The sequence below is a fragment of the Streptomyces sp. NPDC001502 genome (assembly GCF_042894785.1).
Lineage (GTDB): Bacteria > Actinomycetota > Actinomycetes > Streptomycetales > Streptomycetaceae > Streptomyces > Streptomyces kutzneri.
The window spans coordinates 1-56,932 of sequence record NZ_JBIAVW010000003.1 but is presented as its reverse complement, the minus strand read 5'-3'; the positions used below and the strand labels follow the sequence as shown (position 1 = coordinate 56,932).

Here is a 56,932-nt window from a genome sequence, read left to right as displayed (position 1 = left end):
ACCTGCGGCGGCGCCCGTCGTAGGTGGCGGCTGCGGGAGATCACCCGGGTGCCCCGGCACGGGCTGCGGGTACTGCGGCCCGCTCCGTCGCACACTCGGTGGCAGGCCGGAGCCGAAGGCCGTGACCGTAGGGAGTGACCGACCGTGGTGGATGTGGAACGACGCTCCGCCCTGGCGGGCCTGCTGTGCGCGGGGTTCGCGGGGCTCGCCGGGTCCGGGCCCTCCTCCCCGGCCGCGGCCGCGCCCGGGCCGGGGCGCACCGCCCGGGCCGCCGCCGGTCCCCGCCCGCCGGCGGCGCTGCTGGGCGACGAGATCCGCCGGCTGCCCACCTCCCGGAAGGTCCTGGCCCTCACCTTCAACGCCGCCTGGGACGTCGACGGGATCGACACGGTGCTGGCCGAACTGCGCCGGCGAAAGCTGCCCGCGACCTTCTTCCCGACCGGCACGTTCGCCGAGGCACACCCCGCGGCGGTGCGCTCCATCGCGGACGCGGGGCACGGCCTCGGCAACCACTCGTACAGCCACCCCTACTTCGACGACCTCAGCACCACCGAGCGGGCGGACGAGGTACGCGGGGCCGACGCGGCCATCCGGGCGGCGTCCGGGACCGAGCCCCTGCCGTTCTTCCGGTTCCCCTACAGTTCCACCACCCCGGAGTCCATCACCGACGTCAACGACCTGGGCTACGCGGCGATCGAGTTCAGCGCCGACACGAACGGCTACCTCGGCCCGCAGGGCGGCATGAGTGTGGACAAGGCCGTCAAACGGGCCGTGGACGCCTTCGCTCCCGGGGCGATCATCCAGATGCACGTCGGCAGCAACGGTTCCGGCGTCGTCCTCGACGCCGAGGCCCTTCCTCTGATCGTCGACGCCGCCCTGGCCGAGGGCTACGAGGTCATCGACCTGCGCCAGTTCCTCGAAGCCGCGGCGGGGGTCCGCTGACGGCCGGTCGGCGGGCGGAGAATACCGGTGCGCGCCGGGGCCGCCGACCACGTACTGTCTCCCTGTCGATCACGGGGAGAGGGCATACATGCAGGTCGGATCCCGACGTGGCTTCCTGGTCGCGGCGGCGGCCCTCACCGCCTCGGCGTCCGTCGGCGCCTGCCGCAGCAGGAACGACGGAAGCGGCGACCCGCTCGACGTCTCGGCGAGCGCGCATCTGCCCGCCGCCCCGGAATCCCTGGCCGCCGACGGCACCACCATCGTGCTCGGCGACCCCGGCGCACCCCTCGCCGTCCGGCTGTACGAGGACATGAGCTGCCCGGCCTGCGCCGAGTTCGAGACGGAGGGGACCGCCCCGTACCTGAAGCGCGCGGCCCGCAACGGCGCACTGCAGCTGCAGTTCACGCTGGGGTCCTTCCTCGGCCCGGGATCGAAGTTCGCGGCGAACGCCCTGCGCGCCGCGCTCGATCAGAACAGGTTCGCCGACTACCACGACCTGCTGTACCGCCAACAGAGCAGGGTGCGGAAGTCCGGGGGCTTCACCCGGGACCTGTTGCTGGGCATGGCCATCATGATTCCGGGCCTGCGCGGCCCGGAGTTCGACGCGGCGGTGCTGGAGACGAAACACCGGGAGTTCGTCGAGGCCGCCGACGAGGTGCTCCGTACGTCACCCGTCCTGGGAACCCCTGCCATGGCGATCGGCGGAGCCTTCGTCCCGTCGGACCGCCACGAGCTCTACACCGACCGCAGCCGCCTCTACCGGCACCTCAAGAAGGCGGCCCGGGCCGACTGGTAGGCGAGACCGCTGCCGCGGATGAGGCCGCCGGCTCCCCAACCCCTGGGCAGGCGACGCCCGTTGCGCGGTCCGGGTTATGGTCCGACTCGGCACTGACGGATCGGAACACGGGGATGTGACGGGTGAGCGAGAAGGAAGTTCTGGCGCAGCGCTTCGAAGAGCACCGCTCCCACCTGCGGGCGGTGGCCTACCGGATGCTGGGCTCGCTCAGTGAGGCGGAGGACGCCGTACAGGAGGCCTGGTTCAAGCTCAACCGCTCCGACACGGCCGCGGTGGAGAACCTGGGCGGCTGGCTGACCACCGTGGTCGGCCGGGTGTGTCTGGACATGCTGCGCTCGCGCGGCACGCGGCGCGAGGATCCGCTGCACGACCAGGACGGGCAGGTCCGCCTTCCCGACCCGATCGTCAGCCGCGCGGACGGGCTCGACCCCGAGCAGGAGATCCTGCTGGCCGACTCGGTTGGCATCGCCCTGATGATCGTCCTGGACACGCTCGCCCCCGCCGAGCGGCTGGCCTTCGTCCTGCACGACCTGTTCGCCGTGCCCTTCGACGAGATCGCCCCCGTGCTCGGGCGTTCCGCCGCCACGACCCGGCAGCTCGCGAGCCGGGCCCGGCGCCGCGTCCAGGGCGCGGCGCCGGCTCCGGACCCCGACCGGGCCCGCCTGCGCGGCATCGTCGACGCCTTCCTCGCCGCCTCGCGCGGCGGGGACTTCGACGCGCTCGTCGCGGTCCTCGACCCCGATGTGGTGGCCCGCTCCGACGGCGGCACGCTGCGTCCCACGCTGCTGCGGCGCGGCGCGGCCGAGGTCGCCTCGCAGGCGATCACCTTCGCGCGGTTCGCCGAGGCGGCTCACGCGGCGCTGGTCAACGGGGTCCCCGGGGTGGTCGCGATGGCGGAGGGCCGGGCGCTGTCGGTCATGGCGTTCACCATCCGGGACGGCAGGATCACCGCGCTCGACATCCTCACCGACCCCGAGCGCCTGGCACGCATCGACCTGAGCGTCCTCGACGGCTGAGCCGCCATCGGGCCGCCCTGTGGAGTGATCCGCCTCACACCCCGTCACAACCCGGGACCGTGCGGTGTCTTGATGTCGAACCCGTCAAGAAGAAGGAGAAACACCATGACGCAGCACACCGAAGTGGTCGTGATCGGCGGCGGATACGCAGGTGTCATGGCGGCCAACCGCCTGACGCAGCGCGGCGGCGTGAGGGTGACCCTGATCAACCCGCGTGCGACGTTCGTCGAGCGGATCCGCCTGCACCAGCTGGCGGCCGGGACCGACGACGCGGTCGTCGAGTACCGCGAGGTCCTGGCCGAGGGCGTCCGGCTGGTCGTGGACACGGTGACGCGGATCAACGCCCCGGAGCGCAGCGTGGCGCTGGGGACCGGCGCCGCGCTCGGCTACGACTACCTCGTCTACGCGGTGGGCAGTGGCAGCGCCGACCCGCGCGTGCCCGGGGCCGCCGAGTTCGCCTACCCGATCACCACCCTGGAGGAGGCGCAGCGGCTGCGGCCGGTCCTCGACGCAGCGGCCCCCACGGCGGCGGTGACGGTGGTCGGGGCGGGGCCGACGGGGATCGAGGCCGCCGCCGAGCTGGCGGAGCAGGGCCGCCGCGTGACCCTGGTCTGCGGTGGGGTGCTCGGCCCCTACCTGCACGGCCGGGGCCGCCGCTCGGTCGCCGGGCGGCTGGCCGGGCTCGGGGTGACCGTGCTGGACGGCCCCGGGACGAGGGTGACTGCGGTGACCCGGGATGCGGTGGAGCTCGGTGACGGCCGCGAGGTGCCGAGCGAGGTGACCATCTGGACCGCCGGCTTCGGCGTGCCGGACCTGGCCGTGCGCAGCGGTCTGAGCACGGACGCCCTGGGCCGCCTACTCACGGACGAGACGCTGACGAGCGTGGACGACGTACGCGTCGTCGCGGCGGGCGACTCGGCGGCGCCGTCGGACCTGCCGCTGCGGATGAGCTGCCAGGCCGCGATGCCGCTGGGCGCGCGGGCCGCCGACACGGTGCTCAGCCGGATCGACGGCGAGCAGCCCTCGACCCTGAACCAGGTGTTCGCCGGACAGTGCATCAGCCTGGGCCGACGCGCCGGCATCTTCCAGTTCGCCCACAAGAACGACGTGGCGCTGTGGTTCCACATCGCCGGCCGGACCGGGGCGAAGGTCAAGGAGCTTGTCTGCAAGGGCACCGTCAAGCACCTGGCCGACGAGGCGCGCAAGCCTGGCGCGTACGGCTTGCACCGCGTCTCGGGAGGGGACCAGCGCGGGCGGCGGCTGCGGGCCGAGCTCGGCGAGACGGCGGCCACCGCCGCACGGTCGGTCTGACCACGCCCTGCCCACTCTTGACCGATGCTCGGCTCCGGGGCCGTCTCCGTGGGCGACGGCGACGGCGGCCAGGCAGGCCGCGGCCCGCGCGATCGCGATCCGCCGGCACCGGGTCGCGGTGCCCGACGAGCCCTCCCGGACGAACTCCCCGGCCCCGAACCGCCTTCCGCGGCGCTCCGGCACGCGCCGCGGCCGCCGCACCTCACGGGTCGTGACCGAGGGAATTCAGCAGGTAGCAATTAGATGAATTCCTGACTGAATTCCCGTCAACAAGCCTCCGGTTCATATCTCGATTTGATAACAACCCATCCGGAAAGGACTGGACCATTGGGGCGCGACGCGCGTAACTCTCCTTATTTCATTGCGAGTTGACTGTTCGTCAAATCAGACCGACAGGTAACGGAATGATTTCTCGGGGCGCGCCCCCGTTTGTCCGAATTCTCCTCCGCATTCGTCTGGCAGGCTTCCGCGCACCCAGTCTTCCGACAATGATTTGAGGTGCCCATGACAGGACGTCGCAGACGGCCTGCCGCCGCCGACCACCGCCGCAAACCCCGGCGGTTGATACTCGTCACCGCCGCCACGGCAGCGGCGGGGCTGATAGCCGCAGGCATCGCGTACTCCGGGATCGGCGACGGCGCCCAGGCGACGGCTCCCGTGGTGGAGGCCGCCGCCGAAGCACCGGCCGCCGCACCGGCCCGTGACCAGGAGCCGGATCCGATCGCCGCCGCGCCCGCCAACGAGACCGCGAGCGGCATGATCTACGACGGCCTCCAGGCCGCGCCGAAGGGCGACCGGTGCGTGGGTGTCTACCGCACCGACACCGGGCTGTGCACCCACGGCCCCGACGCCCCGCCCAAGGGCGTCGACATCACGAAGGACATCGAGCCCGCCGTCAAGGAGACGGCTCCGGCGGCCGATCCGGCCCGCCCCGCGGCCGATGACCCGGCGAGCAAGGAAGGCGGCGGGCGTCCTCAGGACGCGCCCGCGGCCGACGCGTCGACGGCCACCAAGGCCTCCGCACCCGAACCCGCGGCCGGCGCCGCGGCCGGCGGCCAGAACGTCGCCGCCGGCCCCGCCGGTCAGACCGTCCAGTGCGACGGCGACGGCAGCACCGGCAACCGCGTGCAGGTCGTCTACGTCCACGCACCGGGCAAGGACCGCTACTCCGAGTACGTCGCCTCGTTCCGCAAGTGGGCCGCCGACGCCGACCTCATCTACTCGGCGAGCGCCCAGGAGACCGGCGGAGTACGTCACATCCGCTATGTGACGGCCTCCGACTGCACCCCCACCGTGCTCAACATCGAGCTCCCGGCCTCGGCTCTCGCCGAGTTCAGCGCGACCAACAACGCGCTCGCCGGCAAGGGCCTCGACCGTCGCGACCGCAAGTACATGATCTTCGCCGACACCCAGGTCTACTGCGGCATCGGCACCTTCGCGGGCGACGAGCGGCCCGGCCAGGCCAACCAGAGCAACTTCGGTCCCTCCTACGGGCGTACCGACTCCGGCTGCTGGGGCGGGCACACCGCCGCGCACGAACTCGGACACAACCTGGGCGCGGTCAACAACAGCGCCCCGAACACCAGCCGTGGCGCGCACTGCACCGACGAGTACGACGTCATGTGCTACTCGGACACCCCGTACTACCCGCAGATGCGCAATGTCTGCACCAACCAGGCTGCCGAGAACATCCTGGACTGCAACCACGACGACTACTTCCACACCAGTCCCAAGGCCGGAAGCTACCTGGCCACGCACTGGAACATCGCGGACAACCAGTTCCTGATGAAGAGCAAGGGCGGCGGTGGCGGCACGGACCCGGGTCCGAACCCCTCCCCGACGCCCACCAAGAAGCCCTCGCCGACGCCGACCAAGAAGCCCTCCGGCGGACCGGCCGTGACGGCGGGCCAGATCCAGTCCGACTCGGTCGTCGTGAGCTGGCCCAAGGTCGACGGCGCCTCCTGGTACGCGGTGCAGCTCAACGGCAAGCACCTGACATGGGTCCAGTCCCAGGTGCTCCGCATCTACAACCTGCAGCCCAACACCGCCTACAAGGTCACCGTCTCGGTCCGCGACAGCTCCGGCCGTGACAGCGGACCCGGCAAGGCCGCGTCCTTCCGTACGACGGGAGCGGGTGGCGGCACCACCACCCCGGGCGCCAAGTACGTGCTCGGCAACGGCAGCAGTGGCATGGCCGCGGAGCTGTGGGGCGGCCGCACCGCCGACGGCACCGTCCTCGTGGGCGGCCGCACCAACGGGTACGCCCAGCAGCAGTGGTACTTCGACGACGCGGGCAACGGTCAGGTGCGGATCAAGTCCGCGGCCTCCGGCAAGTGCCTCCAGCCGGGCGGCACCCCCGCCGCGGGCATGTGGGTCGCACAGCAGCCCTGTGGCAACGGCAACGGCGCGCAGGCCTGGAAGCTGACGTCCCGAGGTGGCGCGGTGACCGTGACGGACGCGAGCGGCGGCTTCGCCCTCACCGTCAGCAACCGCCCCTACTACGGGTACTGGCTGCTCGACCTCCAGCGTGCCGACGGCCGCGCGACGCAGGCCTGGACCCTGCAGAAGTCCGGCTGATCACCGTCATGGCGCAGCACAGCCTGACGCCCTGACGGCGTGAACCCACCCCGGCGGAGGGCCGCACCGAGCGGCCGTCCGCCGGTACCCCTCATCTTGACCGGAGCACCCCGACGATGCGCATACGAATCGTTTTCTCGGCCGCCCTGGCCGCACTCGGCCTCATGTTCCTGCTCCCCACCGCGGCCCACGCCCACGGTGACACCGTGAAGGTGGTGGTGACCGGGCAACGGGAGGGTCACGTCACCGCCGACGTCACCTGGGAGAACGACGGGGACGCGGTGGACGAGACCGTCGCCGCGACCGTGAACGCGGTCAGCGTCGACGGCTCCCGCACCATGGGGCCCTGGCGCCTGGTGCGCGATCCCGCCGCGGCGCCGGCGGGCTGGACCACGGCCGAGGCGCTGCCGCCGGGTTCGTGGAAGGTCAGCGTCGACGTGGGCTTCCCGGCCCTGGGGCACGGCGAACTCGAAGTGGGCGTACCCGTGGTGGACCCGGCTCCGGTCGCTCCGGCCCCGGTCGCCTCCGCGGCGGCTCCCGCCCCGTCGTCCGCCGCGCCCGTGTCCTCGGCGGCCTCCCCCGCCGCGGCTCCGGCCGCCTCCACGGCGCAGGCCGCGGAACCGGCCGCCGACACCGAGGGGTACGCCGTCTGGTGGACGACGGCGGGTGTGGCCGTGACCGCCGTGGCGGGCGCGGCCGTGGGTCTCCTGCTCCGCCGCCGCCGGCGCATGCGGCTCGACCGTCTCAACTAGCCCAGGTCCGGGCGAGTTCCCGAAGCCCCGGTCACGGGGGGCCGGAGCGCCAGGGGGTGTCTTGTCGATCGGGCCCGGCCCGAACGGCACGGCACCCCCTGCGCCGTGTCTACCGGCCCGTGGCCACCGCGGCGGCGACCGCCTCGGCGAAGCGCTCCAGCCCCTGCGGGTTGATGCTCAGGAACAGGTTCGGCTCGATGAGTTCCAGCTCCATGACCACGGGTTCCCTGGCCCCGTTCAACGCCAGGTCCACCCGGGCGAACAGGAGGTCGCCCGGGGCGGGAACCGCGGCCAGCGCCGCCCGTGCCGTACGAAGCTCCGCCTCCGACGGCCGGTAGGGGGCGGCACCGGGGTGCGGCACCCTGAAGTTGTCGATCAGCCCCGCCTCCGTCAGCAGGGCCTCCTTGCGGATCGCGTGGCTGAAGGTACCGCCGAAGAAGATCAGCGCCCGCTCCCCCTCCTCCACCAGCGGCAGGTACGGCTGGACGATCGTGGTGCGGCCCTGCTCCAGCAGCATCCGCGCGTGGCGCTCGGCGTCGGCCCGGCGGCCGGGCTCGTAGCGCGCGGTGTCCCGTGCGCCCGAGGAGACGGCCGGCTTGACCACCACCCCGTGCGGCCCGTCGAAGTCCGCCGCGTCGCAGGGCCCGCCCGGTTCGAGGACTCTGGTCGGTACGACCGGGACTCCGCGCTCGGCAAGCTCCAGCAGATAGCGCTTGTCGCTGTTCCAGCGCACCAGCGGCGCCGGATTCCACAGCCGGGTGACCTTGGCCGTCGCGTCCGCCCAGGCCAGGAACTGCGCCAGCCGGTCCGCGTAGTCCCAGGTCGAACGGATGACCGCGAGGTCGTAGCCGTCCCATCCCGGCGCGTCCGCGTCCCAGGCCACCGCCTGCGCGGACAGGCCCGCGGCGCGCAACGCCGCCAGGATCAGCGGGAGATCCGCGTCCTGGTCGGCACCGCCCTGGCTCGTCACGACCGCGATCCTCGCCGTACCCATACGCGTCTCCCGTCCTCACGCCTCGGACCGCCCGGTGCGGCCGCGACCCCGGACGATCACTCTTCCACACCCGCCGTGACGGGAACCCGGCCGCCCGGTCGTGCGTCGTATCCGAGGTGGAAGACGGTCCGAGGCAGACAGGTGGGGCTCCGGTGGCGGTGGACGTGGCGGGGAGCAGCGCGCGGCGCACCGCCCGGTGGCGCCGGGGCACCGATGCCCGGGGCCGTACGCCCTGGACGCGCGGGCGTGTTCCCGCGGCGCTCGCCGTACTGAGCGCCGCGCTCCTGGTGTTCCACTCCGCCGTCCCCAATGCGGCGGGCCGGCTCGGCAGTGCGCTGGAGGCCTTCCTGCCCTGGCTGGGCCTCGCGGTCCCGGTCCTCCTCGTCTCGGCCCTGGTGCGCCGCTCGTTCACCGCGCTGGTGGCCGCGCTGCTGCCCGCGGCCGCGTGGGCGGGCCTCTTCGGCGGGCTGCTGCTGCCCGCGGACCGTGGCCCGCACGACATCACGGCCCTCCAGCACAATGTGAGTGACGAGAATCCGGACCCCACGGGCACCGCGCGCGCCCTGATCGGGTCCGCGCCGGATCTCATCGCCCTGGAGGAGCTCACGCCCTCCGCGCTGCCGGCCTACGAGGCGGCGCTGGCGCCCGCGTACCCGTACCACGCGGTCGAGGGCACGGTCGGCCTCTGGTCGAGACACCCGCTCACCGACGTACGCCGTGTGGACATCCGGCCCACGGGCATCGGGGAGGGCTGGAACCGTGGCCTGCGGTGCGGTGTGCGCACGCCCCGGGGCGAGATCGCGGTGTACGTGGCGCACCTGCCCTCGGTCCGCTTCCGGGTGAGCGGTTTCGGCTCCGGCCCGCGGGACGAGAGCGCGCGGCTGCTGGGCGCGGCCGTCGCCGCCGAGCAGCTGGAGCGGGTGATCCTGCTGGGTGACCTCAACAGCACGGTGGACGACCGTGGGCTCGCCCCGCTGACCTCCCGGTTGAGCGCGCCTCGGCGGGGGCTCGCCCTCAGCTGGCCCGCGGCCCTCCCGGTCGCCCGGATCGACCAGATCCTGACCCGCGGGGCGGCCGCCGCCGAGGTCCGGACGCTGCCCGCCACCGGCAGCGATCACCTGCCGGTCGCCGCCCGCATCAGGCTGGACGCCTCATAGCCGGATGGCGATCTTGCCGCGCACCTGGCCGTCCCGCAGGTAGCGGATGGCGTCGGGTACCTCGGCCAGCGGGTAGGTCCGGTCGACGGCGGGGGTCACCTTGCCGGCCTCGATGAGCTCGGTGAGGGCTTCGAGGTCGCGGTGGCGCACCAGGGTTCCGTGCGCGCGCAGCCGGTGGCCGACGAAGGGCGACAGCATCATCGCGCCCAGCTGCCGCTCGTTGCCGCCGATCCAGTTGCCGCCGCCTTCCCCGCCGACGATGACGAGGGTCCCGCGGGGGGTGAGGGCGTTGCGCAGCCGGGCGATGGGGCGGTTGCCCGCGATGTCCAGGATGGCGTCGTAGCGGCGGCTGCCGTCGACGGGGTCCTGCCGCGTGTAGTCGAGGACCTCGTCGGCGCCGAGGGAGCGGACCAGGTCGGTCTTGGTGGTGCTGCACACTCCGGTGACGTGGGCGCCGTAGGCCTTGGCCACCTGTACGGCGAAGCTGCCCACGCCGCCCGAGGCGCCGAGGACGAGGACGCTCTGGCCGGCCTCGACCTTTCCGCTGTCCCGTACGGCGCCGAGGGCGGTGCACGCGGAGACGGGCACGGTCGCGGCCTGTTCGAAGCTGAGGGAGGCCGGCTTGGGTGCGAGGCTGTTCTCCTTGGCGCGGGCGTACTCGGCGAACGACCCGGAGCAGTTGCCGTACACCTCGTCGCCCGGCCGGAAGCGGGTGACCTCGGGGCCGACGGCTTCGACCACCCCCGCGACGTCCATGCCGCGGACGCGCGTCCTGGGTGTCCGCAGGCCCGACACGGCGCGGACCGCGTAGGGCAGGCCCGCCATGAGGTGCCAGACGCCCTGGTCGACGCCGGCCGCGTGAACCCGTACGAGGACCTCGCCCCGGCCCGGCTCCGGCCGGTCCATCTCTTCGATGCGCAGGACCTCGGGCGGTCCGTAGACGTCCTGGACTATGGCCTTCATGCGTCGTCTCCCTCGGTGGAGGTGTACTGGAACACGGTGTCGAGCGGTACGGCGAACACGCGTGCGATCTCGAACGCCTTCTCCAGGGAAGGCGAGTAGCGGCCCTGCTCGATGGCGATGACGGTCTGTCGGGTCACGCCGATCCGGCGGGCGAGCTCGGCCTGGGTCATCTCGCCGTTGGCGAAGCGCAGGGCCCGGATGCTGTTGGTGACCCGGGTGGGCCTCACCACGGGTGGAAGCCCAGCCGGTACGAGGCGATCTTCGCGGTCGACGCGAGCAGCGCCGACAGGACGAATCCGAGGTAGATCGCGTTGGCGATCCAGAACGGGTCCGCCTCGGCCATCGCCAGGATCATCCCGGCCACGGCGCCGATCGCGACGAACGACTGGCCGATGTGCTCACCGAACTGGTGGATCTCCCGGTCGCGCTGGTCCTTGACCTTGCCCTCCTCGGGCGAGAGCAGCGCCACGGTGATGTGGAGCGCGATCGAGGCGACGATCGCCGCGCCGACCGTCCACAGCAGCGCGGCCGCGTAGGGCTGCTGGGTCAGGGGCCCGCTCCCGGACCGCCCGAGAATGACGGCCAGATACGCCCCGTACGACACCACCGTCACCACGATCATGATCCACGCGCGTTTCTCCTCGACTGCCACTGCCACTCCCATGTAAAGAAAACCCGACATCGATAGTGTCAAGGAATCAGGACACGGTGTCAATATTTCTTTACCTCGCCGGGCAGCGGCCCGCCGCCGCGGGCCTGCGGCCGACGGCTGGAGCCGGTTCCAGGAGTTGCTTCTCCCGCCCCGGGGCGGGAGATGTCCTCAGCGACCCGGGGCGGGGGGTGCTTCGAGGAGTTCGGGCCCGTTGTTGCGCACGCTGTTGACCGCGGTCGACACGGCGCGGACGTCGAGCCGGCCGCCCGCGGGAGCGGCGAGCAGGGCGCGCAGTGCGTCCGGGTCCTGGTGGGACGGGTCGAGCCAGGCCTCGTAGTCCGCCGGGGCGAGCGCGAGCGGCATCCGGGGGTGGACCCGGCCGGCGGCGTCGGTGGCCTCGGTGGTGATGATGGTGCAGGTCGCCCACCACGCCGCCGGATCGTCGTCGGCGGTGACGGCGGGGTCGCGCCAGAACTCGTACAGCCCGGCCATCGCCATCACGTCACCGTCCTCGGGACGGATGAAGTACGGCTGCTTGTAGGCCTTCACGGAACCGGAGGCAGGCACGGGCTCCCACTCGTAGAACCCGTCGGCGGGCAGCAGGCACCTGCGCTTGGCGAAGGCGCGCCGGTAGGCCGGCTTCTCGTGCACCGTCTCCACCCGCGCATTGATCATCTTCGCCTCGCCGGACAGGCTCTTGGACCACGAGGGCACCAGCCCCCACCGCAAGGGGCGCAGTTGCCGCTCCAGTACCCCGCTCTCCCGGTCGGCGCGCTCCAGAACCGCCCACACGGCATCGGTGGGGGCGACGTTCCAGCTCGGCTCCAGCACGTGCCCCGGATCCGGGGGCGTGGCCTGGAAGAGACCGGACAGGTCCTCGGGACTGCGGGTGGAAGCGTAACGGCCGCACATACCGTCCACCCTGCCAGCTGAACCGGGTCCGCGCAGGCTACGCCGCGAAGTCGCCCGGGCCGGGGCCGTCGTGGCGGTTCACCTGATGGATGCGCAGCGCGAGTTGGAGCTCCAGCGCCCGCTCCGGGCGCTGCCAGTCACGGCCGAGCAGGCTGCCGATGCGGTCCAGGCGCTGCACGACGGTGTTGACGTGCACGTGGAGGGCCTCGGCGGCCCGGGACTGGCTCGCGCCCGTGTCGAAGTAGGACCGCAGCGTGTGGATGAGGTCGGTGCCGCGCTTCGCGTCGTACGCGAGCACGGGGCCCAGGGTCTGCCGTACGTAACCGCCCAGATCCGTCTGGTCGCCGAGCAGCACGCCGAGGAAGCCCAGGTCGTGGAGGGCGGCGCCGGTGCCTTCGCGGCCCAGGGCGCGCAGCGCGGTCCGGCAGCGGCGGGCCTCGGCGCAGGCGTCGGCGAACTCCGCGGGACCGGTGACCGGACCGGCGGCTCCGACGGTGACGGGACCGGCGAGGACCTGGCGCAGCTCGTTCGCGAGACTCGCGGCGGCGGGGCCGGAGGCGGGTGCATCCGCGGGGCAGACCAGGACGACATCCTCGTGGTGCAGTCCGGCGAGTCCCTTGCGGGCCTGGGCGATGCGGGCGGCGGCCGCCAGCAGCCGGGGCCGGGGCACGGCCCCGGTGTGCAGGACGAACACCGCGTGCGGCTGGCCCAGGTTCATACCGAGCCGGCGGGCCCGCGCCGACAGTCCGGCCGGGTCGCCGGCCCGGGTGAGCAGGTCGCCCAGCAGTTCGCCCCGTATCCGGTCCTCGGTCTCGGCGACCGAACGGCGCAGGAGCAGCAGCAGGGCGGTGACCAGGCTGGCGCGCTCGAAGAGGCGGCGGTCGGCGTCGTCGAGGTCGGAGCGGCCGGTCAGGGCGATGCTGCCGAGCAGTTCCTGCCCGGCGAGGACCGCGCACACCCAGGTTCCGTGGACGAAGACGGCGCGTCCGCCGGCTCGCGAGGCGGCGACGGCCTCGGCGGACGGGGGCCGCGGGTCGGTGCCCGCCCGGGCGAGCTCGGCCCCCTCGGCGTCGTGGACGAGGGTGCCGCCCTGCAGGACGGTGCCGATGGCGGTGGCCACGTCGGTGACGTCACCGCCGCGCAGCACCAGGTCGGTGAGCCGGTCGTGGGCGTCCTCGGCCCGGCGCATGGCCTCGCTGTGCGCCTCGATGGTCCGCGAGGCCGCGTTGAGGTCGACCAGTGCGGTGCGCGTCTCGTCCAGCAGGCGGGCGCCGTCGATCGCGATGGCGGCGTGGTCGGCCAGGGAGGACAGCAGGGCGACCTCGTCGGGCGTGAAGGTGCGGGCGGTGCGGTCGGCCGCGTAGAGGACGCCGATCACCCCGGTGCCCAGGCGCAGCGGTACGCCGAGGATGGCCCGTAGGCCCTCCTCGGCGACGGCGCTGTCGATCGTCGTGGTGTGTCTGAAGCGCTGGTCGTCGCGGTAGTCGCCGGTGGAGTACGGGCGGGACGTCTTCGCGACAAGTCCGCCCAGCCCCTCCCCCATCCCGAGGCGCACGCGCTGGAAGGCGGCGGAGACCGAGCCGTCGGTCACCCGCATGTAGGTGTCGCCCGCCTCCTCGTCGTTGAGGGACAGGTACGTCACGTCCGTACCGAGGAGCAGCTTGGCCCGGTGGACGATCGCCTTCAGCACGGCGTCCGGTTCCCTGAGCCGGGCGAGGTCGCCGGCGGTGTCGAAGAGGGCGGCGAGCTCCGCCTCGCGGCGGCGGTGCTGGCTGAGGGTGCGGCGGATGCGGAGCGCGACACGGGTCGCGTCCACGATCGCCGCCGCGTCCGCGGCCGCCTCCGCACCGGCTTCCGCGTCGGGGAGTTCACCGTCCTGGAACGCCTCGGCGGGTGCGCCCTGGTCCAGCAGGTCCAGGAGGGTGCGCAGCCGCAGCAGCGCGCCGGCGCCGGTGCCGGCGCCGGCGCCGGTGCTCCCGCTGTCTTGGGTGGTGGGCATCGGGTGCTCTCCGTGATGCTCGACGCGGACGGGGGCGGCACCGTTCGATCCGGTGCCGCCCGCGCTCAGCAGGCCCGCAAGGCCCGGAAGGTCAGTTGTCGGCAGGCACCGGGTCGTGCCCGGCCCGACGGGCGGCCGGGACCGGTGCGCCTGCCGGGGTGTGTTCCCGGGCCAGGCTACGCCCGCGGGTCTCCTTGGCCACCAGGACGGTCAGCGTGGTGACCGCCGCCGCCGTGGCGAGATAGACGGAGACGGGCAGGGACGAGTCGTAGTCGCGCAGCAGGGCCACGGCGATGATCGGTGCGAGCGCGCCGCCGATGATGGAGGCCAGCTGGGACCCCATCGAGGCGCCGGAGTAACGGACCTCGGTGTCGAACATCTCGGAGATGAAGGCCGCCTGCGGTCCGTACATCGCGCCGTGCAGGAGCAGTCCGACGGTCACGGCCGCGGCGATCACCGGGAAGGACTTGGAGTCCAGCAGCGCGAAGAACGCGAACGCCCAGCCGATCATGCCCACCGAGCCGAAGAGGGTGACGGCGCGGCGCCCGATGCGGTCGGAGAGGGCGCCCCAGGCCGGGATGGCCACGAAGTGGACGGCGGAGCCGACGAGTACGGCGTTCAGGCCGTCGCTCTTGGGCAGCCCGAGGTGGCTGGTGACGTAGACGAGGAGGAAGGCGGTGATGACGTAGTACGAGATGTTCTCGCCGAGGCGGGTGCCGATCGCGGTCAGGACCCCGCGCCAGTTCGTACGGAACACCTCGGCCACGGGCGGCTTGGCCTTGGCCCCGGCGGCGGCCCGCTCCGCGGCCCTGGCCTGCGCCTCCAGGAAGACCGGGGACTCCGAGACGGACATCCGGATCCACAGGCCGATCATGACCAGCACCCCGGAGAGCAGGAACGGGATCCTCCAGCCCCAGGCGAGGAAGGCCGCGTCGGACTGTACGGCGGCCAGGACGGCGAGCACCCCGGTGGCCAGCAGATTGCCTCCGGGCGCGCCGGCCTGCGGCCAGGAAGCCCAGAAGCCGCGGCTCTTGTCGTCCCCGTGCTCGGAGACGAGCAGCACCGCCCCGCCCCACTCGCCGCCGAGCGCGAACCCCTGGATCAGGCGCAGGAGGGTGAGGAGGATCGGGGCGCCGACGCCGATGCTCGCGTGGGTGGGCAGCAGGCCCATGGCGAAGGTGGCTCCGCCCATGAGGAGCAGGCTGAGGACGAGGAGCTGCTTGCGGCCGATCTTGTCCCCGTAGTGGCCGAAGACCAGCCCACCCAGCGGGCGGGCCGCAAAGCCGATCGCATAGGTCAGGAAGGCGAGGAGGGTACCGACCAGGGGCTCGCTGCCGGGAAAGAACAGCTCGTTGAAGACCAGTGCGGCGGCCGAGCCGTAGAGGAAGAAGTCGTACCACTCGATGGTGGTCCCGATGAGGCTGGCGGCGACGATTCTCCGGATGCCGGACGGGGCCGGTGCGGCCGTTGCGGGGGAGGTCATGGACACCACTTCCGGGGGTGGGCGGGGACATCGTTGTGTCGCCACACCATAGGAACGCGCAGGTCGAAGACGTATGTGGCGGGCCACCACAGTTAGGGGCGTCAATACCCTCGCGACCAACACACGCGAGCCGGCCCGGGCTCTGCTGGGTATCTGACGGCACGGATGGAAGGGCGTCGGATGTGACCGTTGCAGCACGGTTTGACCGCGCCGTAGCCGCCGGTCCCGCACGCGACGGCGAACCGGTCGCCCGGCCGGTGCAGCAGCCGTGCCAGGGCACCGAGTTCCGCGACGCTGCCGTGGACGGCGGTGCGCAGCCGGGGCGCAGCGAGGGATCCGGTAGCTGCTGCGGCGACGACCCGGTCCACCGGCACCAGCCGGACCGTCCCGCCCAGCGTCCCGCCGGCATCGAGGCGCCGGGACCACAGCTGCAGGCCGACCGGGACCACCACCGTGAGCGCGTGTGACGGCGTCCGCCCGGGCCGCCTGTGTGCACGCCTCGGCGGCGGCCTGGGGAGACGGCGCCTCCCCCATGCGGGGGGAGGCGGGTTGGTCCCGGCGGCCGGGTCGTCCGCCGGGCCGTTCCGGCAGAGTTTTCCCAGGCAGTACGCACTGCGCCACACGAGACCTCGCCGGCGCCCCGGCGGGGATGGTGCCGGAGCCGGAGGCGGGCTCCCGCGATCGTCAAAGGCGTAACCAGATCGGGTTGGTGAGGGCGGCCGGCGGCCCGGGGAGGGGCGGCGCCTGGGGTGGATGCCGGACTTCTGCGCGGACGTAGGCGGTGCGGGCGGGTGTCGTGCGCCATTCGAGGGCCGTCGCCGCGGGCACTGTGAGGGCCAGGCCCTGGTCCGTCACCAGCCGCAGCTCGCAGCCCTCCGCGCCGGTCACCGACAGCCGTACGAGGACCTCCGCGCCTGGACCGGCCACGGCCAGCTCCTCCCCGATGCCCGCGTGGGCCCCCCGCGGGGTGACCGCGGTGAAGTCCACGGAGACTGCCGAGGATTCGGCGGCGTAGGCCCGTCCGGCGCGCAGCCCCGCCAGTATCGACTCGCGGGACAGGTCGTCGGCCAGGACGACGGTCTGGGGTCCCCCGATGCGGTCCGGGTCGCGGTGGTAGTCGCTGTGCGCCAGAGCGGGCAGCCGGCGGGCACCGTTCGCCCCGCACAAGGTGGCGTCCCAGGAGGCCAGGGACACCTCGTCGTCAGCCGTCCAGGGGCCGTTCCACACTTCGACGGCGTCGGCCTCCCCGAGGCCGAACTTCCAGGCGCAGCCGATGCAGGTGGCGTGCGGATGGGCGGGCACGACCAGGCCGCCCGCCTGCCGGACGGCGCGGGCGAATCGCGCGAAGCGGCCGTCACGGGCCCGGTAGCGCCAGTCGATGAAGGTGCCCGGGTCCGTGCCCACGGCCAGGACGTGGCCGGTCCGTGTGGTGACCTCCTCACCGGTCAGGACGAGGAGCCCGCTGTCGGCGGCGCCCGCCCAGGCGGTGTGGGAACTGTGGGTGTTGTGCTCGGACGTGTTGACGAAGTCCAGGCCCGCGGCGCGCGCGAGGGCGATGATCTCGGTCGGGGTGCGGCGGCCGTCGGAGTGCACGGAGTGGACGTGGCAGTCCCCGCGATACCACGCCCGGCCCCGGCCCGGGATGCGCTGGGGCGGGTAGGCCACGGGTACGACAGGTGCCGGTGCGCCGTGGACGAACGTGACGGTGATCTCGTAGGGCAGGCCCTGCGGTGCCACGGTGTAGGGGCCGAGGGCTATCTGCCAGCGGCCGCGTTCCAGCGGTCCCGGCAGATAGCCGGGGGTGGCTTCGTCCGCACGGAGGAAGAACTCGCTTCGGGCACCCCCGGACCAGCCTCGGAAGCCGCGGCCGCCGAGCGCGGTGCCCCGCTGGTCGAACAGGCCGATGTCGAGGGCGTTTCCCGGCGTGCCCGGCGGGGTGGGCGGCTTGTCGTAGCGGTAGGAGACGCGCAACTCGCGCACGCCGGAAGGGACGTCCAGCGGCACGTACACGAAGTCCGGTGCGCCGGGCGGGATCGTGCCGCGCAGGGTCGTGGTCGTGGCCGGCGCGGCTCCCCCGCCCGCGCCGACAGCGGGCGAGGGGGCGGCGACGGCGGTGGCCGAAGCGGCTGCCTGTGCCAGTAGTGCTCGTCTACTGAGGGCCATGGAGCCCAGGATCCCGGGGGCAGGTGAATCCGACGTGAACACGTCGACGTCCCGGGCGGAGCAGCCGCGGCGGGGCGGGCCCACAGGCTGGTCGGCATGGGTTCAACTGCTGTACCACCAGGAGACGAAGAACCTTTGTTGCAGCCATTCCCCGAATGCGGCGGCATCCGCTGAACTGCGGCCATACCTCTGGTCACGCGCTATCGGTTGGCCCGCGGCCCGGCGGGTGCCGGTTCGGCGAGAGCGAGGTTGCTCCGGTCGAGCGGGCGTACTCGGTGGGAGTCTGACCGTAGTGCTTCTTGAAGGCTCGGGTGAAGTGGCTGCCGTCCGCGAACTGCCAGTGTGCGGCGAGTTCCGAAATGCTCAGGCGCCCTGACGGCGAGACAAGGGCGAGCCGGGCCTCATGCAGTCGCCGGTGGCGGATGTAGGTGGTCACCTGCTCACCCACCGCGGCGAATGCCCGGTGCAGCGTACGGACGGAGACGTTGAGTTCACGCGCAAGCATCGCCGGGGAAAGTTCGGGATCAGCGAGCCGACGGTCCGCGAGGTCCTTGGCTGCCTGGGTGAGCGCGGGAGCCAACCGGGGTTCCACGTCGTCGAACCGGCCCTTCGCCACCGCCTTGGTCAGCTCGATCAGGGTACCTTCGGCAGCTACCACACCGGCCGGGCCGAGGTCGGCCACGGTGGTGTGAATCATGTCTGCAAGGGCCGTCACCAAGCGCATTTCGGCCGAGTCCGCCGGCCCGGTGATGACCCGGGTCCCGAGCAGGGGTTTCAGCTCGCCGGGGGGCAGGACGAGGAACTTCGCCGTGAGGTGCGCCGTCGTCTCGAAGGCCGTCAGGCGCCCGAGGTGCCGGACGAGGAACTGCCCGGCCGACACGGTCTGGTCGCCATAGCCGGGCGGGCCGCCCAGAGTCCATGCGCCGCGCCGCACGACGTACATGGCCACCAGATCCTGATCGCCGCCCGGGACGTCCGCGGTCCGGGTTGCCGACGCGGCGTGAAGATCGGCGATCGCCGCGCCGTGCACCTTGGCCACGTTGCCCTTGACCCGGAAGTCACCGATCGTGTCCGGGCTGAAGGCCGGCAGTTGGAAGACATCGTCGCCGACCTGCGTCTCCCACCCACGCCGGAAAGCGTCGAGTCCCCGCGGCGCGGAGCCCGGGGCGGTCGAGTCCACTGCGAACACCCCGCGCGCGCCGTCGGTCTCCGCTCCAGTACCGTGCATCCCTCTCCGACCCTCTCGCGTTCATTGCTTCAACGCCGTCCTGTGGTGGTCGTGTCCGCAGGACGCCGCCATGACTCATGTGGACACCGTGCCAATCTTCCTATGGACGGCTCGCATTGCGGCGGTCGAGAGGCAGAGCTGATGCGCCTGATGCGGGGAGATGAGCTGATCGCCTGAGTACGCGCCGCGGTGGCCGGTTCGCTCGGTGCTCGCAACGGCGAGTGACTGGAGCGCAGTTCGCCGTGTGGGCCGATGGCGTCGGCCACGCCCGGGCAGGTGCTGCCTCGGAAGACACCGAGTTCGTAGTGCACAGACCCGGTGTCGACGGAACGGACCGTGAGCGCGACCTCGTAGGTGCCCGGGTAGGTCACCTCACCGAGATACTGGATCGGGTACGACCAGGGCGGCAGATCCGGCACCGAGCCCCCGACAGTCGTCCCGATCGAGTCCAGGTGGCCAGTGCGATGAAGTTGACATGCTGGTTGGAGTCGACGTCACCGAATGCCAGTGTGCACCTGCACGCGGGTACCGACCGGTCCAGCCGGAGCGAGCCGGCTGACCCGTTGACCGACGAGCAGTATCTGGAACGGGTCGAACCCCCCTTCACCGAGGAGGCGTTCGAAGCGGTGCAGCCGCAGCCGGATCCGGGCGTCTTCCAGCCAGCGGGCCATGCCGATCGTGCTTGCCAAGCCGTCTCGGCCGAGATCAGCCTGTCGCACCGGGACGTCGGCCTGGACGCCGGCACTCTGCTTTTCAGGAGAGTTCATGCATGACGACCTCATGCCGACGTCAACTCCGCGACCAGGTCGGACAATGCCTGCCGCGATCGTGTCCCACCGGGAACCCGTCCGTGCCGGTGCCGGCTCCGGTCACCTGCAGCCTGCGCGGCTCGACAGTCAGCGGGCGATCGAGATCGCGAAGGGGGTGAATCCGGTGGACCGGATGACGTGCGGGACGAACAGTATCGCGGCCTCCGTGGCGCGGGCGGTCTGGATCCCGCCGAGATCGGTGATCCAGTCCTTTTGCCAGCCGAGGTCGACAAGCAGTTCACGGACGGTGTGCTTGGCCTGCGGGTCCTCGCCGGAGAGGAAGGCGGTGGGCGGCTGGGTGAGCGTGGCCGGCGCGGTCATCACCGGGAAGAGCATGGTGTTGAGTGTCTTGACGACGTGCGTTTCGGGGAGTGCTTCCTGGAGCTGTTCGGCGAGGCTTGAGCCGGGGTAGACGAGGTCGGCGGGCAGTCCGTCCGGTCCGTCGGTGGTGGCGTTCGAGACGTCGATGAGGATCTTGTCGTGCAGCTCTTCGCGCAGGGCGGCGAGACGTTCCAGGGAGCCGGCGCCCGGGGTGGCGTTGATGACGATCCGGGCCGTCCGGGCAGCGTCGGCGGTGGCGCCCGGCGCGCGGTCCGCGACGGTCACCTCGTGCCCGGCCCGGGTGAGGGCTGTGGCCAGGTTGCCGCCGACGCGGCCGTTTCCGAGAACTGCGATCGTGGTCATGGTGATGTGGTCCTTGCGTGGGTGCGGTTGTGGGGTGCGGGGTCAGCGGGAGAGCGTGGCAACAGCCTCGGCATGGACGCCGGGCGCGGCGGCCAGGAAGCTGTCGCTCTGCGGGGTCCAGGGGCGGCCCTCGGCGTCGGAGATCCGTCCGCCGGCCTCGGTGACGAGCAGCGCGCCCGGCAGCAGGTCCGCTCGGGCGCCGGCGAACTGCCAGAAGGCGTCGATCCGGCCGGCGGCCACGTTCGTCAGGTGCAGGGTCGCGGGTACGGCGGTGCGGACGACGAGCGCGTCGAAGAGCATCGCGGTGATCGAGGAGCCGACGCGCCGTACGACCTTCTCGTCCTCGTCCGGCCGGGCCTGGCTGGTGGCCACGATGCTCAGGCCGAGGTCCGCGGTGCCGGAGACGTGCAGCGGCCGGCCGTCGAGGTGGGCGCCGGCGCCGGTGAGCGCGGTGTAGGTCTCGCCGGTCAACGGCAGGTGGACCACGGTGAGCACCGGCTGGTTCTCCCGTACGAGGGTGGCGGTCACCGCCCACTCCGGCAGCGCGTGCAGGTGGTTGACGTTGCCTTCGGCCGGGTCCACGACCCACCACTCGCCGGGCGGCAGCGCCCCGCCGTCCAGCTCGTCCTCCACCCAACTGGCCTCCGGGCGCAGGCTCGTGAGACGGGGGCGCAGGATGTCGAGGGCCGTGCTGTCGTTGACGGCGAGCGCGTGCATCAGCTCTTCGCGGGTCTCGTAGCGGACCACATCGCCGAAGCGCTCGCGCAGCGCCGCGCCGGCGTCGCGCACGGCGGTCGCGGTGCGGTCGAGCAGGTCGGCGTCGGAGGTGACGACGTCGGTGGTCTGAAGCGTTTCGGACATGGTGGTGCTCCTGTCTGAGGGGGGTGATGAGGCCGGTCGGGGCCGAACTGCGCGTTGCTTCCCGCGCTTTCGTCTCGAAGGTATACAGCCCCACCATTAACTTCAAATGCATGTGAAGAACGGCAAGGATTACTCGCATGCAATTGAATGTGAACGTGCCCGCCGTGTTCGACGCGCTGCTGGAGGAGGAGGGCAGGGTGGCCGGGGCGTCCGCGCGCCTGCACGTCACCGCCCCCGCGATGAGCCGGAGTCCGGGCCGCATTCGGCGCACGGCGGGGGGAGAGAGAAGCGCGTTGTGGAAGCGCCGTGGGCGCGGAAGAAGGTTCAGTCGAGCAGTTCGGCAGCCCGTTCGGCGATGGCGTAGACGGTCGCGTTGGTGTTGGCCGAGGGGATGGACGGCATCACCGAGGCATCGGCGACCCTCAGTCCGGCGATCCCATGTACGCGAAGGTTTGCAGGGTCGACGACGGCATCGGCGTCGGTTCCCATGCGGCAGGTGCCGGTGAAGTGGAAGTAGGGGCCGGTAGCCTTGCGGATGAACTCTTCCACGGATTCGCCGCTCGTCCCGGAGCCCGGCACCGCTTCCTGCTTGCGCCATTCGGCGAACGCGTCGGCCTCCCCGATGCGCCGTGCCACTGCCAGGCCCTTGCGCATGACATCCAGGTCACGGTCGTCGCTCAGGTAGCCGGGGTCGACGACGGGAGCGGTGGCGGGATTGGCGTCCGCCAGGCGCACGGTGCCGCTGCTGTGCGGAGCCATCGCGGAGAAGGCGATGGTGTAGCCGCTGGCCGGCGGCCGGCCCCATGCCGACGGGAGCGGTGCGGCGACGATGTAGACCTGAAGGTCCGGCCGGGCCGCGGCGGGGTCGCTGTACAGCAGGCCCATCATTTCGGCCGGCGGGTTGGCAGGAACGAACGGTACGGGCCGGCTGGCCTCGTACACCACCCCCGCCATCGGATGGTCCTGCAGATGGGATCCCACTCCCGGCAGGTCGGCGACGACGCCGATGCCGTGTTCGCCAAGGTGTCGTGCCGGGCCGATCCCTGACAGCATCAGGAGGTGCGCGGAACCGATGGCCCCCGCGGTCACCATGACCTCGGCGCTCTCGACGGACAGGGGCTCGCCACCAAGGGTGTACTCGACGCCGGTGCAGCGGCCCGCGGTGATGCGCAGCCGCTGCACGGTCGCGTCCGTGACGACGTCCAGGTTCGGCCGGTCGAGGAACGGACGGATGTAGGCGTCGGCCGCGCTCTGGCGGGCGCCGCCGGGCAGATTCATGTCACTCCACCCGAACCCGGTCTCCAGCCCGCCGCCGATGTCATCGGCGCGTGTGAACCCAGCCTGTACCGCGGCGTCGACGCCCGCCGTGGCCAGGGGATGGGGTTCCGGAACCGGGGCGACCACGACCGGCCCGTCCGTGCCCCGCACGGAGGCATCACGACTGCGAGCGCTCTCGCTGCGGCGGAAATAGGGCAGCAGATCGTCGAAACCCCAGCCCGGAGCACCGAGTCCGGGCCATTCGTCGTAACCGGAGCGGTGCCCCCGCAGGTGGTAGAGGCCGTTGACGCTCGACGATCCGCCGAGCGCCTTACCGCGCAGCACGTCAGCGGCCCTGCCCGTACCGGCCTGCACGGTCGAGGCGCCCAGCCACAGGGATGACGGGTCGAACCCCAGGAACCCCCAGGGAGATGCCATCGCCTCGGTCGCGTCCCGGGCTCCCGCCTCCAGCAACAGCACCCGCACGCCGGGGCGTTCCGAAAGCCGGGAGGCGATCACGCACCCCGCTGTCCCCGCTCCCACAACGACATAGTCATAAGGACTCTGGCCCATCATGTCTCCGCTTCCCACGGCAGCACTGTCCGGCCACCGGGTTTCAGGAAAAGAGCTCCTCGACGATCAAAGAGCTGATTGCTTGCATGTACTAAAAGGGGCCGAAAAGTTGGGATGGTTCTCTTCAGGTCGGCCCTGTGCCGCGCTCGGCCGCCTCCGAGCTCGGCGCGCAGAAGGCGTGGAACCGGCCGATCAGCAGCGAGCGGGCTCCAGTGGAACAGGGCTGCCCGGAGGCAGGCCGCGCGCGCTGCTGGTGCTGACGGACACCGAGGTGGCCCGCCGGCAAACGATCACCTTGATCCGACGGGCCCGTGCGCGCCCGGTCCGGCCATCGCCGATCACCCTGTTGGGGATGCCCATGTCGGCGCCGGTACCTGCTACGACGGCCATGCGGCTGGACTTCTCTTGTTTCACGAGCTTCTTGTCCTTGGTGTGTACCCGTCCCAGAACAGCCCGGGTTTCCCTTCTGCCGTCGAATCTTAGGAATACCGACACGGCACGCACTTGTACCTCCGCGACGTTCGTTCGGAACCTCAGCGCCATACGAGTGGCGAGACAGTCGGCGTCACACAGCCCCGTGATCCGCGGGAGTGTGGTCACGGAGCGACTCCAGGAACGGGTCGGTCTGTTCGTCCCGGCCGACGATCGGGACTTCGTTGAGCACTGGTGTGTGCAGAGCCCGGCCTTGTCCGTCGCGTCAGCTGACAGCGAAGCCCGTTGCGAATCCAGCAGGAACATCGCAGCGGCCGGTCCTTCGTGAACCCCCGCCCACCCACTGATCCGACGTCAGCGCCCAAGGCCGACCCCTGTTGAGTGCGTGCGCGGCGACAGGTCTGACGGCCGAGGTCAAGGGCCGCGCTCACCTGCGGGTGACGTTCTCCGTGATCAGGCCGAGCAGGCATCCGGCAGTGGCGTCCCGCTCCGGAGTTGGATCCGCTGGCCGTGGGCACCGGCCGCGGGAGCGGCGCTTCCACTTCTACCGGGGCAGCGAAGCGATCGCCCGCGCATGCATGCCAGCGCCGACTCCCGAGGCTCGGCCCGGGCGAACCGGTGCACGAACCGCCCATGCAACCAGCCGCGGGGCCGGTTACGGTAGGGAGCAAATGGCTTGCGCCTGCGCTCCCTTGTACACATTGGTGGTGGTCCTGACCCAGACCCCCAACCGCTGAGAGTGGGGAAGGACGACTGCACGACGACTCCGCCATCGGTGGCCGTGTTGAATCCCCCACCGGTCGCCGCCGTGGGGACCGGACACTCCCCCTCGATCCGTGGGAGCTCTCCGGGGCGTACGTTGCGGTCCGCGATGTACCGGGTGAACGGTGCTTTCGCCGCAGCGTCGGCGCCGCCTTGCGCCAAGCCGACCCCCGCCCCGACCACGAGTGCGGCCACGACTGCTTTGGCGAAGATCGCCGGCACAGGGCCTAGGGCCTGTCTTTCGGATCAGGCCGGATCAGCCCGCGGCGTCTGGTGCCGTGCATCGCAAGGCCGAGGAGGGAGTCCATGCGGAGCATCGACGACCGACGAGAACGCAGCGAGGTGCGGTGCCAGACGCCGCGGGCCCGGCATGATCCGAAAGACAGGCCCTAGTCGTTCAGGTGGGCCAGGAGGAGGTTGGGGTCCTTCGCCGTGACGTACGCGGCGCTCAGGACGTAGGCGGTGTCGCCTCGCAGGGCGATGGAGGTGGGATTCTGCAGGCCGTCGGCGGCGGTCAGGACGGTGGAATGGGTGCCGTCGGGCTGGACGAGGGCGACCTCTCCGGGGCCGTTGAGGGCGGCCAGGATCTGGTCGCCGTGGCCGGTGAAGGCGAAGTCGTCGATCCCGGCCAGGCCGGTGGCCCGGGTCTGGACCGGGCCGGCGCGACCGTCCCGCAGGACGGGTATGCGCAGGACGGTGCCCCGGTCGAGGTTGGTGACCCACAGCGCCCCGTCGCGGATCTTCAGCCCGTTGGCGCCGAGGAATCCGGTGGAGGACAGTTCGGGGGCGGTGGACCAGGTGCGTGGGGTGCCGCCGGTGGTGGGCACGCTCGTGATGGTGCCGAGGACGGAGTCGGTGACGTAGAGGGTCCGGGTGCGCGGGTCCAGGGCCAGGCCGTTGGGCAGGCCGGCCGCGGGCAGCGCGGCGATGCGCTGCGGTACGCCGCCGGGGCGCAGGCGCCACAGGCCGGTCAGGTCGGCGGTGCCGGTGGCGTACAGGAAGTACAGGGTGCCGTCGTGCGCGCGGACGATGCCGGTGGTCAGGGCGAATGCCAGGACCGGGGTGTGGATGCCACCGTCGGCGGGCGCGGGCAGGGTGGCCAGGATCCGGGTGGATCCCCCGGGTGTGATGCGGGCGATCTGGCGGGCGGCGGCGAAGGTGACGTACGCGCTGCCGTCGGGAGCCAGGGCGATGTTCTCGGGCGTCTGGTGCCGGCCCAGGTCGAAGTGCGCGGCGATGCGCGCGCAGCTCAGCGGGGCGGAGACGGCCGACGCGACGCCGGGGGTGGCCGCGACGACCGATGCCGCGGTCAGCACGACGGCTGCCGCGGCGGTCTTGGACAACGTGTTCCTGAACATGGTTCCTTCACTGTTTTCGGGCATGCGGCAGCGGTACGCCGGCGCGCGGAATTTGGGTTGAGGGGTTGGGGTTGGGGTTGGGGTTGGCTTGGGGGCTCGCGGATGGCCGCCCCGGCGTCCGGTGGTGTGTGCCGGGTCAACCGGAACCGGAACCGGCCCGGACTCCCGGTCGCACCGGGTCGTGCTGCGAACCGACCTGGGCGAGCAGGGCGAGCGTGGTGCGCGCGGGCGAGTCGGCTTCGGTGGTGGCGACCACGATGCTCTGCCCCTGGTCCTCGCTCGGGCCCGGACTCAGGGTCTGCTGGGTGACGGTCAGCGGGCCGACCAGCGGATGCCGCATCTCGTAGGTCGCGACGGCGCACGCCGTGACGCGGTGGTCGGCCCACATCGAGGCGAAGTCGGCACTCCTCGCGCTCAGTTCGCCCACCAGTGAGTGGAGCGCGGTGTCGTCCGGGTGCCGGCCCGCCACCAGGCGCAGATTCCCCACCACCGCCCTGGCCTTGGCCTGCCAGTCGGCGTACAGGTCACGGGTGTGCGCGTCGAGGAACACCAGCCGGGCCATGTTGGGCCGCTCAGCCGGCCGGTCCGGGGCGTCCGGGTCCAGGTGCCCGGCGAACAGCGCATGGCCCAGCCGGTTCCACGCCAGGACGTCACCGCGGCGGCCGGTCACGATCGCCGGGACGTGGACCAGTGCCTCCAGCAGCTGGCCGGTCGCCTGGGTCACCCGCTCCGGGGCGGGCCGGCGGACTCGGCCAGGGCCCGTGGCCGACGACCGGGCCAGGTCGTGCAGGTGCAGGCGCTCGGCCTCCTCCAGCCGCAGGGCCCGGGCGATCGCGTCCAGCACCTGCGGTGAGGCGTTCAGGGACTGCCCCTGTTCCAGCCGGGTGTAGTAGGAGACGCTGACACCCGCCAGCGACGCCAGCTCCTCGCGCCGCAGACCCGGCACCCGGCGCCGCTCCCCGTAGCCGGGTATCCCGAGATCCTCCGGTCTCAGCTGGGAGCGCCGCGTCTGCAGGAACTCCCCGAGCCGCACTTTTCCGTTCATGCATCCGAGTATGGGCCGGGCCAGACCGCACAGCCTGACCCTGACGTGGATAGGCACCAGCAGGTCTGGCTCCCCGGCGGGACCGGTGATGACGTGGGCGTCACCGACATGACACCGCCACCCGTCCAGGAGGACGCCTTGACCACCACCACCAGCGAACACGACCTCTTCGAGGTCCTGGACGCATCGGATTTCGCCTTCACCCGGCGCGCCTGGGTCGATGCCGCGCCCGCCCGGGTCTACGACCTGGTCAGTGACGTGTCCGCCATCGGGCGCTGGAGCCCCAACGCGAGCGACGTCACGTTCGACCAGGACGCGGGGCCCCGGGTCGGGGCCTGGTTCAGCGGCCGCAACCACAAGGACGGCAGGCAGTGGACCACCCGCTCCCAGGTCGTACGGGCCGACCCCGGGGCCGCCTTCGCCTTCGTGGTCGGCGGCGCCAAGGCCGGCATCGTGCAATGGAGCTGGACCTGCCACCCCCGGGGACGGGGAACCGTCGTCGAGCAGTCCTGGCAACTCCTGCGCCTCGACCCTGTGCTCGGCACGACCCGCAGCGATCTCGACGCCCTGCGCGACTACATGTCGAACAGCGCCGAAACCACCCTGCTCTCGCTCGCCCAGTGGATCGCCGAAACACCGACCGGGTGAACACCCCCCGCAGGTCGGTACACCGGCCTTGGGGAACATCGGTACAGGGTATTGGTGTGATCGAACATGGGCCCCGGGCCGTGTGTGAGAACTGGCGTCCGTGTCTCGCGTTGTGCCGTGATGGGGTGGCGCGAACTTTGGCTCCCCGGCCGGCCGGGTGGTTACTCTCCCCAAGGAGATGAGGCGGCCGCCAACTCCATCCGTGTCACACCGTCGGTCTGACGTTCGCGCACAGATTCGCGCAGAAGTTCGCCGCCAATGGAGTAGCGAGGTGCCGCGGCGTCTGACCGAGCAGCTCGTTCCACGATGGCGTCGACCAGCGAACGCACCATGTCGAGACGGGCGTAGGCGGCGTGGATCTCCTCCTGCCATGCAGAAGCCAGATCTGCATGGCGCCAAAGTCCCTCGGCACACCTTCGCGAGTGATTTAACTCAGCAGCCCTCGGCGCTCGGCAGTGCCAGGGGAGGTAGGCAGAGCGATAGCCTCCCGGACGCGGTCGATGTCCGTTGCGGGAATGCCATGTTCCTGCAGCAGGGCTGCTGCCAGGTCGGCGCCCTCCACCTCGAAGCGGGCTTCGCCCTTCGCGAGCTTTCCGGTACCCGGATCGTGCAGGACGGTTGCGGCGAACAGTCAGGAACGGGATCCGTGACGATGGTCCGTGAAGGCGGGCGTGTGGACAGTGGTTGACGACAGCGGTCGGTCGGAAATCAGGCCTTGCTCAGCGGGGTCGCGTTGAACGTCTCGCGGTACGTGCGGGGCGGTACTCCGACGTGGGCTTTGAACAGGGTCCGGAAGTTGGCCGACGTACCCAGGCCGCAGCGCCGTGCGACCGCTTCCACCGTCAGGTCGCTCGATTCCAGGAGTTCCCGTGCGCGGCCGAGCCTCGCGTCAAGCAGCCAACGCATGGGCGGTCGGCCCGTGTCGGCGTGAAAGCGGCGGATGAGGGTGCGCCGCGACATCCCGGCCTGGTGCGCCAGCTGGTCGACGGTGAGCGGCTGGTGCAGGTTGCGTAGCGCCCACTCGTACACCGGCGCCGGTCCGTCAGCCGGGTCGGGGGGCATCGGCAGGTCCATGAACTGGGCCTGACCGCCCGTGCGGTGCGGGGCGGCGACCAGCAGACGTGCTCGCTGGTTTGCCAGTCGGGTGCCGTGATCGCGGCGGATGAGGTGCAGGCACAGGTCGAGGCCGGCGGTGACGCCGCCTGAGGTCAGCACGTGGCCCTCGTCGATGTACAGAGCCTCCGACTGCACTGTCACCTGTGGGTACTGCTTCGCCAGTGTTGCTGCGTACTGCCAGTGTGTGGTGGCCCGTCGGCCGTCGAGCAGGCCGGCGGCGGCAAGGGCGAACGCGCCCAGGCAGATGGACACCATGCGGCTGCCCCGAGCTGCCGCTTCCGCGAGCGCGGCGCTGACCGCGTCGGAGGGTGCCTCGGGCTCCAAGTACCCCGGGACTATCACGGTGTCCGCTGTGGCCAGGGTGTCCAGTCCACGGGCGACCGCCAACGCGGGTCCGCCGTGCATCGCGACGAGCCCGGGCTGTTCCGTGCACACCGTCAGCGTGTAGGGCCCATCCGGCCAGCTCCCGAAGACCTGCAACGGGATCCCGATGTCAAGTGCGAGGACGTTCTCCAGAGCCACCACGACCACGCGGTGCTGTCCGTCGGACATCTCACCTCCCATCCCGATGGCACGATCCTATCGCTACATGGCATGGGTGCCAATGACTCCTTCACCCGGATCACGCCTACCGTCGCCTCATGACGGACAAAATCGTCGCCTGCCGCTGCCAGGCACCGTCCTGCCCTGGTGCACGGCAGAGGGCGGGTTCGTGCGATCCCGAGAGGCGCAACACGGCCTCGCACCGGCACCGACAGGGGAAAGCGCCATGAGTATCACGCTGGATGCGGCCCTGGCCGTGATCGAGAAGGCCCGCACCCACGCGGTGGTGATCGGCGTCGCGATGAACATCGCGGTCGTCGACGGCGGCGGACACCTGGTCGCGTTCGCCCGCATGGACGGATCGATCCTCGGCTCGATCGAGATCGCTCTGGCCAAAGCGAAGACCTCGGTCCTGTTCAACGGCCCGAGCGAGAACCTGTGGGAGTTCTGCAGGCCCGGCGGCCCGGCTCCCGCAACCGAGTACACCAACGGCGGCCTGATCCCCTACGCGGGCGGCCTCCCCCTGCACGACGACAGCGGCACTCCGATCGGGGCCATCGGCGTCTCGGTCGGCATGCCCGTCGAGGACGGCGAGGTCGCCCGCATCGCGCTCGGAAGGGAAGCACGATGAAGAAGATCCTGATCACCGGCGCTGGCACCGGCCTGGGACGCTGCACCCACCGTCATCGGCCTGGCCCGGGCCGGACACCAGGTCATCGCCACCACGGAGATCTGGTCGCAGGTGACCGAACTGCGGGGGCACATCGAGGAGCTCGGCCTTCAGGACCGCGCCACAGTCGACAAGCTCGACGTCCTGGACGCCCTCGACATCGCGGCTGTCTCCGGCTGGGACTTCGACACCTTCGTCAGCAATGCCGCGATCGGTCACTGCGGGCCGCTGGCGGAGGCCTGGGGCCCTACTGCGTGGCCAAGCACGCGCTCGAGGCGATCGCGGCGACCCTGCGCGACGAGCTCGCGCCGACCGGCATCACCGTTCAGACCGTCAATCCCGGGGCGTACTTGACCGGGTTCAACGACCGCATCGCGGACACGGATTTCCGCTGGCTGGACGACGCGGTCAACTTCAACCGGACCGAGGACGTGCGGGCCCGTTTCGCGGACATCCTGGCCGACCAGTTCGAGCCGCAAGACATGATCGACAGGATGGTCGAGATCATCGGTGCCGAGCAGGGAAAGTACCGGAACGTCTGGCCCCCGGCGACCGAGGAGCTCATCAGGGAAGTCCAGGAAGCAGCCTGGACCCGCGAGGTGTGATCCGGCGACACCACCCGGCGCAGGCCACGCCCGTCACGCCGGCACCGTCGACCTGCGAGCCGTCGATCGACATGCCGAACAAGCGGCCGCGCAGATCTGCTGAACGCCACCCGACTGCAGCACGCACCACACCGCTTCAAGTCGCACATTCCGAACGAAAGGGCCACACCATGACCACTGACGCACCCCTGCCCGTCTTCGAGCAGCTCCGCCTCCCCGACACAGACCTCACCCGGGACGCCTACACCTACGTGGCCAGGGCAACGCCGGACTTCGTCTTCCATCACAGCGTGCGCAGCTACGTCTTCGCCCGAGCCCACGCCCGGAACCAGGGCTTGAACGCCAGTACCGACTACGACGACGAACTGCTGTTCCTCAGCTGCGTCCTGCACGACATCGGAGTGAGCCAGGAGGGCAACGGCGACCAGCGCTTCGAAGTCGACGGCGCCGACACCGCGGCAGCCTTCCTCCGCGAACGCGGCGTCGAGGAACGGCGCATCGCCATCGCCTGGGACGCCATCGCCCTGCACACCTCGGACGGCATCGCCGGGCGGAAGGGCACAGAGGTGGCACTGGCACAGGCCGGGATCGGCACCGACATCCTCGGCATCCGGCGTGAGGACCTGCCGCCCGGCCTCGCCGACGAGGTGCACTCCCTGCTCCCCCGCATGGACCTGGCCTACGCGCTCAGCGACGCAATCGTCACCCAGGCCCTGGCCAAGCCCCACAAGGCGTCCCCGATGACCTTCCCGGGCGCCCTGCTCCGCCACCATCTGCCCTATGGCGCCCATCCCGACTGGTACGAACTGCTCGCCGCGGCAGGCTGGGGCGACCGGCCCGTCGGCGCCGCGGCCCGGCGCCGCGCCGAGACGCCCGAGCAGGTGGGGGCCATGTTCACGGAATACCTGGAGGCGGGCGACATCGAGGGCCTGGTGTCGCTGTACGAGCCGAACGCCCACTTCGTCCCCACCCCTGGAACCCACCTGGTAGGCACCGCGCCCATCCGGAAGGGCCTGCAAGAGCTGATCGACACGGGCGCCCGCCTCAAGCTCGAACTCCGCGATATCCGACAGGTGGACGACATCGCCCTGGTGTCGAACACCGCCACCCTCACCGGTGTCGGCCCCGAGCCGGTCGTCTCCACGACCACGGAGATCCTCCGGCGCCGGCCGGACGGCGGCTGGGCCCACGTGGTGGACGACCCCTTCTTCGGCCAGAGCACGGCTATCGGATCGGCTGGTCAATAGATCTCGGTCTTCCTGACCTTTCCGGCTCGGGGACGCGCCGGCTTGCCGACCGAGCGCGCTCGACGCCACCGCTGCCCGCAGCCGTCGGCCCGCAGCAACACTTCGGGCACCGCCGTCCCGGTGGTGATGCCATGTCAGCCCAGCGCGCGGTCGAGGTTGAAGGCGGCGCTGATCACCGAGAGGCGGGAGAAGGGTGGGGGGAAGTCGCCCTGGAAGGTGCCCAGCTGTTCTCCGGTCGGGCCTTCACCCTTCGGGCGCGGCGCCCAGTGCAAGCTCCAACAGCGCCTTCGCGGCCCCTCGGGCATCCGTGAACACCTGCGCGTCGTTGCAGGAGGCGGCGAGCGCGTTGGCGCCTTCGAAGAGCACGGCGAGTTGCCTGCCGAGTGCCTCCGGGTCGGCGGCTCCGGCCTCCGCTGCCGTGGCCACGAGGCGGTCACGGAACGCCTGCTTGTGTCGCTGCGCGAGGCGGGTGACCTCCGGGAGTTCTCCGGCGCCCTCGACGACGGCGTTGTGGAAAGGGCATCCGCGGATCAGGGCGGGCGGATCCCCCTCGTCGGGGGTGAAGATCGCCAGAAGCCGCTGAGCCGGGGGCAGGTCTTCGCGCTCCAGCTCCGCTTCGGCAGCGATCGACTTCTCCGACTCGAACCGGCGGAGATACTCCTCCACCAGCGCGTTCTTGGTCGGGAAGTGCACATAGAAGGTGCGGGGCGAGACGTGCGCGGCCTTGATGAGCGCCGCCACGCCGGTGGCGTGGATGCCGCGTGCGTAGAAGAGCTCCTCCGCCGCCCGCAGGATGCGTTCACGCGCACCGCGCCCGCCGCGGGCCGCCCCGCTGATTGATGTCGTTGCCCCCATACCACAAGTATAGCGAACGCTTTACATCCGACCCCGGGCGGCGTAGCGTCGACAGTATGTAAAGCGACCGCTATACCTTGGTGGGGTTCAGTGGCCCACGGCCATCTCCTGCCCGCCCGAGCGTCGATCGCGACCCCTGCTGGGCGGGCCTGAAGGGAAACTCCCATGACACGGTCCTACGCCCGGGCGCCCATCACGACGGTGTCCGCCGCCAACGGCATCGAGTACGCGTACCGCGAGGTCGGCGAAGGCGGTGTGCCGCTGGTGCTGCTCATGCACTTCCGGGGCAACCTCGACAACTGGGATCCGGCCTTGGTCGACTCCCTGGCCCGGAGCCGGCGCGTCATCGCCTTCGACAACACCGGCGTCGGCCGCTCCAGCGGCAGCACGCCCAGCACGATCGCGCAGATGGCGTTGGACGCCATCGCCTTCACCGAGGCCCTGGAACTGGCCCGGGTCGACCTCCTCGGCTTCTCCCTGGGCTCGTTCGTGGCCCAGGAGATCGCACTGATCCGGCCCGGGCTCGCACGGCGCGTGGTACTCGCCTCCGCAGCGCCGCAAGGCGCGCCCGGTATGCACGGGTGGGCGACATGGGTCATCGACGCGGTGGGCGAGCCGGAGATCGACCCCGGACGGGTGCTCGACGTCTTCTACACCCGCTCCCCGGAGAGCCGGTCGGCCGGGGAGCAGGCCATGGGGCGGATGTTCACCCGGGAGGAGCTGGACGCGCCCACGACGTGGCAGACGCGCCAGGCGCAGTACGACGCGGTCTGCGCCTGGGGCATCCCCGGCTTCTCGCTGCTGGAGCGGGTGACCGCGATCCAGGCACCGGTGTTCGTCGCCAACGGCGACAGCGACCCGATGATCCTCCCCCGCTACTCCCACCTGCTCGCCGGTCTGATCGCGCAGGCACGGCTCAAGATCTACCCCGACTCGGCCCACGGGTTCCTGTTCCAGCACCACGCCGAGTTCGCCGCCGACGTCGAAGGCTTCCTCACCGATCCGCGGTAGCCGGATCGACCAGTGGACCGAAGACTTCATCGCCCGGACCCCGACTCGGCGACCTGCGCAGAGGGAGAAGGAGCAGTGACGGATCTGCTCGATGAAACCACCGTTCGGCGCCCCGACCGGCGCAGCGGCGTCACGCCGGAACGCGTGCCCATCGAGACCACCACGGGGACGTGCTCGAAGAACCGGAACGACCACGGGACTCGTTCGCCGGGATCGCCGTCCCCACCGAGCACCGCATCCTCCCCCGCACGCCCCAAGGCCAGGCGCCGGCCGAACCGCTGCTCGTCAGCATCGACCTCAGCGACATCTCCTTCGCCTGATCACGCCTCATCAGAAGGGTCAGCACCCATGGACACGCAAACCCTCGGCTACGCCGTACACGTCTGCGACCCGGTCCCCATCAGCGTGACCGAACCCCTGCCCAACGGCGAAGCGCGCACCTTCCAGCCGATCTCGACCACCCTCGTCCACGGCGCGCGGGACGCCGTCCTCGTCGACCCGCCGTTCACCGCGGGCCAGATCGAGGAGGTCGCCGCATGGGTGGCCGCCAGCGGGAAGAACATCACCGCCGTCATCGCCACCCACGGCCACGGCGACCACTGGTTCGGCGCCAACGCATTCGCCGAGCGGTTCGACGCGCCCGTCGTGGCCACCGCCGGCACCATCGCCGTCATGCACGGCAACGTGGAGGCCCGCCCGTTCGCCTGGGACAAGCTCTGGCCCGGGCAGATCCCCGACGCCCCGGTGACCGCCGCCACCGTCCCCGACAACACCCTCACCCTCGAAGGGCACGACCTGCACCTCGTCGAGGTCGGCCACACCGACACCGAGCAGACCAGCGTCCTGCACGTCCCCCACCTCGGCCTTGTCGTCGCCGGCGACGCGCTCTACAACGGCGCCCACATGTACATCGGCGAGTCGGCCGGAGGCGGTCTGGACGCCTGGCGGGGCGCCATCAGCACCATCGAGGCCCTCGCACCCCGGCACATCGTCGCCGGCCACAAGAACAAAGACCTCGACGACGCCGCCACCCGCGTCATCGCCGAGACCCGCCGGTACCTCGACGACGCCGAGAGAGCGTTGAAGGAGTGCTCCTCCGCGACCGAGTTCTTCCACACGATGATCGACCGCCACCCCGGCCTCCCCTACGGCAGGACCCTCCTGTGGGTCGGCGCGAAGACGCTCTACGCCTTGCGCGAGCCGGGGGCCGACCCCGTCGCCGCGTCCGTGGGCGCCTGGTTCTAGGAGGAGTCACGTGCACCCCGCGACGACACATCTGATCGTCCTGCCGGGCGGGGGCTACGCCGTGCACGCCCCCCACGAGGCGGAGCCGATCGTTGCGTGGCTCTCCGCGATGGGCCTGTCGGCGAGCGTCTTCCGCTACCCGCTCCACGTCCGGCATCCCGAACCCCTCCTGGCCCTGCGGGCTGAGATCCGCCGCAGGCGCGAACAGGGAGCGGAGCGCATCGGCGTGATCGGCTTCTCGGCCGGCGGGCATCTCGCGGGCCTGGCCGCACTCGCACCCGGCGACGATCCACGCGAGTCCGTCCAGTTCGCCGTCCTCGGCTACGCGATCACGTCCATGGAGACCGAGACCTACCGACCCGCACGGTTGATCCTGCTCGGAGAGGACGCCTCACCGCACCTGCGCCGCCAGACGACCCTCGACGCGCTGGTGACCGAGGCGTCTCCGCCCTTCTTCCTCTGGCACACCGCCGAGGACATCTACGTACCGCCGGAACACACCTACCGGTTGGCCTCGGCACTCGCGGCGCACGAGGTACCGCACACCGTGCACGTCTTCGCCCACGGCCCGCACAGTCTCGGTCTCGCCGAGGGCGCCGGCGATGCCGCCACCTGGCCGAAGCTCGCGCGATCCTGGCTCGCCGAGCAGGCGCGTACGACGCACCGGGACACATCCTGAGCAGATCCCCCACGCCACCGGCTTCGTTCACGAGACCTCGTGAACAAGGCCGTGCCTGGGACCGGCGGGGCGCCGCGGTGTCCCGGGCACGACGTGCGGAGTGCGGAGTGCGTCGAGCAGGCTCGGCCGACTGTGGTCGGGTTCAGCTGCGGGCTGCCTGCCGGATCAGGTCGGCGACGGCGTCTGACTGCGAGACGTAGACCGGGTGACGGGCGGCTGCCTCTACGGTCTGCGCACCGATCCGCCCGGACATGGTGCTAGGCCGGGGCGGGACCATGCGGCCGTCGGTGGCGATCAGGTACCAGGACCGCTTGGTCCGCCAGGCCGGCTGGGACACCGCGCCGCCCGGCGCTTCCCCGCCCCAGGGGACCTGCGAGGCGGCCATGAACTCGGCCTGGGCCCGGGGCAGGTCGCCGGCGAAGGTCACCGGTCCCTGCATCCCGTCGATCACCTGATGGGTCGCGGCCACGTCGCCTCGGCGCCGGAAGTCGCCATCAGGGTGCACTCTGCTGCCGGCCCGTGCGTCCGGCCGGGCCGGGAACCGGGCGTGGCCTAGCGTGGGGCCGAAGACGATCCCCTCGAACCGCCGCCGGGATCCAGGCTCTACGGAGGCACCTTGACCACGCCGCCCACCCTCGCCGAGCTCACCGGCGACTACATCCTCGACCCCGCTCACACCCGCATCGGGTTCGTCGCCCGCCACGCCATGGTGACCAAGGTCCGCGGTGCGTTCCACGAGTTCGAGGGATCCGCCCGCCTGGACGGCGCCGATCCGGCCCGCTCCACCGCCCAGTTGGTGATCAAGGCCGAGAGCATCGACACCGGCGTCGAACAGCGCGATCAGCACCTGCGCACCAACGACTTCCTCGATGCGCCCGACTTCCCCGACATCACCTTCAACACCACCTCGGTCGAGCCGCGCTCCGACACCGAATACCGCGTCACCGGGGACCTGACCATCAAGGGGACCACCCGCCCGATCAGCATCGACTTCGAGTACACGGGCACCGCAGTCGACCCCTTCGGCAACCGGCGCGTCGGCCTGGAGGGTTCGGTGAGCATCTCCCGCAAGGAGTACGGCGTGACCTGGAACGCGGCCCTGGAGGGAGGCGGCGTCCTGGTCGGCGACAAGGTCGTACTGGAGTTCGACATCTCCGCGATCAAGCAGGACTAGGCCGCCTTCTGGACCAGGTCGTCGGGGTCGCCCCCTCCATCGTCCACGCCCACCAGGATGCCGCCGGGCCTCGTGAAAGGGGGCCGGCCCCTGCCCGCGAGCCGCAGGCGGTCCCGACGACCCCAACGGAGCCCAGGTCACGCGGCATGTGGCGGCGCATGTCCGCGATGAAGGTCGCAGCGGCTGGGGTCAGCCGGCGCAGACACGCCGATAGACGCGCTCCGCCGGCGCGATCACCGTCACGTTCTTGGTCGAGGACGGGACCTCGGGATTGATCGCGGCGTCCACCACCCGAACCCCGCTGACGCCCTTCACCGCACCGACCGAGTCGACGACCGCAGCGCCACATGATCTACCGGCAGAACATTCGGCGCGACTGGTCGGCCGAGCGAGGGACGTTCATCCAGGTACTGAAGTGAAACCACCGCTCCGCTTCCGCGATGACCTGCTCGCCTTCCCAAAGTCGTTGTCGCGTACCCGCGCCGATCGTGCACAGGCCCCTATCCGCAGGTCATCCGACGGTCGTTCAGGACGGGCCGAACAGGATGTCGCGCCGTGTCCGGGTCAGGTGGCGAACGACGGCATCGGGCGCCATGCGGGCCAGCGGGCCGTTCGTGCCGACGTAGCGGCTGAAGGTCACGCCGAGGAGGTGGGCGCCGATGAGGTGGGCGCCGAGGAGGTCGATGCGTTCGTCGGCGTCCGGTCCGGTGATGACGGCGCGGTAGGCATCGGTGCTGCGTTGACACATCGCGATGTAGAGCTGGGTGGCGGCCTGTTCGCCGGAGGTGCGAGGCGGGGCTCGTACGGGTGGCTGGAACGGCTTACCCGTTCCGTCACCGGGAGTTGCAGGAATTCCTGGCCAGAACCACCCCGTGAGGCGAAGACGGTCGCTGTGCCACGCCAAAGGAGCCGCAAGCACCTGGCCGGCGCGCGGCCCGGCTGGTCTCTTCCGCACATACACGGGGCACACTGACCACCTGCACGAGGCGGCGGCGCCTCACGGCCCTGACGCCTCGACGTTGTCGTCCTCCGCCGGATGGACATCCGTGCCCGCCGGGTCGACGATGGGAATGAGGCGATCACGCAGGCGCTGAACCACGAGCGCGGGGCTGATATGTCCACGATCCTGATCCATGTCGGAGACCTCGAAGCGCGGGGTTTTCCCGAGCAACTGTGCGTCGACGACGGCCAGGATCCTGAATGGTTCAACCATCCACGGGCCACTGAGCTGATCCCGAACGACGCACTGGCGCCGCAAGCCGGTTTGATGGACGAGACTACCCGGGCCACGGACCTGCGGTCGACGGGGCGGGGCCTTTTCGGCGCTCTGCTCCCCTCCCCTCTCCGTGAGGTCTGGCAAGCCGAGACCGACCTCCGAGGATCGCGAGTGGTGCTGGACTTCGAGCCGAGCGCCCTTCGCCCGTTGCCGTGGGAACTGCTTTGCACCCCCGCGCCCCTGGAACGCTATCTCTTCGATGACGAGGCGCACCCCTGTGTCCGGGCGCACATCCCCTTCGCCCTGGAGACCGAGCCGCTGACCGGGCCGGTGCGACTCCTCGTCGTCGTGGGCGATCCCTACGACCAGACACTGAACTCGGACAGAGAGCTCGAAGCCATCTACACCGGGCTGAGCACCGTCCCCTGCTGCTGGCAGGTACATGTGCTGCGGGCGCCCGGCAGGGAGGAGACCCGCGATGTCCTCACGGAATTCGAACCGCACGTCCTTCATTTCATCGGGCACGGCAGGCGGGTCGAGGCGGAGCCGACGCTGGAGATCATGACACCGGGCCGGCCTTGGTACCTCAGCGCCGCCTTCGTCGAGGGAGCGCTCGACCTACCGCTGCGGCTCGCGGTGCTCAACGCGTGCCGGACGATGGACGAGGATCCCCAGGCCCTGGTCCGGGAACTCGGTGATGCCTTGTTCGCGCGCAAGACGCAGGCCGTGGTGGCCATGCAGGGCAACATCGCATCAGCCCCCGCGGTGCGGTTCAGCAAGGAGTTCTACGGGCAGCTGGCCGAGGGGAGGGCGCTCGACGAGGCCATGGCCTACGCGCGCAACCGCCTGCATTGGGTGGACGACAGCCATCCCCGCGACTGGGCCATGCCCGTGCTCACCGTCCAGGCCGACCCGGCGGTGGCACTCCAGTGGCCCGAACCCTTCGACCACACGACGGTGACGCGGACACGAGGACCGGAGTTCGAGGGGCCCCGCTGGCTGGTCGGGCGAGGGGACGAGCACTGCAGGATGATGCGCCGGCTGACCAGGACGCTCGAAACGGGCACAGCCGATCTCCTGGCCGTCACGGGAGGCAGGGAAGTCGGGAAGTCGGAGCTGACCCGTTCCTGCCTCCTGACGAGCGCCTGGTGCGGCGTTCCCGTCGTCTACGTAAATCTGGCGAACAAGGGGAACCTCGACCTGCTGAAGCTGCTCGGCCACATCAAGGACGCAGTGCCCACGTGGCTCGGACCGGACGTCGAGAGGGACGTCGAACTGTTCGGCGACATGCTCCAAAGCAGAGAAGACCTCTTCCGGTCACTGCGCCAGGGGAACCCGACGGGTGTCACGGCCGTCGAGGCGCTGCCGCCCCTCGACGCTCGTCCGCACGATGTCCTCGCCTACGAGAACGGGCTCCTCACCGACTTCAAGGCCTTCCTGCGATTGGTGACCCGGGATCCGCTGGTCGCCGGGAAACCGATCCTGCTGGTCCTGGACCATGTCCTTCAGGCCGAAAGACACGGCCACGTCGTGGAACGCCTGTTGAAGCCCGCTGCGGAAGGGGACTTCGACCCGGTCCGTATCGTGGCCGTGGACAGCGGGCTCGATGCGGAACTCGGGCTGCAGCTGGTCGACCTGGTCATGACGGTCAGGCCGTTCGAACGGACCGAGGCGGAGCTCCTCGTCCGCGAGTACTGCGCCCGCAAGCGGGACGTCTACCGGGGACAGCGGCCCGACGACGAATCCTGGGCGGTCTTCACCCGGAGCATGCGGGACGAAGCGCTCAGACGGAAGCAGAGCGGCGATGAGTCCTTCAGCCCCAAGGAGCTCATGGTGTGGGAGCAGATGGCGTACACGCTTCGGCAGGTGACGTCATGACCGGCATGGACGAGGCGGCGAAGCGCCTCGCAGCGGGCGAGGACCTCGCCGACGTCACGGTGTCCTTGATGCCCGAGCCCCTGCGGGGGACGCTGATGCGGTGCGCCCTGGTCGAGGGGTTCGACGAGGCGCAATATGAGGCGGTGCTGCGCGACGACGTCGGCCCGACCCTCGCTGAGCTGGCTCTCCAGCCGTGCGTCGAGCCGCAGCCCGGTGGCGACGGCTCCCTCCAGGTGGGGAGCGGAATCCGGGAAGCGGCCTGGCGGGCCTGGTGGCTCGACGGCGGGGCGGTGCCCGACTCCGTCCCGGTGCCCCGGGCACTGCGTTCCGCCCAGACGCGCATCGCGGAGTACTGCAAGGGCCTGGGCCGGATGGAGGCGGCCCTGCAGGCCCTGGTCGTCTGCGATCCGGACCAGGCAGCCGACTGCTTCGAGCAGTGGTACCGGGAGCGGGACGAACGCTTCGACTTCCCCGGCTGCCAGGACCTGCTCGATGCCCTCAACGAGTCCTGGGCGTGGATGTTCGGTCCGCGTCTGGCCGAACTGCGCAGTGACCGTGACCGGTACCTCCGGTCACGGATGCTCTGGTACGACGCGTTGCTCAGGTCGGGCCCCTACCTGTCCCGACCCGAACTGGAGTCCAGACTGGGCGGGCTGCTGGCCGGCACGCCCACCCGCGCGCTGCGATTGCACGCCGTCGGCGGCATGGGCAAGTCGCTGATGCTCCAGTGGTTCATCGCCCGCCGCTGCGTCGCCGCACCTGCCAGGGTGCCGTGCGCGCTGGTGGACCTCGACGCCGTCGACGCCGTGAACGTCGTCCGGCATCCGTGGCTGCTGGTGCTGGAGCTGGCCCACCAGCTCAACGAGCAGATGCCGGGAGCCCCGTTCCAGGAACTGCTGCGCCGCCACGGGGCATACCGCTCGGTCCTGTTCCGGGATGCCCCGGAACTGGCCCGCTCGGGCGCCGCCGCGCTCGACACCGCCGGGACCAAGTCCGACGCCCGCGACGTCCGCGACCGGTTCCTCAGCGTGCTGAGCGAGGGCCGTTCCGGCACTCCGCTGCTGATCGTGCTGGATGCTTTCGAAGTCGCGGTGCTGCGGCCCCTGGGCGGCGCCGCCGAACTGGTCGACGTCCTCGCCGACGTGTACGCGGCATCGGACCAGGTGCGACTGGTCCTCTCCGGGCGCCTCACGGGCGCCGAGAAGCAACTGCGACGGTTGGGCGAGCGCCTCCCGGAGCAGGACATGGGCTGGCTGGAGATCCCGCCGTTCACCAGGGAGGAGGCCAGGAACTACCTGTCCGGGAAGCGCGGCATCGGCCGTCCGGAACTGGTGGAGATCATCGTGCGCAGGTCACAGGGGGTCCCCTGGCAGCTGGCGCTCTACGCCGATGTGGCGGACTATTCGCCGGACATGTCGGTGGAGAGCGTCGAGAGCCTCGACCCCATGCTCGCGTGGTGCATGGACCGCATCATCGGCAGGATCGAGGACGATGCCCTGCGGTGGCTGGTCCGGTACGGGGTGCTGGCTCGACGGCTGAGCCGGGACTTCGCCGAACGCGTCGTCCTCCCCCGCATGGTCGCGGCGATGCGGGGAAGCAAGGACGACCGCCCCGAGGACGATCCCGGGCCCTCCGGATCCCCACACGCGTTCCGGACCGGGGTGGACCCCCCGCAGGGGCCGGCGGAGTTCGGGCGGCTCTGGGAGAGCCTGAAGCAATACTCGGTCGAGGTGTCCTCCTGGGTGAGCGCTGCCCCGACCGACCCTGACACCCTCGTCTTCCACCCGTGCGTGGCTGACCCGATGCGCCGCCTGCTCTCCGTGCAGCCCGTCTACCGGCTGCTGCACGAGGACGCCGCGCGGTACTACGAGGAGTTGGCCCGGCTCCATCCCCCGGCATGGGCCGCCTGGACCAGGGCAGCGCTCTACCACCGCTTCCAGGCCGACGGACACCTGGCGGCCCCCGCTTGGCGCGAGGCCGTGGCAACGGCCAGGGCCGCCGACCGCTTCCAGGACGTGGCCGAGCTCGCAGGGGAAATCCTCGGACCTGAGTACGTCGACGAGGAGGGGGTGCCCTTGAACCTCGCCGGGGGCGTTCCCGCGCTCGGCCCCCAGTTGCATGCCGAGGCCCATGTGGAACTGGCGTGGGCCCTCGTCCGGCGAGCCCGCAGCGAGGACCTCTCGGGGGGACACCAGCTCTGGAGCAGAGCCGAGCGCAGCGTGGGCACCGTGAAGCGGATCGCGGCGCAGTCCGACGTAGATCTTCCCCCCGTGCGCTGGAACACCGCGCACGCTGCTCTGCTCCTCGCCCGTGGCCGGCCGGAGAGGGCCTCGAAGGTTCTCCGGCCGACCGTGCAGTCCCCCGAGATGTCCGCGGACTACGGCTTCGCACTGGAGGTGTACGCGGAGGCCCTCGGTGCGCTCGGCCGGCCGGACGAGGCGTCAGCAGTGCTCCACCAGGCCCTGGTCCTGGCGCAGTTGACGGGAGACCGGCCGGGTTCGGCCCATCTGGCCCACATGCTGGCCCGGGACGCGGCGACCCGCCTGGCGTACGACGAAGCCCTGCGATGGGTGCGCGCGGCTCCCGGCGACGAGAGCGGTCCGGCCGCCGAGCGTGCCAGGCTGCGTCTCACGGAAGTCGAGCTGGCCTTGCACCTGGGGCTGCCGGCCACGGCCGCACGGCTGGCCGAGACGTCCTCCGGCGATGCGGAGGCACGGCCCCTGGCCCTGGGCGTCGAGGCCCTGCTCGCACTCGGTCGGCCGCGCCGGGCCCGCGCTCTGTGCGAACGCGCCCTGAGCACACGCGTCGGCCTGCCGCCGGAGCAGGAGGCCGCGATGTTCGCCCTGCGCGGGCGGGCCGACATCGAACTCATGCAGGTGGAGCGGGGCATGAGCGACCTGGTGACGGCGCGCGAGCGCTATGCCCGCCTGCAGGACTACGAAAGCGGCGCCGCATGCGCGCTGCACGCTGCCCGGGCTCAGCTGGAAGTGGTCGGCAACCACTGGGAGGCGGCGCAGTTCCTTGACGAAGCGATGCGGCTGAACCACGACGAGAGCAATGCGATCGCAAGCCGGTGCAGCTTGCTGAAGGCGGACTTCATGGCCCGGCACGGGGATTCGGCCGGAGCCACGCGGGTCTGCGGGAACGTCCTGAGACGGCTGGAGGAGTCCGGTGCGGATCCCCTGCTCGTCGTCGAGACGGCCGGGCACGGGCTGGCCCTTCGCAACGACTCGTCGGGGCGGTTCGGCGAAGCCCTGCTCCACGCGGTGCGCCGGGTGGAGCCGGCCAGCGCCCGGCTCACCATGCTGCGCGCGCTCGAACACTGCCCGGAGCCACTCGACGTCGGGCCGGACCTGCTCGCGCTCGTCCTGCCCGACGGGGAGCTGCCCGCGGCGGAGGATCCGGCAGACGCCGGCTGGCTGACCGCACGCGCGGCCACCGCCTACCGCCTCGCAGGACGGCTTGTCGACGCTCGCGCCTGCGCCACGCGCGCGGCCGAAGTCCTCACCCGCGAAGACAGCTTCGCCTGGTGGTGGCTGATCCGGTTCATGGACCTGACCGGGCCTGCCGGCCGGGAAGAACCGGAGCCGCCCTGTCTCCAAGGATACGACGAGTATCCGCTGCTCCAGGCGGCCCATCTCATCGCCGTCGCCCGGCGCTGGGCAGGCCGCGTCCCGCTCGAGCGCACTGCCGAGCGGCTCCGCCTGGCGGACGCCCTGCTCTCACGGGGACCCGTGAACCGCTGGCAGGCGCTGTCCCACGACACGTGGTCCCGACTGCTGGCCGAGACGGGGGAGCACACCGAGGCCGAGGCACACGCGCACGCTGCCCGCGCCGTCCTCGCCGAGCTCGGCGACGAGCGCGAGGTGCCACCACCGCAGGCTCCCGCCCCCGATGAACTCGGCTTTGCACTCCTCCCGGACGGGGCTGTGGTCGTCCACAACGACGGCCGGGAGCTGGGTCGTATGCAGCCGTCGACACTGCTCGCCCGGGCGCTGCACGAGAGGACACAGAGGATGTCTTTGGGCCCGCTCGTCGACGCGATCCTCGCCGACGACCCCCTGGTGCCCCACGCAACCACGATGGAACCCCTCCTGGACCCGGGCCGGACGGAGCCGGTGGATCTCTGCCTGACCGTCGCCCAGCCCGAACTCGCCCAGGTCCCCTGGGAACTCGCGGCAACCGCACACGGCATGCTGGCCACGGACGACAGGGTCCGTTGCATCTACCGGATGCCCCGTACATGGCGGACCGGAACGGTCCGCACCGGTGTCTTGCAAGTGGCCCTGGACCTGCTGGAGGCGGACCCCGGCCCGGTCGACGGGCTGATGGGCCAGCAGACCACTCGTGCGCTGTTCCACGTGCAGCGTTCCCTGGGGCTGGAAGCGGACGGAGTCGCCGACCCGGTCACGTGGGCGAGCCTGCGCGCGGAGCTGTGGCAGCACCGCCACCGCCCCCACGTCCTGGTCCTGCGGCGCGGAGCCGCCCGGCAGCTGGAGTCGCAGCGCGGGCACCAGATGGGAGGGGCCGACCTGGGGGTCACGTACACCCGGGAGGGCTGGGACGTGACGCTCCTGGACGACCCGAACTGGGCTCAGCTCGACCGTCTCATGGCGGGTGCACGAGTACCGGACGTGATCCATGTGAGTGCCACCATGGAAGGGCTGGGCACCGTCCCGTACATCGATTTCGGGGCGTCCACCTACTCCAGGGAGTCCGACTGGGTGAGCGAGGACTCGGACACCATCACCGTGACCGACCTGGACCGCTTCGTCGCCAGGATGCCGGCCGGGCGTCCGGGACCGCTGGTCGTCCTGGACATCGCCCGGCCGGCCCGGCCCAGTGAGCTGGTCCGGCAACTGCTGCTCCGCAACGACTTCGCGCACCAGCTCGCCACCCTGGGCAACACCGCCGTCGTGCTCGCCACGGGGCTCACCCCGCCGGGCGACTCCCGGCAGATCATCGAGCTCGTCACAAAGCTCAGGATCGGCTGGACACCGGCCGAGGTCGCCCGGGGCCTGCAACGGTCGGCATCCGGGGACCGCCTTGAGGGCCTGCCCTACGCGGCGACCGCGCTGATGAGTGCACTGCGGCCGTACGAAATGCTGCCCGTCGGAATCTGACCCGTCAGCTCCCCGGCAACCACTGGGCGAGTCGTATGCGCACCTCCGCGTCCCGGAAGAAGTCGGTGTGCGCCACCCCGCTTCCCGAGGGGATCACGAGGGGATCGCTCACGACGTAAGCGCCCGCACGATGGACGCCTTCGGTCGGCACCACGAGGTCGTTGCCCGTGCCGAACAGATGGTCGGTCAGCCGGTTCAGCGCCCTGATGGCGAGTCCGGCCCCGTCGGCCGGCCCGAAGTCGGAGGTGATGGCGCGCACCGTCCCCGCCGCGGGCACGGCAGCCTCGTTCAGCTCGCCCAGCGCGGACGAGGCGGGGTCCATCGCGGCCAGCCCGTCCAGTCCGCCCAGCGCTCCGGCGGCACAGTGCTTGACGACCTCAAGGACCACCTCCAGCGTGCTGCTCACCATCTCGTCCGGGAGCAGGCAGAGCAGATTGGTGAACGCGTCGAGCAAACGGCCCAGCCGCTGCCGGTCGGCAAGGACGGTGCCCGCGTTGGGGGTGGCGACGTGGATGAGGGTCCGTACGCAGGGGGCCGGTCGGCGGGCGTCCCTTGCGAGGGCTTCGCTGCCGAGCTGGCGGGCCACCAGGCCCCCACGCGAATGGGCGACGAGGTCGAGGGTCAGCGGCCGGTCGGCAGGTAGGTGCTCCAGGAGCCAGCGGGCGTTGTCGGCCGGCTCCAGATGGACCGTCGGGTGGTCGAAGACGAGGACCCGGTCCCGGTATCTCTCGTGGAGATCCTGCAGCAGCTGCCTGTCCGCAGCGATACCGTGGAACCCCGAGTGACACCGGCTGAAGGTGCCGTGCACGAACACGAGGAACGGGCGGTCGGCGAGCTCGGCCAGCCGGTCCGCGGAGACCGTCTCGCCGGCCGTCGGGGTGAGAAAGCTTTCGGGTCCCGTCAGCCGCAACCCGTACGGACGGAACCGCTCCTCCCATCGCCCCACCGCAAACTCCGCCACCCGCCCTGCCACCCGCTGGATCGGAAAGCGCAGGACGTGCAGGACCTTTCGGACGCCGAACCCGGCCAGTCCGCGGTCCTGTGCCCCGCCCGGAAGGCCGAACTGTTCCATCGAGACCCGGAAGGTCTGGACGGCCCCGGCCCGGTCCGTGCCGCCTCCGCCAGCCGCGGTGTCGGACACCACCCAGCGCACCACTCCGGTCGCGTCCACCTCCAGGACGACCTGCCCTTCGTCCTCTCCCGGTGCGGGCACCTGGAGCACCACCCCGGGGGCGGCGGCGTCCGCACGGTCGTGTCCGCCGGGGTGGGCCGGGGCGGTGAGTTCGCTGAGCGGCAGCGTCAGAACCGGGCGCATCCCGGCTTCCTGGATGACGGTCCCCAGCAGCCGTGCCGAGTCGGCAGGCACGCTGTCGGTCACCAGCTGCTCCGCGAAGGCCACCGGCTCGGCCGCCCGTACGGGAGCACCGGCGCCGGCCCACCTCCGCACCTCGCCCACGCGTCCGCCCACGTCCGAAGACCGCAGGACGACACCGTACGGAAGGTCCATCCGTCCGTCCCGTTCGAGCTCAGACATCTTGCGCTCCTTCCCGGTCCCACACGATGGTCAGCCGGGGGTGCCCGAAGAACAGGTAGGCAAGGGGGGTCGAAAGACCCGCGCCTGCCGCGCCCGCGGTGGCCGCGCGCTGTTGCCGTACGTACTCCGCGGGTGCGGTGCCGCCTTTGAGTGCGGCCCGGTAGAAGCCCTCGGCGAACTCCCGGGCGACCTCGTCGTCGACGTTCCACAGCGGTGCGATGACCGCCCCGACCCCGAGGCTGAGGAAGGCGGGCACCATGCCCGCGTTCGAGCCGAGCACGCTTCGGCCCTGCCCCAGCTGGCAGGCGTTGAGGAAGACCAGACGCACCGGGCTGGTCTCGACCCCGCGCACCGAGTACCGGCTCAGATAGGCGCCGTCGGTCATGTTGATGCCGTCCTCCGAGTCGGAGGCATCGAACTTCCCGTGCACGGCGAAGTGCAGGATGTCGTGGCCCGCCCCCGCCCGCAGACTGCCCAGCACCGGCGCGACCAGTGCCTCCACGGCCTCCGCCCGGTACTCCGCGACCAGGTGTTCCGCCTCGGCCGTAGCGTGCCGGAGTTCGTTGCTGTGGTAATCGCCGCTCACCACGGCCATCGCCCGGGCCGTGAGCCGTGCGGGAGGTGCCGCAGTGCGCTGCTGGTCCCCGTACGTCCACCGGCCCACGACGGCCTGCGCACCCAGGTATCCGGGAAGGCCGGCGCCCCACGGCCGGGGCACCACGGCGAGCTCCCAGGGGACGTAGGGGTCCCAGGTGGCGATCAGCACCGTCGGTGGGTTCGTCACCCGGGCGGCGGCGCGCAGGGCCGCCCACACCTCGTCCGGGATCGCCTCCCTGACCTCCAGGCCGATGCCGTGGAGGTGGGTGCCGAGGTCAACGGCCTCCTTGTGGTCCTGAACACCACGCATGACATTGCGCGCCCACTCCGCCTCACCGCCCAGCCTGGTGACGGGGGGCTTCCCTGGCGGCCGTACCTCCAGATGCGGGGACCGGTAGAGCCAGCACAGCTGTGTGCCCCCGGCGTCGTTCGCCGGAGCCACGACGATCTCCAGGTCGGGCCGGGTGCCCGGATCGTCCTCGGGCAGCGCCCAGGTGACGCCGGCCGGCTCTTCCCGGACCTGCGCGGGAGGGACGTCCTCAGGGCCCTCCCCCACCCGTACGGTCCGATGTGCCACTCCGATCACCCGCCCGCCGACCGAGAACACCGCGGTGATGACCCGCTCCCCCGCGTAGGCGCCGTCGTCCGTCGCGCGCATGCGCCGCAGCTGGTAGGGGTACGGGTCGTCCGGGCCGGCCGTCATCTCAAAGCCGAGCGGCTCGCTGCCCAGCACCTCGAACCCGGGTGCCAGCACCTCCACAGCCAGCAGGAACACCCCACTGGGGATGGTGAGCGGGGCGGGCTGGAACACCTCGGGCGACGGAGTCGGAGCCAGCCCCACCCGGAGATCGAAGACCTCCGCCGGAGCAACGCGTCTGGGCGCGTCCAGGCGGGCGTACGCCTCCCTGGTCGCGTCGGGAGTGGTGGCGGGAGCGGGTCGGGACGGCCCGTCGAATGGTGCGGTGGGCGGCTGGACCCGCCGGTCAAGAGGCGGGTCAGGTCTGCCGAGCGGTGCTGGGGGCGGCGGGACCGGCCCGCCGCCGCGGATCGGCCCCCCGCGCAGGTATCGGTCCGACGTCGTCAGCAAGGACGTGAGGTTCTCGTACGGGCCGTACCCCTGCGGGGGCGGATAGGTCAAGGGTGGTCGGCCCAGGTGTGGTGCCACAATCACCAGTTGCCGCAGGGTACTGAGCTGTCCACTCGCATCCTCGGCGTCGAGGCGCTCGTAGACGGCGGCGAGCACGGCGCCCGGTGACACGAGGGTGACCAGGGCACCGAGCCAGTTGGCCCGTTCGGGAACCCGCGGCGGCAGCAGCGGCACCGCGGTCAGCGCCACTCCTGGCAGCTCTTGGACGACCCGGCCCAGCCGTTCCGTGGCCCTCGCCAGCGTGACGTCGTCCCGTTCCGCCGCTGCGACCAGCGTCGTGACCAGCCGGGTGAGCAGGCCCCGGGCCTCGACTGCGGGAAGCGTAGCCAGTGCCGACAGCTCGGGCGGAAAACCGGTGCTTGCCAGCAGCGTGTCCGCCACGGCAGCCGATAGCTCCGCCGCGCCGGTGGCGACCGGAACCAGTGGACCCGTGCGGGTTGGCTCCGGCACCGGAACGGCCCGCGCCAGGGAGCGCTCCGCTGCCTCCTGATGCGGTGACTTGTCGTCAGCGGCCCATCCGGCCAGTACGGAGCGGACCCCCGGGACGGGAAGACCCCCGGCCGCCGCAATCAAGCCGTCCGTCCGATGGTTTTCCGGTCCGAGCATAAGGAGAACGAGCTGACCCACATCCTCAAGGGCTGTCGCATCCAGGGGCAACAGGGCGGCCGCGGTGAGGGCCTCTGTCCGCAGGCGATGGTCCCGGCCCTGCGTGGCCAGATCCAGGAGCGGCTCCAGGTCGCTCGTGGTGACGCATCGGTCCGACACTGCAGACATGGGCTGCCTCCCGATTGCGATCAACAATCGAGGTGCACCGTAGTCGAATCGAAGGACGGGGTCACCGACCTACGACCGCGATTCGCGGCGGCTCCGGATTGTGCCGGTATGCCCAGCCGGCCGGGCTCCGGACCTTGGGCTCCTCCGAGGAGCCCAAGGGGCTTCGGTCCCGCTGTTGCGGTGCGCGTGGGACCACGCGGGCGGCTGGACGTGCGTGGCTCCGCTCGAACGCCCTCCTGTCGGCGCCTGGCTGTGGGATGGCTGTGAATCGACGTACATGAGGGATCTGGAGTGCGGGAGGAGTGCAGACAAGTTCTATATTCGTATGAACCATCCGCACGCGACCCGTCTGCGGTGATGAGGGGGGACGACTGAGATGGTCGACACCGATGCCGCTCCGAGCACCCGCACGGAGTCCCGGAACGTCCGCAAGGTCCGCCGGAAGGCGCAGTACCGCAGACGCCTGGGCATGGGCGTGGCCGTGATCGCTTTGGGCGGGGCCGCTGCGACCGCGGGTGCCTTCATGCTGGGCGACTCCTCGGATACCGCCCCGCGCGACGCGAAGTTCACGACCCCGGGCGGTGCGGCCGAGGAGGCCGCCGCCGCGAAGGGCGCGGAGGAGACCTGGGACGGCAAGACCAAGGTGCTGGGAGACGGCTCCACCTCCTACACCGGGCCACAGCCGGGGCAGCTCAAGCCCGAGCGGCTGAAGCCCGGCGAGAAGCCGCCGCAGTTCGTGGTGTTCTCCTGGGACGGCGCGCTGGAAGGCGACGACCACCTCTTCTCGCACTTCCGTCAGGTGGCCAAGCAGAACAAGGCCCACATGACCTTCTTCCTCACGGGCATCTACCTGCTCCCGGAGGGCAAGAAGGCGCTCTACCGCCCGCCGCAGCACAGCCAGGGCGCGGCAGCGATCTCGTACCCGACCGTCCCGCACGTGCAGAGCACGCTGGGGCAGCTGCGCGGCGCGTGGACCGACGGCAACGAGGTCGGTTCGCACTTCAACGGGCACTTCTGCGGGCCCAAGGGCGGCGGGGAGTGGAGCCCCGCCGAATGGAAGAGCGAGATCGACCAGACGTACTCGTTCATCAAGAACTGGAAGACGAACACGGGGTTCACCAAGGAGGCTCCCCTGCCCTTCGACCCGGACCGGGAAGTGGTCGGCGGCCGCGCGCCCTGCCTGGAGGGCCAGAAGAACCTCCTGACCGCGATCAAGCCGTACGGCTGGCGCTATGACGCGAGTTCCTCCGGAGACTTCCAGCTGTGGCCGTCCAAGCAGGACGACATATGGAACTTTCCCCTCCAGCTCATGCCCCTGCAGGGCAAGGAAGTGCAGGTCCTCTCCATGGACTTCAACTTCCTCTTCAACCAGTCGGGCGACAGCACCCAGGGCGACCCGGCGAAATTCGCCGCTTGGCAGGCGCAGACCCGGGGCTCGTACATGAACGGCTTCAACCGCGTCTACAACGGCAGCCGGGCTCCCATGTTCATCGGCAACCACTTCGAGGACTGGAACGGCGGCATCTACATGAAGGCCGTCGAGGACGTGATGAAGGACGTCTGCCCACGCCAGGACGTCCGCTGCGTGTCGTTCCGGGAGCTGGCGGACTGGCTCGACGCCCAGGACCCCAAGGTCCTGGCCCAACTGCGCACGCTCGACCCCGCGCAGGCGCCGGACTGGGCCCATCTGGTCAAGTAGACGGGCGGGCGGCGTCAGCCGCCCCGGCCTACTTCACCGCCCCGGCCTACTTCACCGCCTTGATGTAGTCGCCCCACAGGCGCACCGCCCGCTCGCTGCCGGGCGTGCCCGGGGCGTCGCCCCCCAGCCCGGTGAGCGGCAGCGGAACCAGGTCGGTGAGCGACATCCGGTAGACCACGACCGCCGTGGACTCGTGCTCGGTGCTGGCCACGAACCAGCCCGCCGTGTTCGCGGCCGTCGTACCGGTCTTGCCCGCCGTACCGGCGTGGGCTTTGCCCACCGTCTTCGCCGACCCCTCGGTGACGGCGTCCCGCAGGGCATCCGTCACCGCGCGAGCGGTCTTGGCCGTCACGGCCCGGGTCGGCTTCGGCGCGTCGAGCGGCACGGCGGCGCCGTTGCGGGTGACCGAGCGCACCGAGTACGGGTCGGTGTGCATGCCGTCGGCGGCGAAGGTCTGGTAGGCGCCGGCCATCCGGATCGCGCTGGGCGTCGAATTCTCCCCGAGGGTGAATGCGGGGATCCGTGGGCCGAGGCTCGATTCGAGCAGCCCCGAGCGCTGGGCGAAGGCCTGCACCCGGTCGAGGCCGACATCGAGGCCGAGCTGGAGCATGGGCGTGTTGACGGATTGGGCCACCGCCTGACGCAAGGTCACCTGACCCCAGTTGCGGCCGCCGTCGTTGTGCCCCTTCACCACCTTGCCGCTGCGGTCCCAGTACGGTCCCTCGGGCGTCTGCACGGTGACCTGGTCATTGCCGTCGTAGGTGTTGGAGGGGGAAACCGGCGTACGGTCCTTGCCGCGCGTGCGCAGCACCCCTTCGTCGAGCGCGGCGGCGTAGACGATCGGCGTGAAAGCCGTGCCGACCGGGATCGTCGTCGCGTTCGACTCGTTGAAGCCCTGCTTCAGGTAGTCGGGGCCCCCGTACACGGCGAGCAGCCGCCCGTCGGGCGCGATGCTCGCCGCGCCGATCTTGGCGTACTTGTCGGTGTCGGGACGCCGCTCGGCGTCGAAGTCCTTCTGGGTCTCCTGGACGGCGGCGGTCAGCGCGGTCATCCGGGCCCGGTCGAAGGTCGTGTAGATCTGGTAGCCGCCGAGGTCGAAGTCGGACTCCTCGATGTGGCCGGCCTTGACCGTGTAGGCCTTGGCCATCTCGACCAGGTAGCCGGTCTGCGCGCCGGGTATTCCGACGAGCGACGCGGCCGAGGGCTCGGGGAACGTCGTGTAGGTGGCGCGCTCGGCGCGCGAGAGACGGCCGGTCTCGACCATGCGGTCCAGGATCCAGCTCCAGCGTTCGACGGCCCGCTCGTGGTTCTCCTTGCCGAGCGTGGGGTCGTAGAGGGCCGCACCCTTGAGGAGGGAGGCCAGGAAGGCGCCCTCGCTGGGATTGAGCTGCGAGACGTCCTTGCCGTAGTAGGCCTGGGACGCGCGCTGGATGCCGTAGGTCCCGCGCCCGAACCAGCTGGTGTTGAGGTAGTCCTGAAGGATCTGGTCCTTGCTCTTGCGATTGTCCAGCTTCACGGCGAGGAGGAGCTCGGTGAATTTCCGGGAGACGGTGCGGTCCTGGTTGAGATAGGCGTTCTTCACGTACTGCTGCGTGATGGTGGACCCGCCCTGGGTCTCGCCGCCCGTCAGCGCGGCGCCCACGGCGCGCAGGACTCCGGACGGCGAGACCCCGGGATCCGAGTAGAAGCTCCCGTTCTCGGCCGCGAGCACGGCTCCCTGAACCTTGGCGGGCACCGTGTCCAGCGGCATCTCCTGGCGGCTGACCCAGCCCGTCCGGGCCATCGTGGAACCGTCGGCCCAGTAGTAGACGTTGTCCTGTTGTTTGGCGAAGGAGTTGAGATCGTCGGGTATGTCTGTGGTCGCGTACGCGATCGTGACGAAGCTCACCATGCCCAGGAACGCGTACAGGCCGGCACCCAGCCACTGGCGCCACGAAGGCGTCCACCTGCGCCAGCCGGTGCGGCCCGGGCGCGGGAAGTCGGGGCGCAGGCGCCGCAGTTGCGTGCGCGCCAGGGCGACGACCGGGCCGAGGGCCCGTGCGAAGGCTTCGAGCCGGACGGAACGCGCCCGTGGTTTGGCGCGCGACCCCGACCTCCCCCGGCGGCCCGGGACGGCTCCGCCGCTGCCCTCCGAAGCCGCCCGCCCGTCCCGAGATCGCCCCCTACCTGCCATATCCTTCCCGCCCACTCCGAATGCCCCCTCTGCTGTGCTTTCCCGCACACCCTAAAGGCACTTGCTGTGAGGCCCGACCGGTGGTCGGCCGGATTACTCCTTGCGCCCCGGAGACGACCCATGGTGATCAAGCGGAGGCAAGTCGACCGGCCTCTGGGGCCACTTCCGCCGGGCAGTCCGGCGACGAAGCGGAACGTGACGAAACAGTCGGGTAGTTGTGCGAAGATTCCGTCCCCCGGTCCGTGTGGACCGGGTGACAAGGGGAAACAGAGTGATACCTAAGAGGTTCAGGCCCGCCGCCATCGCGGCCCTGACCGTGGCCCTGGCGTCCGGAAGCATGCTCGCGTACTCCGCGACCGCGGTTCCCGGACCCCGCGACGCCGACCGTGCCACCGCCGACGCCTTCGCCCGCATGGCGGGCGACGTGCTCTCCCAGCGCACGCAGGCCCTGGTCGAGGACCAGCCGGGGCGTCACGGCTCCGGCCAGGCCGGCGCGAAGACCCGGATGTCGGCCCAGTTGAAGAAGGACGAGGACACCGCGCTCCAGTCGCTGCGGTCCCGCAAGACGCGGCTGGCGGAGCTCGGTGAGGCCTACACGGACGCCGCCACCCGCGTCGTCGTGGACCGGGCCACGGTGACCGGCGGCAAGGCCGTCGTCCAGGTCACCGAGCAGACCACGCTCACGTACAAGAAGCTCCGCGGGGACGAGCCGGCGACGACCGACATCGGGACGCGCTACCAGCTGACGCTCACCAGCAAGCGGGGAGGCGACTGGGAGCTGACCTCGATCACGTCCCAGGAGAACGGCCCCGTCGCGGTCAACGAGCCCGTGGCGGCCAAGGTGAAGGTCGTCAAGGACGACGGGAACCAGTACCCGGACGGCACGCCCGCGTCCACGAAGTACCCCGCGACGCCGAAGCCCAAGGCGAAGACGGGTGGAGCCTACGACTACGCCGCGATGGCGAAGTACGCGGAGAAGTACTGGAGCAACTACAACCCGGCGTACCGGAAGTACAACGGGTCCGGGGGCGACTGCACCAACTTCATCAGCCAGGCGCTGAAGGCGGGCGGCTGGAAGGCCGTTCCGGGTTCCACGTCGGACTACCGGAACTGGTGGTACGACGGCTCCCGCCAGACCGACTCCTGGGTCGGCGTGAACGAGTGGGCCTGGTTCACGCTGTCCAATCAGCGGGCCGCCAACCTGGCCAACGTCTACCAGGCGGACGTGGGAGACATCCTCCAGGTGGACTTCAACCGGGACGGGTCCAAGGACCATTCCATGATGGTGACCTACCGCAGCAGCGCCGGGATGCCGTACCTCACGTACCACTCCACCAACACGTACCGTAAGTCGCTCGCGAGCATCATCGCGTCCTACCCGAACGCGAACTACTACGCGTACCGCACCTGACGGGTGCCCTCGGTTCTCCTGCCACGGCGCCGCCGTGGCAGGAGAACCGGGCTTCGGCACCGCTACCGCTCCACCCTTTCGTTCATTGCAGATTCATGAAGAGAACCTCGGATTCAAAGGTCATCAGATCAATTCGATCTACGATCCACATATCCCTTGGCTCTTCCTCTGCACATGGATCACACAATGATTTCTGCACTGCCGCGTCGGCGTACGCTGTTCGCCGCATCCGCCGTCACCTTCCTCGCGCTCCTGGTATCCGGCTGCGGCGTCGGAGGCGCAGACGCCCACCGCATCCGGGTCGGCGTCTCCGGCGACTCCCCGGAATGGGACGTCCTCGCCAAGGAGGCCAAGAAGGAGGGTCTGACCGTGGAGACGGTCGTGTTCGACGACTACTCGCTGCCCAACAAGGCCCTCAGCGCGGGCGACATCGAGCTCAACGCCTTCCAGCACCTGGTTTTCCTGGCGCAGTCGAACACCGAGAACAAGGCCGACATCGCCCCCATCGCCGCAACCACCGTGGTCCCGCTCGGCCTCTACTCCGGCAAGCACAAGCAGCTCGCGGACCTCCCCGACCGGGCCGAGATCACTTTGCCCAACGACCCTGCCAACCAGGGACGCGGCCTCCGCGTGCTGGAACAGGCGAAGATCATCGAGCTGCGGAAGGACGCCGGACTCTTCGCCACTGCGGACGACATCACCGCCAACCCCAAGCACGTCAAGCTCACTGCGGTGAACGCCCAGCAGACCCCCCGGACCCTCAAGGACGCGGACGCCGCCGTCATCAACGACGGCGTCGCCGAGCTCGCCGGCATCAAGGCCGACACCGCGCTCTTCAAGGACGACCCCGCCGGCCCGCAGTCCGTCCCCTACCTCAACGTGATCGCGGCCCGCGCGGACCAGAAGGACAACGCGGACTATCAGAAGATCATCAAGCTCTACGCATCCCAGGCCGTACAGGATGAGGTCCGCCGCACCAGCAACGGCACCGCCCACCACATCGAGCTGCCCGCCGCCGACCTGCAGGCCGAGGTCGCCCGCATCCAGAAGCAGCTGAAGCGATGACCGCCGCCGTGGAACTGCGCGACGTCGAGAAACAGTTCCCGGGCGGAGCCCGCGCCGTCGACGGCGTCACCCTCTCCGTCGAAGCGGGCACCGTCTTCGGCGTCGTCGGCCACAGCGGTGCGGGCAAATCCACCTTGTTGCGCCTGGTCAACGGCCTGGAGGAGCCGACCTCGGGCAGCGTCCTGCTGGACGGCCACGACCTCTCGTCCCTCGGCGAGCGCCGGCTGCGCCCCATCCGCCGCGAGATCGGCATGATCTTCCAGCAGTTCAACCTCTTCCGCTCGCGCACCGTCCTGGGCAACGTGCTCTACCCGCTGCGCCTCGCCGGGATGGACCGCGCGGCGGCCCGGGCCCGCGCCGAGGAGACGCTGGACTTCGTCGGCCTCGCCGGACACGGAAAGCGGTACCCCGAACAGCTCTCGGGCGGCCAGCGCCAGCGCGTCGGTATCGCCCGCGCACTCGCCACCCGCCCGAAGGTCCTCCTGTGCGACGAGGCGACCTCCGCCCTCGACCCGCAGACCACCGGCGAGGTACTGGCCCTGCTGCACCGCGTCAACCGCGAGCTGGGCGTCACGATCCTGCTCATCACCCACGAGATGGAGGTCGTACGGACCCTGTGCGACCGCGTCGCGGTCATGGAGGACGGCAAGGTGGTCGAGAACGGCGAGGTGTACGAGATCTTCGCGCGGCCCCGCCACGCGACCACCGCCGCCTTCGTCCGCTCCGCGCGGCACAGCGCGCCGGACACCGGGCTCCTGGAACAGTTGCGCGCCCGCCACCCGGGCCGCCTGGTCACACTGCCCGTCGTCGACGGCAGCCCCGCCCTGGACGGCCTCTCGGAGCTCCTGCGCGTCCACGGCGTCGACTTCACGCTCGTCCACGGAGGCGTCGCGGAAGTACGCGGACGCCCCCTGGGCAGCATGACGCTGGAACTGCGCGGCGCAGCGGGCGCAGTCGAGGCGGTCGTCGCCGGACTCGGCGTCCCCGACCGGGTGGAAACGGGTGCCCGATGAAGGCGGACTGGAGCACCTTCTGGCCCAAGGTCCTCGACGCCACCGGTGAGACCGTCTACATGGTGCTGATCACCCTGGCGCTGTCGACCGTCGGCGGACTGGCAGTGGGACTCACCCTGTACGCCACGCGCAAGGGCGGCGTCCTGCCGAACCGGATCGTCCACACGGTCCTGGGCATCCTCATCAACATCATCCGGCCCGTTCCGTTCATCATCGCGATCGTCGCGCTCGCCCCGGTCACGCGCGAGGTGGTCGGCACGATGATCGGCACCAACGCCGCGATCTTCCCGATGACGGTCGTCGCGACGTTCGGGGTCGCCCGCATCGTGGAGTCCAACCTGCTCTCCGTCGAACCCGGCGTGATCGAGGCGGCACGCTCCATGGGCGCGAGTCCGCTGCGGATCCTGCTCACGGTCCTCGTCCCGGAGGCGCTCGGCCCCCTCGTCCTCGGCCTGACCTTCATGCTCGTCGCACTGATCGACTTCTCGGCGGTGGCCGGTACGGTCGGCGGAGGAGGCGTCGGCAACCTGGCGATGACCTACGGCTACCTGCGCTTCGACACGTCGGTGATGGTGGTGACGGTGCTCGTCCTGATCGCCCTCGTGCAGTCGGCGCAACTGCTCGGCAACGTGGTGTCCCGCAAGGTGCTCCGCCGCTGACGTCACGTACCCACGGCGGGGCGCCCGGCCCCCCCGGGGCGGCGGGGCCCCCGGGGGGGCCCCCCGGGGGGGGGCGGGGGGGGCGGGCCCCCCGGGGGGGGGCCGGGGGCGGGGGGGGGGCGGC

General features: G+C 71.0%; 50 protein-coding genes and 1 pseudogene (1 of these 51 cut by a window edge). 26 read left to right on the top strand and 25 right to left on the bottom strand.

The genetic code is table 11. The features are described 5' to 3' along the window. The 7 genes from ACFY0D_RS05150 to ACFY0D_RS05120 form a co-directional block, all read left to right on the top strand. Positions 1–23, top strand: partial view of an FABP family protein gene (locus ACFY0D_RS05150; RefSeq protein ID WP_390797041.1) — the final stretch only. The gene continues 520 nt to the left of window position 1, outside the view; the window shows 23 of its 543 coding nt (coding positions 521–543); the start codon falls outside the window, past its left edge; the stop codon is at positions 21–23. Positions 24–153: 130 nt separating this feature from the next. Continuing rightward, positions 154–942 (top strand): polysaccharide deacetylase family protein, encoded by a 789-nt coding sequence (locus tag ACFY0D_RS05145; RefSeq protein WP_390797040.1) that lies wholly within the window; start codon positions 154–156, stop codon positions 940–942. A gap of 88 nt (positions 943–1,030) precedes the next feature. Further along, positions 1,031–1,738: a DsbA family protein gene (locus ACFY0D_RS05140; RefSeq protein ID WP_390797039.1), complete on the top strand. Its 708-nt coding sequence runs from the start codon at positions 1,031–1,033 to the stop codon at positions 1,736–1,738. Positions 1,739–1,860: 122 nt separating this feature from the next. Then, positions 1,861–2,754 (top strand): sigma-70 family RNA polymerase sigma factor, encoded by an 894-nt coding sequence (locus ACFY0D_RS05135; protein ID WP_390797038.1) that lies wholly within the window; start codon positions 1,861–1,863, stop codon positions 2,752–2,754. A gap of 105 nt (positions 2,755–2,859) precedes the next feature. After that, entirely contained in the window at positions 2,860–4,065 is a 1,206-nt protein-coding gene (locus ACFY0D_RS05130; RefSeq protein ID WP_390797037.1) for an NAD(P)/FAD-dependent oxidoreductase, read from the top strand. 504 nt (positions 4,066–4,569) lie between these two features. Beyond that, positions 4,570–6,642, top strand: coding sequence for an RICIN domain-containing protein (locus ACFY0D_RS05125; protein ID WP_390797036.1), 2,073 nt, complete (start codon positions 4,570–4,572; stop codon positions 6,640–6,642). A 116-nt stretch (positions 6,643–6,758) separates the two neighbouring features. Beyond that, positions 6,759–7,394: a hypothetical protein gene (locus ACFY0D_RS05120; protein WP_390797035.1), complete on the top strand. Its 636-nt coding sequence runs from the start codon at positions 6,759–6,761 to the stop codon at positions 7,392–7,394. 109 nt (positions 7,395–7,503) lie between these two features. On the opposite strand, the gene ACFY0D_RS05115 is transcribed toward ACFY0D_RS05120, so the two are convergent. After that, positions 7,504–8,388, bottom strand: a complete 885-nt coding sequence (locus ACFY0D_RS05115; RefSeq protein WP_390797034.1) for a RimK family alpha-L-glutamate ligase — start codon at positions 8,386–8,388, stop codon at positions 7,504–7,506. 269 nt (positions 8,389–8,657) lie between these two features. On the opposite strand from ACFY0D_RS05115, the gene ACFY0D_RS05110 reads away from it, so the two are divergent. After that, positions 8,658–9,545 (top strand): endonuclease/exonuclease/phosphatase family protein, encoded by an 888-nt coding sequence (locus ACFY0D_RS05110; RefSeq protein ID WP_390797402.1) that lies wholly within the window; start codon positions 8,658–8,660, stop codon positions 9,543–9,545. On the opposite strand, the gene ACFY0D_RS05105 is transcribed toward ACFY0D_RS05110, so the two are convergent. The 6 genes from ACFY0D_RS05105 to ACFY0D_RS05080 all read right to left on the bottom strand — a co-directional run bounded on the left by ACFY0D_RS05105 (position 9,540) and on the right by ACFY0D_RS05080 (position 15,554). Continuing rightward, the gene (locus ACFY0D_RS05105) at positions 9,540–10,508 is read right to left on the bottom strand and encodes an NAD(P)-dependent alcohol dehydrogenase (RefSeq protein ID WP_390797033.1); all 969 of its coding nucleotides are present in this window, start codon (positions 10,506–10,508) and stop codon (positions 9,540–9,542) included. The two genes, ACFY0D_RS05110 and ACFY0D_RS05105, sit on opposite strands and share 6 nt — an antisense overlap. Continuing rightward, positions 10,505–10,708, bottom strand: coding sequence for a helix-turn-helix transcriptional regulator (locus tag ACFY0D_RS05100; protein WP_308431139.1), 204 nt, complete (start codon positions 10,706–10,708; stop codon positions 10,505–10,507). Before ACFY0D_RS05100 ends, ACFY0D_RS05105 begins: the two co-directional genes overlap by 4 nt. Positions 10,709–10,731: 23 nt before the next feature. Further along, positions 10,732–11,160, bottom strand: a complete 429-nt coding sequence (locus ACFY0D_RS05095) for a hypothetical protein (protein WP_390797032.1) — start codon at positions 11,158–11,160, stop codon at positions 10,732–10,734. 168 nt (positions 11,161–11,328) lie between these two features. After that, on the bottom strand, positions 11,329–12,072 hold the full coding sequence (locus ACFY0D_RS05090; protein ID WP_390797031.1) for an SOS response-associated peptidase: 744 nt from the start codon (positions 12,070–12,072) through the stop codon (positions 11,329–11,331). Between the two features lie 37 nt (positions 12,073–12,109). After that, positions 12,110–14,071: a helix-turn-helix domain-containing protein gene (locus ACFY0D_RS05085; protein ID WP_390797030.1), complete on the bottom strand. Its 1,962-nt coding sequence runs from the start codon at positions 14,069–14,071 to the stop codon at positions 12,110–12,112. 91 nt (positions 14,072–14,162) lie between these two features. After that, the gene (locus tag ACFY0D_RS05080) at positions 14,163–15,554 is read right to left on the bottom strand and encodes an MFS transporter (protein ID WP_390797029.1); all 1,392 of its coding nucleotides are present in this window, start codon (positions 15,552–15,554) and stop codon (positions 14,163–14,165) included. 182 nt (positions 15,555–15,736) lie between these two features. Between ACFY0D_RS05080 and ACFY0D_RS05075 the strand changes: the two genes are divergently transcribed. Further along, a complete protein-coding gene (locus tag ACFY0D_RS05075; RefSeq protein ID WP_390797028.1) occupies positions 15,737–16,021 on the top strand; it encodes a hypothetical protein in 285 nt (94 codons plus the stop codon). A gap of 217 nt (positions 16,022–16,238) precedes the next feature. Here ACFY0D_RS05075 and ACFY0D_RS05070 read toward each other — a convergent pair whose 3' ends face one another. From ACFY0D_RS05070 to ACFY0D_RS05030, 9 genes are all read right to left on the bottom strand, one after another. Then, complete coding sequence (locus tag ACFY0D_RS05070; RefSeq protein ID WP_390797027.1) at positions 16,239–17,717, bottom strand: CehA/McbA family metallohydrolase; 1,479 nt, start codon at positions 17,715–17,717, stop codon at positions 16,239–16,241. Between the two features lie 193 nt (positions 17,718–17,910). Continuing rightward, positions 17,911–18,897: a helix-turn-helix domain-containing protein gene (locus ACFY0D_RS05065; protein WP_390797026.1), complete on the bottom strand. Its 987-nt coding sequence runs from the start codon at positions 18,895–18,897 to the stop codon at positions 17,911–17,913. Between the two features lie 542 nt (positions 18,898–19,439). Further along, entirely contained in the window at positions 19,440–19,712 is a 273-nt protein-coding gene (locus tag ACFY0D_RS05060) for a hypothetical protein (RefSeq protein WP_390797025.1), read from the bottom strand. 129 nt (positions 19,713–19,841) lie between these two features. Next, positions 19,842–20,438: an NADPH-dependent F420 reductase gene (locus ACFY0D_RS05055; RefSeq protein ID WP_390797024.1), complete on the bottom strand. Its 597-nt coding sequence runs from the start codon at positions 20,436–20,438 to the stop codon at positions 19,842–19,844. Positions 20,439–20,480: 42 nt separating this feature from the next. After that, positions 20,481–21,299, bottom strand: a complete 819-nt coding sequence (locus ACFY0D_RS05050; RefSeq protein WP_390797023.1) for an inositol monophosphatase family protein — start codon at positions 21,297–21,299, stop codon at positions 20,481–20,483. Positions 21,300–21,623: 324 nt separating this feature from the next. Further along, entirely contained in the window at positions 21,624–23,129 is a 1,506-nt protein-coding gene (locus ACFY0D_RS05045) for a GMC family oxidoreductase (RefSeq protein WP_390797401.1), read from the bottom strand. Positions 23,130–23,321: 192 nt separating this feature from the next. Continuing rightward, the gene (locus tag ACFY0D_RS05040; RefSeq protein WP_390797022.1) at positions 23,322–23,729 is read right to left on the bottom strand and encodes a hypothetical protein; all 408 of its coding nucleotides are present in this window, start codon (positions 23,727–23,729) and stop codon (positions 23,322–23,324) included. Positions 23,730–24,712: 983 nt separating this feature from the next. After that, a complete protein-coding gene (locus tag ACFY0D_RS05035; RefSeq protein WP_390797021.1) occupies positions 24,713–25,681 on the bottom strand; it encodes a hypothetical protein in 969 nt (322 codons plus the stop codon). 136 nt (positions 25,682–25,817) lie between these two features. After that, complete coding sequence (locus ACFY0D_RS05030; RefSeq protein WP_390797020.1) at positions 25,818–26,726, bottom strand: helix-turn-helix domain-containing protein; 909 nt, start codon at positions 26,724–26,726, stop codon at positions 25,818–25,820. Between the two features lie 138 nt (positions 26,727–26,864). Between ACFY0D_RS05030 and ACFY0D_RS05025 the strand changes: the two genes are divergently transcribed. Together ACFY0D_RS05025 and ACFY0D_RS05020 are read left to right on the top strand one after the other, a co-directional pair. Beyond that, positions 26,865–27,374, top strand: coding sequence for an SRPBCC family protein (locus ACFY0D_RS05025; RefSeq protein ID WP_390797019.1), 510 nt, complete (start codon positions 26,865–26,867; stop codon positions 27,372–27,374). 520 nt (positions 27,375–27,894) lie between these two features. Beyond that, positions 27,895–28,062 (top strand): hypothetical protein, encoded by a 168-nt coding sequence (locus ACFY0D_RS05020; protein WP_390797018.1) that lies wholly within the window; start codon positions 27,895–27,897, stop codon positions 28,060–28,062. 20 nt (positions 28,063–28,082) lie between these two features. On the opposite strand, the gene ACFY0D_RS05015 is transcribed toward ACFY0D_RS05020, so the two are convergent. Further along, positions 28,083–29,042 carry a GlxA family transcriptional regulator gene (locus ACFY0D_RS05015; RefSeq protein WP_390797017.1) on the bottom strand — a complete coding sequence of 320 codons (960 nt, stop codon included), beginning with the start codon at positions 29,040–29,042 and terminating at the stop codon, positions 28,083–28,085. Positions 29,043–29,259: 217 nt separating this feature from the next. Here ACFY0D_RS05015 and ACFY0D_RS05010 point away from each other — a divergent pair, with 217 nt between their 5' ends. From ACFY0D_RS05010 to ACFY0D_RS05000, 3 genes are all read left to right on the top strand, one after another. Further along, positions 29,260–29,664 carry a heme-binding protein gene (locus ACFY0D_RS05010; RefSeq protein ID WP_390797016.1) on the top strand — a complete coding sequence of 135 codons (405 nt, stop codon included), beginning with the start codon at positions 29,260–29,262 and terminating at the stop codon, positions 29,662–29,664. Further along, positions 29,661–30,308: an SDR family NAD(P)-dependent oxidoreductase gene (locus ACFY0D_RS05005; protein WP_390797015.1), complete on the top strand. Its 648-nt coding sequence runs from the start codon at positions 29,661–29,663 to the stop codon at positions 30,306–30,308. Before ACFY0D_RS05010 ends, ACFY0D_RS05005 begins: the two co-directional genes overlap by 4 nt. A gap of 170 nt (positions 30,309–30,478) precedes the next feature. Beyond that, positions 30,479–31,555, top strand: a complete 1,077-nt coding sequence (locus ACFY0D_RS05000; protein ID WP_390797014.1) for a nuclear transport factor 2 family protein — start codon at positions 30,479–30,481, stop codon at positions 31,553–31,555. 243 nt (positions 31,556–31,798) lie between these two features. Here ACFY0D_RS05000 and ACFY0D_RS04995 read toward each other — a convergent pair whose 3' ends face one another. Continuing rightward, the gene (locus tag ACFY0D_RS04995) at positions 31,799–32,410 is read right to left on the bottom strand and encodes a TetR/AcrR family transcriptional regulator (RefSeq protein WP_390797013.1); all 612 of its coding nucleotides are present in this window, start codon (positions 32,408–32,410) and stop codon (positions 31,799–31,801) included. 165 nt (positions 32,411–32,575) lie between these two features. On the opposite strand from ACFY0D_RS04995, the gene ACFY0D_RS04990 reads away from it, so the two are divergent. The 4 genes from ACFY0D_RS04990 (at position 32,576) to ACFY0D_RS04975 (ending at position 35,345) form a co-directional block, all read left to right on the top strand. Continuing rightward, complete coding sequence (locus ACFY0D_RS04990; RefSeq protein ID WP_390797012.1) at positions 32,576–33,421, top strand: alpha/beta fold hydrolase; 846 nt, start codon at positions 32,576–32,578, stop codon at positions 33,419–33,421. A 170-nt stretch (positions 33,422–33,591) separates the two neighbouring features. Continuing rightward, positions 33,592–33,741, top strand: a complete 150-nt coding sequence (locus tag ACFY0D_RS04985; protein WP_390797011.1) for a hypothetical protein — start codon at positions 33,592–33,594, stop codon at positions 33,739–33,741. Between the two features lie 28 nt (positions 33,742–33,769). Further along, on the top strand, positions 33,770–34,666 hold the full coding sequence (locus tag ACFY0D_RS04980) for an MBL fold metallo-hydrolase (RefSeq protein WP_390797010.1): 897 nt from the start codon (positions 33,770–33,772) through the stop codon (positions 34,664–34,666). A 10-nt stretch (positions 34,667–34,676) separates the two neighbouring features. Next, complete coding sequence (locus tag ACFY0D_RS04975; protein ID WP_390797009.1) at positions 34,677–35,345, top strand: alpha/beta hydrolase; 669 nt, start codon at positions 34,677–34,679, stop codon at positions 35,343–35,345. Between the two features lie 142 nt (positions 35,346–35,487). Here the strand turns inward: ACFY0D_RS04975 and ACFY0D_RS04970 are convergent, their stop codons facing one another. Beyond that, complete coding sequence (locus ACFY0D_RS04970) at positions 35,488–35,814, bottom strand: hypothetical protein (RefSeq protein ID WP_390797008.1); 327 nt, start codon at positions 35,812–35,814, stop codon at positions 35,488–35,490. A 147-nt stretch (positions 35,815–35,961) separates the two neighbouring features. On the opposite strand from ACFY0D_RS04970, the gene ACFY0D_RS04965 reads away from it, so the two are divergent. After that, positions 35,962–36,519 carry a YceI family protein gene (locus ACFY0D_RS04965; protein ID WP_390797007.1) on the top strand — a complete coding sequence of 186 codons (558 nt, stop codon included), beginning with the start codon at positions 35,962–35,964 and terminating at the stop codon, positions 36,517–36,519. 189 nt (positions 36,520–36,708) lie between these two features. Here the strand turns inward: ACFY0D_RS04965 and ACFY0D_RS04960 are convergent. The 3 genes and pseudogenes from ACFY0D_RS04960 to ACFY0D_RS04950 form a co-directional block, all read right to left on the bottom strand. Beyond that, positions 36,709–36,873 (bottom strand): annotated as a pseudogene (locus ACFY0D_RS04960) (GMC oxidoreductase); the annotation flags it as partial. Between the two features lie 172 nt (positions 36,874–37,045). After that, positions 37,046–37,438, bottom strand: a complete 393-nt coding sequence (locus tag ACFY0D_RS04955; RefSeq protein WP_390797400.1) for a hypothetical protein — start codon at positions 37,436–37,438, stop codon at positions 37,046–37,048. Positions 37,439–37,516: 78 nt separating this feature from the next. After that, positions 37,517–37,732 carry a hypothetical protein gene (locus tag ACFY0D_RS04950; protein WP_390797421.1) on the bottom strand — a complete coding sequence of 72 codons (216 nt, stop codon included), beginning with the start codon at positions 37,730–37,732 and terminating at the stop codon, positions 37,517–37,519. Here ACFY0D_RS04950 and ACFY0D_RS04945 point away from each other — a divergent pair. Beyond that, a complete protein-coding gene (locus ACFY0D_RS04945) occupies positions 37,634–39,613 on the top strand; it encodes a CHAT domain-containing protein (RefSeq protein ID WP_390797006.1) in 1,980 nt (659 codons plus the stop codon). The two genes, ACFY0D_RS04950 and ACFY0D_RS04945, sit on opposite strands and share 99 nt — an antisense overlap. Continuing rightward, a complete protein-coding gene (locus ACFY0D_RS04940; RefSeq protein ID WP_390797005.1) occupies positions 39,610–44,736 on the top strand; it encodes a peptidoglycan-binding protein in 5,127 nt (1,708 codons plus the stop codon). The genes ACFY0D_RS04945 and ACFY0D_RS04940 overlap by 4 nt, the downstream gene beginning before the upstream one ends. A 4-nt stretch (positions 44,737–44,740) precedes the next feature. Here the strand turns inward: ACFY0D_RS04940 and ACFY0D_RS04935 are convergent, their stop codons facing one another. Beyond that, positions 44,741–46,270, bottom strand: a complete 1,530-nt coding sequence (locus ACFY0D_RS04935; RefSeq protein ID WP_390797004.1) for an esterase/lipase family protein — start codon at positions 46,268–46,270, stop codon at positions 44,741–44,743. Then, positions 46,263–48,395 carry a CHAT domain-containing protein gene (locus ACFY0D_RS04930; RefSeq protein WP_390797003.1) on the bottom strand — a complete coding sequence of 711 codons (2,133 nt, stop codon included), beginning with the start codon at positions 48,393–48,395 and terminating at the stop codon, positions 46,263–46,265. Before ACFY0D_RS04930 ends, ACFY0D_RS04935 begins: the two co-directional genes overlap by 8 nt. A gap of 769 nt (positions 48,396–49,164) precedes the next feature. Between ACFY0D_RS04930 and ACFY0D_RS04925 the strand changes: the two genes are divergently transcribed. Beyond that, positions 49,165–50,487 carry a hypothetical protein gene (locus ACFY0D_RS04925; RefSeq protein ID WP_390797002.1) on the top strand — a complete coding sequence of 441 codons (1,323 nt, stop codon included), beginning with the start codon at positions 49,165–49,167 and terminating at the stop codon, positions 50,485–50,487. Positions 50,488–50,533: 46 nt separating this feature from the next. Here ACFY0D_RS04925 and ACFY0D_RS04920 read toward each other — a convergent pair whose 3' ends face one another. Beyond that, positions 50,534–52,660: a transglycosylase domain-containing protein gene (locus ACFY0D_RS04920; protein WP_390797001.1), complete on the bottom strand. Its 2,127-nt coding sequence runs from the start codon at positions 52,658–52,660 to the stop codon at positions 50,534–50,536. A 271-nt stretch (positions 52,661–52,931) separates the two neighbouring features. Here ACFY0D_RS04920 and ACFY0D_RS04915 point away from each other — a divergent pair, with 271 nt between their 5' ends. The 4 genes from ACFY0D_RS04915 to ACFY0D_RS04900 all read left to right on the top strand — a co-directional run bounded on the left by ACFY0D_RS04915 (position 52,932) and on the right by ACFY0D_RS04900 (position 56,808). Next, positions 52,932–54,071, top strand: coding sequence for an amidase domain-containing protein (locus ACFY0D_RS04915; protein ID WP_390797000.1), 1,140 nt, complete (start codon positions 52,932–52,934; stop codon positions 54,069–54,071). A gap of 186 nt (positions 54,072–54,257) precedes the next feature. Next, positions 54,258–55,136 (top strand): MetQ/NlpA family ABC transporter substrate-binding protein, encoded by an 879-nt coding sequence (locus tag ACFY0D_RS04910; protein ID WP_390796999.1) that lies wholly within the window; start codon positions 54,258–54,260, stop codon positions 55,134–55,136. Beyond that, positions 55,133–56,149: a methionine ABC transporter ATP-binding protein gene (locus tag ACFY0D_RS04905; protein ID WP_390796998.1), complete on the top strand. Its 1,017-nt coding sequence runs from the start codon at positions 55,133–55,135 to the stop codon at positions 56,147–56,149. The genes ACFY0D_RS04910 and ACFY0D_RS04905 overlap by 4 nt, the downstream gene beginning before the upstream one ends. Further along, positions 56,146–56,808 (top strand): methionine ABC transporter permease, encoded by a 663-nt coding sequence (locus tag ACFY0D_RS04900; protein WP_390796997.1) that lies wholly within the window; start codon positions 56,146–56,148, stop codon positions 56,806–56,808. The genes ACFY0D_RS04905 and ACFY0D_RS04900 overlap by 4 nt, the downstream gene beginning before the upstream one ends. Positions 56,809–56,932: the final 124 nt, after the last annotated feature.

Coding starts and splice junctions, on each gene's coding strand:
- ACFY0D_RS05140 (WP_390797039.1), top strand. CDS start 1,031: ATGCAGGTCGGATCCCGACGTGGCTTCCTGGTCGCGGCGGCGGCCCTC.
- ACFY0D_RS05130 (WP_390797037.1), top strand. CDS start 2,860: ATGACGCAGCACACCGAAGTGGTCGTGATCGGCGGCGGATACGCAGGT.
- ACFY0D_RS05125 (WP_390797036.1), top strand. CDS start 4,570: ATGACAGGACGTCGCAGACGGCCTGCCGCCGCCGACCACCGCCGCAAA.
- ACFY0D_RS05120 (WP_390797035.1), top strand. CDS start 6,759: ATGCGCATACGAATCGTTTTCTCGGCCGCCCTGGCCGCACTCGGCCTC.
- ACFY0D_RS05115 (WP_390797034.1), bottom strand. CDS start 8,388: ATGGGTACGGCGAGGATCGCGGTCGTGACGAGCCAGGGCGGTGCCGAC.
- ACFY0D_RS05105 (WP_390797033.1), bottom strand. CDS start 10,508: ATGAAGGCCATAGTCCAGGACGTCTACGGACCGCCCGAGGTCCTGCGC.
- ACFY0D_RS05090 (WP_390797031.1), bottom strand. CDS start 12,072: ATGTGCGGCCGTTACGCTTCCACCCGCAGTCCCGAGGACCTGTCCGGT.
- ACFY0D_RS05085 (WP_390797030.1), bottom strand. CDS start 14,071: ATGCCCACCACCCAAGACAGCGGGAGCACCGGCGCCGGCGCCGGCACC.
- ACFY0D_RS05080 (WP_390797029.1), bottom strand. CDS start 15,554: ATGACCTCCCCCGCAACGGCCGCACCGGCCCCGTCCGGCATCCGGAGA.
- ACFY0D_RS05070 (WP_390797027.1), bottom strand. CDS start 17,717: ATGGCCCTCAGTAGACGAGCACTACTGGCACAGGCAGCCGCTTCGGCC.
- ACFY0D_RS05060 (WP_390797025.1), bottom strand. CDS start 19,712: ATGAACTCTCCTGAAAAGCAGAGTGCCGGCGTCCAGGCCGACGTCCCG.
- ACFY0D_RS05055 (WP_390797024.1), bottom strand. CDS start 20,438: ATGACCACGATCGCAGTTCTCGGAAACGGCCGCGTCGGCGGCAACCTG.
- ACFY0D_RS05050 (WP_390797023.1), bottom strand. CDS start 21,299: ATGTCCGAAACGCTTCAGACCACCGACGTCGTCACCTCCGACGCCGAC.
- ACFY0D_RS05045 (WP_390797401.1), bottom strand. CDS start 23,129: ATGGGCCAGAGTCCTTATGACTATGTCGTTGTGGGAGCGGGGACAGCG.
- ACFY0D_RS05035 (WP_390797021.1), bottom strand. CDS start 25,681: ATGTTCAGGAACACGTTGTCCAAGACCGCCGCGGCAGCCGTCGTGCTG.
- ACFY0D_RS05030 (WP_390797020.1), bottom strand. CDS start 26,726: ATGAACGGAAAAGTGCGGCTCGGGGAGTTCCTGCAGACGCGGCGCTCC.
- ACFY0D_RS05020 (WP_390797018.1), top strand. CDS start 27,895: ATGTTCCTGCAGCAGGGCTGCTGCCAGGTCGGCGCCCTCCACCTCGAA.
- ACFY0D_RS05015 (WP_390797017.1), bottom strand. CDS start 29,042: ATGTCCGACGGACAGCACCGCGTGGTCGTGGTGGCTCTGGAGAACGTC.
- ACFY0D_RS05010 (WP_390797016.1), top strand. CDS start 29,260: ATGAGTATCACGCTGGATGCGGCCCTGGCCGTGATCGAGAAGGCCCGC.
- ACFY0D_RS05005 (WP_390797015.1), top strand. CDS start 29,661: ATGAAGAAGATCCTGATCACCGGCGCTGGCACCGGCCTGGGACGCTGC.
- ACFY0D_RS05000 (WP_390797014.1), top strand. CDS start 30,479: ATGACCACTGACGCACCCCTGCCCGTCTTCGAGCAGCTCCGCCTCCCC.
- ACFY0D_RS04995 (WP_390797013.1), bottom strand. CDS start 32,410: ATGGGGGCAACGACATCAATCAGCGGGGCGGCCCGCGGCGGGCGCGGT.
- ACFY0D_RS04990 (WP_390797012.1), top strand. CDS start 32,576: ATGACACGGTCCTACGCCCGGGCGCCCATCACGACGGTGTCCGCCGCC.
- ACFY0D_RS04980 (WP_390797010.1), top strand. CDS start 33,770: ATGGACACGCAAACCCTCGGCTACGCCGTACACGTCTGCGACCCGGTC.
- ACFY0D_RS04945 (WP_390797006.1), top strand. CDS start 37,634: ATGTCCACGATCCTGATCCATGTCGGAGACCTCGAAGCGCGGGGTTTT.
- ACFY0D_RS04950 (WP_390797421.1), bottom strand. CDS start 37,732: ATGGTTGAACCATTCAGGATCCTGGCCGTCGTCGACGCACAGTTGCTC.
- ACFY0D_RS04940 (WP_390797005.1), top strand. CDS start 39,610: ATGACCGGCATGGACGAGGCGGCGAAGCGCCTCGCAGCGGGCGAGGAC.
- ACFY0D_RS04935 (WP_390797004.1), bottom strand. CDS start 46,270: ATGTCTGAGCTCGAACGGGACGGACGGATGGACCTTCCGTACGGTGTC.
- ACFY0D_RS04925 (WP_390797002.1), top strand. CDS start 49,165: ATGGTCGACACCGATGCCGCTCCGAGCACCCGCACGGAGTCCCGGAAC.
- ACFY0D_RS04920 (WP_390797001.1), bottom strand. CDS start 52,660: ATGGCAGGTAGGGGGCGATCTCGGGACGGGCGGGCGGCTTCGGAGGGC.
- ACFY0D_RS04910 (WP_390796999.1), top strand. CDS start 54,258: ATGATTTCTGCACTGCCGCGTCGGCGTACGCTGTTCGCCGCATCCGCC.
- ACFY0D_RS04905 (WP_390796998.1), top strand. CDS start 55,133: ATGACCGCCGCCGTGGAACTGCGCGACGTCGAGAAACAGTTCCCGGGC.
- ACFY0D_RS04900 (WP_390796997.1), top strand. CDS start 56,146: ATGAAGGCGGACTGGAGCACCTTCTGGCCCAAGGTCCTCGACGCCACC.